Source organism: Streptococcus azizii, assembly GCF_001984715.1.
In the GTDB taxonomy this organism is placed as follows: Bacteria; Bacillota; Bacilli; order Lactobacillales; family Streptococcaceae; genus Streptococcus; species Streptococcus azizii.
Map to the genome: position 1 here is coordinate 57672 of NZ_MSPR01000006.1, position 53133 is coordinate 110804.

General features: G+C 38.7%; 44 protein-coding genes and 4 pseudogenes (1 of these 48 cut by a window edge). 42 read left to right on the forward strand and 6 right to left on the reverse strand.

Features of this window, described 5'->3' with window-relative positions; genetic code table 11:
* Positions 1–785 carry the 5' portion of a nucleotidyl transferase AbiEii/AbiGii toxin family protein gene (locus BVE84_RS04310; protein ID WP_076995849.1) on the reverse strand. It extends 61 nt beyond the left edge of the window, so the window shows 785 of its 846 coding nt (coding positions 1–785); it begins with the start codon at positions 783–785; its stop codon lies off the left edge, out of view.
* Positions 782–1372, reverse strand: coding sequence for a type IV toxin-antitoxin system AbiEi family antitoxin domain-containing protein (locus tag BVE84_RS04315; RefSeq protein WP_076995850.1), 591 nt, complete (start codon positions 1370–1372; stop codon positions 782–784). Before BVE84_RS04315 ends, BVE84_RS04310 begins: the two co-directional genes overlap by 4 nt.
* A gap of 171 nt (positions 1373–1543) precedes the next feature.
* Between BVE84_RS04315 and BVE84_RS04320 the strand changes: the two are divergent.
* The 39 genes and pseudogenes from BVE84_RS04320 to BVE84_RS04510 form a co-directional block, all read left to right on the forward strand.
* A pseudogene (locus BVE84_RS04320) lies at positions 1544–4678 on the forward strand (SspB-related isopeptide-forming adhesin); the annotation flags it as partial.
* A 704-nt stretch (positions 4679–5382) separates the two neighbouring features.
* Positions 5383–6078 carry a reverse transcriptase domain-containing protein gene (locus BVE84_RS11230; RefSeq protein ID WP_256765658.1) on the forward strand — a complete coding sequence of 232 codons (696 nt, stop codon included), beginning with the start codon at positions 5383–5385 and terminating at the stop codon, positions 6076–6078.
* A 7-nt stretch (positions 6079–6085) separates the two neighbouring features.
* Positions 6086–7180, forward strand: coding sequence for a group II intron reverse transcriptase (locus tag BVE84_RS04325; RefSeq protein ID WP_265588622.1), 1095 nt, complete (start codon positions 6086–6088; stop codon positions 7178–7180).
* 133 nt (positions 7181–7313) lie between these two features.
* Positions 7314–9074 (forward strand): annotated as a pseudogene (locus BVE84_RS04330) (SspB-related isopeptide-forming adhesin); the annotation flags it as partial.
* Complete coding sequence (locus BVE84_RS04335; RefSeq protein ID WP_013851924.1) at positions 9075–9266, forward strand: calcium-binding protein; 192 nt, start codon at positions 9075–9077, stop codon at positions 9264–9266. It abuts the pseudogene before it with no gap.
* Positions 9250–9801, forward strand: coding sequence for a hypothetical protein (locus tag BVE84_RS04340; protein WP_076995852.1), 552 nt, complete (start codon positions 9250–9252; stop codon positions 9799–9801). Before BVE84_RS04335 ends, BVE84_RS04340 begins: the two co-directional genes overlap by 17 nt.
* A gap of 48 nt (positions 9802–9849) precedes the next feature.
* Positions 9850–15783: an SNF2-related protein gene (locus BVE84_RS04345; RefSeq protein ID WP_076995853.1), complete on the forward strand. Its 5934-nt coding sequence runs from the start codon at positions 9850–9852 to the stop codon at positions 15781–15783.
* Entirely contained in the window at positions 15764–16138 is a 375-nt protein-coding gene (locus tag BVE84_RS04350; protein ID WP_001129922.1) for a TnpV protein, read from the forward strand. The genes BVE84_RS04345 and BVE84_RS04350 overlap by 20 nt, the downstream gene beginning before the upstream one ends.
* Before the next feature lie 366 nt (positions 16139–16504).
* Entirely contained in the window at positions 16505–18424 is a 1920-nt protein-coding gene (tet(O), locus tag BVE84_RS04355) for a tetracycline resistance ribosomal protection protein Tet(O) (RefSeq protein WP_076995854.1), read from the forward strand.
* A gap of 54 nt (positions 18425–18478) precedes the next feature.
* A complete protein-coding gene (locus tag BVE84_RS04360) occupies positions 18479–18649 on the forward strand; it encodes a cysteine-rich KTR domain-containing protein (protein WP_004614788.1) in 171 nt (56 codons plus the stop codon).
* Positions 18650–19136: 487 nt separating this feature from the next.
* Positions 19137–19649 carry a sigma-70 family RNA polymerase sigma factor gene (locus BVE84_RS04375; protein ID WP_000241709.1) on the forward strand — a complete coding sequence of 171 codons (513 nt, stop codon included), beginning with the start codon at positions 19137–19139 and terminating at the stop codon, positions 19647–19649.
* Positions 19650–19854: 205 nt separating this feature from the next.
* Positions 19855–20169 carry an RNA polymerase sigma factor gene (locus BVE84_RS04380; protein ID WP_425274934.1) on the forward strand — a complete coding sequence of 105 codons (315 nt, stop codon included), beginning with the start codon at positions 19855–19857 and terminating at the stop codon, positions 20167–20169.
* An 83-nt stretch (positions 20170–20252) separates the two neighbouring features.
* Positions 20253–20727, forward strand: a pseudogene (locus tag BVE84_RS11305) (RNA polymerase sigma factor).
* A 154-nt stretch (positions 20728–20881) separates the two neighbouring features.
* Positions 20882–21907: an AAA family ATPase gene (locus BVE84_RS04390; RefSeq protein WP_001170964.1), complete on the forward strand. Its 1026-nt coding sequence runs from the start codon at positions 20882–20884 to the stop codon at positions 21905–21907.
* Positions 21908–22431: 524 nt separating this feature from the next.
* A complete protein-coding gene (gene mobV, locus BVE84_RS04395; RefSeq protein ID WP_001820668.1) occupies positions 22432–23397 on the forward strand; it encodes a MobV family relaxase in 966 nt (321 codons plus the stop codon).
* Positions 23398–23405: 8 nt separating this feature from the next.
* The gene (locus tag BVE84_RS04400; RefSeq protein ID WP_000743700.1) at positions 23406–24260 is read left to right on the forward strand and encodes a ParB/RepB/Spo0J family partition protein; all 855 of its coding nucleotides are present in this window, start codon (positions 23406–23408) and stop codon (positions 24258–24260) included.
* Between the two features lie 45 nt (positions 24261–24305).
* Entirely contained in the window at positions 24306–24536 is a 231-nt protein-coding gene (locus BVE84_RS04405) for a YdbC family protein (RefSeq protein WP_001206986.1), read from the forward strand.
* Positions 24536–24799, forward strand: a complete 264-nt coding sequence (locus BVE84_RS04410; RefSeq protein WP_000253176.1) for a hypothetical protein — start codon at positions 24536–24538, stop codon at positions 24797–24799. Before BVE84_RS04405 ends, BVE84_RS04410 begins: the two co-directional genes overlap by 1 nt.
* 54 nt (positions 24800–24853) lie before the next feature.
* Complete coding sequence (locus BVE84_RS04415) at positions 24854–26710, forward strand: recombinase family protein (protein ID WP_001820670.1); 1857 nt, start codon at positions 24854–24856, stop codon at positions 26708–26710.
* Positions 26711–26773: 63 nt separating this feature from the next.
* Positions 26774–27850: a toprim domain-containing protein gene (locus BVE84_RS04420; protein ID WP_076995855.1), complete on the forward strand. Its 1077-nt coding sequence runs from the start codon at positions 26774–26776 to the stop codon at positions 27848–27850.
* A gap of 53 nt (positions 27851–27903) precedes the next feature.
* Positions 27904–28131, forward strand: a complete 228-nt coding sequence (locus BVE84_RS04425) for a DUF5965 family protein (RefSeq protein ID WP_076995856.1) — start codon at positions 27904–27906, stop codon at positions 28129–28131.
* A complete protein-coding gene (locus BVE84_RS04430) occupies positions 28128–28523 on the forward strand; it encodes a DUF5945 family protein (protein WP_076995857.1) in 396 nt (131 codons plus the stop codon). The genes BVE84_RS04425 and BVE84_RS04430 overlap by 4 nt, the downstream gene beginning before the upstream one ends.
* Positions 28524–28572: 49 nt before the next feature.
* A complete protein-coding gene (locus BVE84_RS04435; protein WP_076995858.1) occupies positions 28573–28869 on the forward strand; it encodes a hypothetical protein in 297 nt (98 codons plus the stop codon).
* 106 nt (positions 28870–28975) lie between these two features.
* Entirely contained in the window at positions 28976–29998 is a 1023-nt protein-coding gene (locus BVE84_RS04440) for a cyclic GMP-AMP synthase DncV-like nucleotidyltransferase (protein ID WP_076995859.1), read from the forward strand.
* Between the two features lie 8 nt (positions 29999–30006).
* On the forward strand, positions 30007–31773 hold the full coding sequence (locus tag BVE84_RS04445) for a ThiF family adenylyltransferase (protein WP_076995860.1): 1767 nt from the start codon (positions 30007–30009) through the stop codon (positions 31771–31773).
* Positions 31751–32215 carry a Mov34/MPN/PAD-1 family protein gene (locus BVE84_RS04450; RefSeq protein WP_052506922.1) on the forward strand — a complete coding sequence of 155 codons (465 nt, stop codon included), beginning with the start codon at positions 31751–31753 and terminating at the stop codon, positions 32213–32215. The genes BVE84_RS04445 and BVE84_RS04450 overlap by 23 nt, the downstream gene beginning before the upstream one ends.
* Before the next feature lie 6 nt (positions 32216–32221).
* The gene (locus tag BVE84_RS04455) at positions 32222–33076 is read left to right on the forward strand and encodes an acyltransferase (protein WP_076995861.1); all 855 of its coding nucleotides are present in this window, start codon (positions 32222–32224) and stop codon (positions 33074–33076) included.
* A 394-nt stretch (positions 33077–33470) separates the two neighbouring features.
* A complete protein-coding gene (locus BVE84_RS04460) occupies positions 33471–33836 on the forward strand; it encodes an SAG1252 family conjugative relaxosome accessory protein (protein ID WP_012775113.1) in 366 nt (121 codons plus the stop codon).
* Positions 33836–34201, forward strand: a complete 366-nt coding sequence (locus tag BVE84_RS04465) for a MobC family plasmid mobilization relaxosome protein (RefSeq protein ID WP_076995862.1) — start codon at positions 33836–33838, stop codon at positions 34199–34201. The genes BVE84_RS04460 and BVE84_RS04465 overlap by 1 nt, the downstream gene beginning before the upstream one ends.
* Positions 34188–36053 carry an SAG1250 family conjugative relaxase gene (locus BVE84_RS04470; RefSeq protein ID WP_076995863.1) on the forward strand — a complete coding sequence of 622 codons (1866 nt, stop codon included), beginning with the start codon at positions 34188–34190 and terminating at the stop codon, positions 36051–36053. Before BVE84_RS04465 ends, BVE84_RS04470 begins: the two co-directional genes overlap by 14 nt.
* Before the next feature lie 330 nt (positions 36054–36383).
* Positions 36384–36506 (forward strand): putative RiPP precursor, encoded by a 123-nt coding sequence (locus tag BVE84_RS10705; protein WP_135017433.1) that lies wholly within the window; start codon positions 36384–36386, stop codon positions 36504–36506.
* Between the two features lie 477 nt (positions 36507–36983).
* Positions 36984–38711, forward strand: a complete 1728-nt coding sequence (locus BVE84_RS04475; protein WP_076995864.1) for an asparagine synthase-related protein — start codon at positions 36984–36986, stop codon at positions 38709–38711.
* A gap of 11 nt (positions 38712–38722) precedes the next feature.
* Positions 38723–38974, forward strand: coding sequence for a PqqD family protein (locus BVE84_RS04480; RefSeq protein ID WP_076995865.1), 252 nt, complete (start codon positions 38723–38725; stop codon positions 38972–38974).
* 3 nt (positions 38975–38977) lie between these two features.
* Positions 38978–41200: a lasso peptide biosynthesis B2 protein gene (locus BVE84_RS04485; RefSeq protein WP_076995866.1), complete on the forward strand. Its 2223-nt coding sequence runs from the start codon at positions 38978–38980 to the stop codon at positions 41198–41200.
* 12 nt (positions 41201–41212) lie between these two features.
* Complete coding sequence (locus tag BVE84_RS04490) at positions 41213–41929, forward strand: ABC transporter ATP-binding protein (protein ID WP_076995867.1); 717 nt, start codon at positions 41213–41215, stop codon at positions 41927–41929.
* Positions 41919–42710, forward strand: a complete 792-nt coding sequence (locus BVE84_RS04495; protein ID WP_076995868.1) for a hypothetical protein — start codon at positions 41919–41921, stop codon at positions 42708–42710. Before BVE84_RS04490 ends, BVE84_RS04495 begins: the two co-directional genes overlap by 11 nt.
* A complete protein-coding gene (locus BVE84_RS04500) occupies positions 42707–43414 on the forward strand; it encodes a hypothetical protein (protein WP_076995869.1) in 708 nt (235 codons plus the stop codon). The genes BVE84_RS04495 and BVE84_RS04500 overlap by 4 nt, the downstream gene beginning before the upstream one ends.
* Before the next feature lie 30 nt (positions 43415–43444).
* The gene (locus BVE84_RS04505) at positions 43445–44128 is read left to right on the forward strand and encodes a response regulator transcription factor (RefSeq protein ID WP_076995870.1); all 684 of its coding nucleotides are present in this window, start codon (positions 43445–43447) and stop codon (positions 44126–44128) included.
* Entirely contained in the window at positions 44113–45225 is a 1113-nt protein-coding gene (locus BVE84_RS04510; protein ID WP_076995871.1) for a sensor histidine kinase, read from the forward strand. The genes BVE84_RS04505 and BVE84_RS04510 overlap by 16 nt, the downstream gene beginning before the upstream one ends.
* A gap of 151 nt (positions 45226–45376) precedes the next feature.
* Here the strand turns inward: BVE84_RS04510 and BVE84_RS10950 are convergent, their stop codons facing one another.
* The 3 genes and pseudogenes from BVE84_RS10950 to BVE84_RS04520 form a co-directional block, all read right to left on the reverse strand.
* The gene (locus BVE84_RS10950) at positions 45377–45547 is read right to left on the reverse strand and encodes a hypothetical protein (protein ID WP_167366958.1); all 171 of its coding nucleotides are present in this window, start codon (positions 45545–45547) and stop codon (positions 45377–45379) included.
* A gap of 262 nt (positions 45548–45809) precedes the next feature.
* A complete protein-coding gene (locus BVE84_RS04515; RefSeq protein WP_076995872.1) occupies positions 45810–46316 on the reverse strand; it encodes a MurR/RpiR family transcriptional regulator in 507 nt (168 codons plus the stop codon).
* 7 nt (positions 46317–46323) lie between these two features.
* Positions 46324–47119: pseudogene (locus BVE84_RS04520) on the reverse strand (IS630 family transposase); the annotation flags it as partial.
* A 113-nt stretch (positions 47120–47232) separates the two neighbouring features.
* Between BVE84_RS04520 and BVE84_RS04530 the strand changes: the two are divergent.
* The 3 genes from BVE84_RS04530 (at position 47233) to BVE84_RS04540 (ending at position 50954) form a co-directional block, all read left to right on the forward strand.
* Complete coding sequence (locus BVE84_RS04530; RefSeq protein ID WP_076995875.1) at positions 47233–48384, forward strand: iron-containing alcohol dehydrogenase; 1152 nt, start codon at positions 47233–47235, stop codon at positions 48382–48384.
* 474 nt (positions 48385–48858) lie between these two features.
* Positions 48859–50034 (forward strand): low temperature requirement protein A, encoded by a 1176-nt coding sequence (locus BVE84_RS04535; protein WP_076995876.1) that lies wholly within the window; start codon positions 48859–48861, stop codon positions 50032–50034.
* A gap of 158 nt (positions 50035–50192) precedes the next feature.
* Positions 50193–50954, forward strand: coding sequence for an HAD family hydrolase (locus tag BVE84_RS04540; protein ID WP_076995877.1), 762 nt, complete (start codon positions 50193–50195; stop codon positions 50952–50954).
* A 533-nt stretch (positions 50955–51487) separates the two neighbouring features.
* Here BVE84_RS04540 and BVE84_RS04545 read toward each other — a convergent pair.
* Positions 51488–52696, reverse strand: coding sequence for an ROK family protein (locus BVE84_RS04545; RefSeq protein WP_076995878.1), 1209 nt, complete (start codon positions 52694–52696; stop codon positions 51488–51490).
* Positions 52697–53133: the final 437 nt, after the last annotated feature.

The window sequence follows — 53133 nt, forward strand, 5'->3', positions numbered from 1 at the left end:
GCAAGGGAAATTCCCTTTGTATAGCTATATTTTTTCGAATAATTTTGCCATTGTTTATTCTGAATAGGGTCAGATTTGAACCTCTCGAGTAGTGCAATAATCTTTTCAAAATCGAGATCTGTTCCGCGATATGAAAATGTTCTCTGACAGGCATTATTCAACTGAATGAAGTCAATGTCTTCTTTCTTTAGTTTTGATAGAATATAAACATCATAAAAATCTTTGCTTCTGCTGTTCAAGAAGTTACGTGAATAGATGGTTTGAAGTTTCTCAGCTAGAATTGTTTCAATTGTATAAGCAATGATTGGAAAATTGTCTTCATCAAAAATAGCTTTATAGTCGTATGTAATCGGCTGAGGAGTTACAACATCACCTGTCGCAATATCCAAATGGATAACTTGTTTAATATTCTCAAGTTGACACAAAATTGTTGCTCGATAGCCACCATAGTCATCACTTTCTTTAATAGCTGTGATGGATTGAATCACAAAAGATATACCCTCTTCTGAATCTGCTAAAATTTCCTTGAGTTGCTGCTCCACAGTATCTTCTGAGAGTGTTATTTGATGGAACAAAAAATCAATATCAACCGTGCTACGAGATTCAACTCCAATAACATTTGACAGTAGGAATCCTCCTTTGAAGATATAGTGATTTGAATAGGTACTCTGACTTAATTTTTTCAAAATCACTTCTAGAAAGTAATAGGTCATCACGGAATTAAAGGTTAATCCAGTATTCTTAGATATTTTATGACAGAGTGCTGTTAGCTTAGCTTTATTCATACTAGGACCTCCAGAGTTTGTTTGACCTTGTCCAAGATGTTCATTTTTGTCGCATATTCATAGAGTTTTGTAAGATTTTTTTTAGGATAGTTTCCGTAAAGTTGAAGTGTTTTGACAAAAAGCTCAGTATCTATTTTTTCTCGATGAATCACAAAATCACAGATAATACGTTCGAAATCATAGACTCTTACCTCGTTTCCCATAGGGGTTTTTACAAGAGTAATTCCTAATTCACTATATTCCTTAGAAACGGAATGAATGTTCAGATTAGCTGGAGGAGTATTAAAACGGTAGCCTCTAGGAATGGTTACGTCAAAATATTGAGGAATTTCATCTGTAAAATGTTGCAGGTAAAGCGCTGAGATATAAGAGAAAACAGCCTTGGGATATCGGTACTGAAAGAAGAAGTATTCGTCGTAGTCTCCATTCTGGGTTAGGAAAATTCCTTTTTCGACGCGGTATATAATTCCTTCTTTTTCTAGTCTTGTCAAATATATTGTTGGAATATTTAGAGCTTTACAATCTTTATAGGTGATAATGCCATTGTGGTTTTCTATAAATTCAAGTAGAATCTCTTTTTTTGACATGCTTACTCCTTTCGATGTTGCTTTTACACTACAATTTTACAACATTCGTAGTGTAAAAGCAACATTTTCTATTCCCTGAACTTATTGTGATAACAAAATCAAGCCTTCTTTTTTATGATGAGGAAAGAGTGACAGTTTGTTGCTATAGAAAAAAGAAAAGAAGGACAATTTATGACCAAAACATGTAATCATCACTTTCTTGTCAATCAGGAAAAAGGCGAGAAACACGTCTTTCGCAAGAGTAAAAAATATCGAACGTTATGTTCGGTTGCCCTTGGAACAATGGTGACCGCTGTTGTTGCTTGGGGAGGAACGGTTGCACATGCTGATGAAGTTACAACATCAGTTGACACCACTATTCAACGAACGGAAAATCCAGCCACGAATTTACCAGAAGCACAGCCAAACCCTGTATCTGAACAAACTGAAAGTTTAGGATCAACTGGTCAATCCAATGGAGCGATTGCTATCACCGTACCACATGATACGGTAACACAAGCAGTTGAAGAAGCAAAGGCTGAAGGTGTTTCTACAGTTGAAGATAGTCCAATGGATTTGGGAAATACAAGCTCTGCGTCAGAGACCAACCAACAAATTTCAAAAGCAGAAGCAGAGGCCCAAAACCAAGTTGAGGTTATCAATGAAGTTACTGAAACCTACAAAGCTGACAAAGCAGCTTATGAGGATGAAAAAGTCCGAATTGAACAAGAAAATAAGGAGCTGACACAGGCCTATGAAGGGGCCAACCAAACTGGGAAAGAGACAAATGCTTGGGTTGATACCAAAGTTAATGACCTAAAATCTCAGTATGCCTATGCTGATGTGACAGTAAACGAACAAGTAGTTTCATCAGGAAACGGGACATCTGTTCTTGACTATACAAACTTTGGCAAGGCTGTTGAAACCATTCAATCTACTAACGAACAAGCTTTAGCGGATTATCTTACAAAGAAAACCAAGGCAGATGATATTGTTGCGAAAAATCAGGTCATTCAAAAAGAAAATGAAGCTGGACTTGCTAAGGCAAAGGCAGATAACGAAGCCATTGAAGAGCGTAATCGGGCAGGTCAAGCAGCTGTAGATGCTGAAAACCGTGCAGGTCAAGCTGCGGTGGATCAAGCTAATCAGGAGAAACAACAATTAGTTTCAAATCGAGCAGCTGAGATTGAAGCCATCACTAAACGTAATCAGGAAAAAGAAGCCGCAGCCAGAAAAGAAAATGAAGCGATTGATGTCTACAATGCCAAAGAAATGGAACGCTATCAACGTGACTTGGCCGAGATTTCAAAAGGTGAAGAAGGTTATATTTCTGAAGCCCTTGCTCAAGCTCTCAATCTCAATAACGGTGAACCCCAAGCACAACATGGGGCCATTACCCGAAATCCTGATCAGATTATTTCAACTGGCGATGCCATGCTTGGGGGCTACTCAAGAATTTTGGATTCAACAGGATTCTTTGTCTATGATAGCTTCAAAACAGGTGAGACCCTAAGCTTTAACTATCAAAATCTTCAACATGCACGATTTGATGGGAAAAAGATTAGTCGTGTGACTTACGATATTACCAACCTTGTATCACCAGCTGGAACCGATGCCGTGAAATTGGTTGTGCCAAATGATCCAACTGAAGGTTTTATCGCCTACCGAAATGACGGAAACGGTGACTGGCGAACGGATAAGATGGAGTTTCGTGTAGTTGCTAAGTATTTTTTGGAAGACGGCTCACAAGTTACCTTCTCCAAAGAAAAACCAGGTGTCTTCACACATTCTTCCCTCAATCATAATGACATTGGTCTAGAATATGTTAAAGATTCATCTGGGAAATTTGTGCCAATTAATGGCTCAACCGTTCAAGTGACTAATGAAGGCTTAGCACGTTCTTTGGGTTCCAACCGTGCAAGTGATTTGAATTTATCTGAGGAATGGGATACCACCTCAAGTCGTTATGCTTATAAAGGAGCTATTGTCTCAACGGTCACATCAGGCAATACCTATACAGTAACCTTTGGCCAAGGCGATATGCCACAGAATGTTGGCTTGTCTTACTGGTTTGCCTTAAACACCCTACCAGTGGCACGTACAGTAACACCTTATAGTCCCAAACCTCATGTAACGGTGGATCTTGAACCCGTTCCAGAACCGATTACGGTAACACCAGATGTCTTTATTCCTAAAACATTTACACCAGAAAAGCCTGTAAACTTCACGCCAAAGCCTTTGGAAGAAGTGGTGCAGCCTAGTCTACCTTTGACCAAGGTAACCTTACCTGTTAAACCTATTCCAAAAGAACTTCCAACGCCACCACAAGTTCCGACTGTCCATTATCATGCGTATCATTTGACGACAACTCCAGAGATTATGAAAGAAGTGGTCAATAGTGACCAAGCTAATCTTCATGAGAAAACTGTCGCGAAAGATTCAACGGTGATTTATCCCTTAACAGTTGATGCCTTATCGTCCAATCGTGCTCAAACGACTAGTCTCATTTTTGAGGACTACTTGCCTGCTGGTTACCTATTTGATAAGGAAACAACACAAAAAGAGAATGGAAACTATGTCCTTAGCTTTGATGAGACTAAGAATTTTGTGACCTTGACCGCAAAGGAAAACTTGTTGCAGGAGGTGAATAAAGATTTAACCAAGGTTTATCAATTGACCGCCCCAAAACTCTATGGTTCTGTTCAAAATGATGGGGCAACCTATTCTAATAGCTACAAACTCCTTTTGAACAAGGGCACAACCAATGCTTATACAGTTACTTCTAATATTGTGACGGTTCGTACACCAGGTGATGTAGAGACAACTACACTTATTACACCTGACAAGAACAATGAAAATGCGGATGGTGTTCTCATTAACGATACGGTCGTAGCTCTTGGTACAACCAACCAATACCGATTGACTTGGGATTTGGACCAGTATAAGGGAGATCGTTCTGCTAAAGAGACAATTGCACGAGGCTTCTTCTTTGTGGACGATTACCCAGAGGAAGTGCTTGATGTGGTGGAAAATGGCACGGCAGTTACTACCCTTGATGGTCAGAAGGTATCTGGCATAACGGTTAAAATTTATGCTTCGTTAAATAATGCCCCTAAAGACCTTCAAGATAAATTAGCTCGTGCTAAGATTGCACCGACTGGTGCCTTTCAAGTCTTTATGCCCGATGACAACCAAGTCTTTTATGACCAGTATGTCAAAACAGGTACATCCCTGGCTCTTTTGACCAAAATGACGGTTAAAGATAGTCTCTATGGTCAAAAAAAGACCTATACAAACAAGGCCTACCAAGTTGATTTCGGCAATGGTGCGACACGTTTCTCTATAAGTGCGTAGCACGAAAAGAGAGGATTCACGATACAGTGAATAACAACTAATAATTCGACAGTTGGAATGAAAGCCGTCATGTTGGCTGAAACAACTGGTTTGATACTCCTGCATGCGTTTGAGTGTAACAGCACTTAAGGGTGTGAAGCCAGGTAAAGTCGGCAGAACTGCTCCTAAGTGAAGTAGCTAATTCATATGGAAAAGGATATGCCGGAACGCCATAAACTATCTATGGTGAGAATGTCTCAAAGAAGAGACTGACGAACTTGCGAATGTACGGGTCTAAACGAAGACGTATCAGAAATGATATAAGGTTGCGACCGCAACGAATGTTACCGATAAGTAAGAGTCGTTACTATGAACGTCGGGATAGCGAACGAGGACGCTATAAATATTCAGGCTCACAGTAAGCACCTAAGGATAGAAATGTAAGGCTAGAATTATTGGAACGTGGAAAGCGAGAAACACTCATATCAAACGACTGTTATCGGGGTGTTGGATATAAGATAAGTTATCGAAATTCCTTAATTCTCGTGAGAGTAGGGGCACAGTACCGATGAAGCGTCTAATACACGTGGAGGGATAGCCCCAAGACTTGCTCTTTGACAATTAAATACTAGAATAAATGAAACTCACAAGGTCGAGTAAGATGATGGGACTAACAGCAGTTAGGAGATGAGCCATCAGTGAGTACACTATTACGATATTATGAATACTATCAGATGCAAGAAACGTTTGATTGGCTTTATCAACGTAGTTTGACCAATCAGACTTTCGGTATCAATCTTTATGATATTATAATTTCTGAGAATAATATCTTACTAGCTTATCGCACTATAAAATCAAATACAGGTTCGAAGACAGCTGGTATAGATAGACAAACTATCCAAGATTTCACCATAAAGAATCAAGATGAATTTATCAAAGAAATCAGACTAACAATGAAGGACTACAAGCCTCAGATGGTTAGACGAGTAGATATTCCCAAACCAAACGGAAAAACGAGACCATTGGGAATACCTACAATGAGAGATAGACTAATTCAACAGATGATAAAGCAGGTTTTGGAACCCATTTGCGAAGCCAAATTTTACAAACATTCCTATGGTTTCCGTCCAAATCGCTCTACTCATCATGCAATAGCTAGATGTCAGTTTCTGATGAATCAGTCAACCTTTCACCATGTAGTTGATATTGATATTCAGGGATTCTTCGATAATGTCAATCATACCAAGCTACTCAAGCAAATGTATACAATCGGTATAAAAGATAAGAGGGTGTTAGCTATTATTGGGAAAATGCTAAAAGCACCAATAGTCTATCAAGGTATTCCCCATAAAGGAACACCCCAAGGGGCAATACTCTCCCCCTCTATTATCTAATATTGTACTGAACGATTTAGACCAGTGGATAGCTAGTCAATGGGAGAATTTTCCGACACAGCGTCAATATACAAAATTAAACAAATATCCTGCTTTACAACAAACAAAGCTTAAAGAAATGTATATTGTACGGTATGCAGATGATTTTAAGATATTCACTAAGAACCATAAGACAGCTTGGAAAGTATTTCATGCAGTAGAGGGCTATGTTAAAGTTCACCTCAAGCTGAACATTTCCAAAGAAAAGTCCAAGGTAACGAACTTGAGAAGGAGAAGCTCTGAATTTCTTGGTTTTGAATTAAAGGCTATCAAGAAACATAAGAAATATATAGCCAGAACAACCGTCTCAAGTAAGAATAAAAAGATTATCAGAGAGAAGATAGTCAGACACCTGAAAACAATACAAAGTAGCCCTACATGGCAGAATGTTAGTCTCTATAACAATTATATCTTAGGCGTACATAGATACTATGGTATTGCGACACAGGTCAGTGCTGTTTTCTCTAAATTAGCCTATTCTCTTCTTTATACACAATACAATCATTTGAAGAATATAGGAAAGTATGAGATTCCAAGAAGTCCTCCTGAAGTTTATAGGAAATTTTATAAAAATAAAATGAGGACGTTCAAAATTGGCTCTACATACCTCTATCCATTAGCGGCTGTCAAATGGCGAATGGCTAGAAATTTTACTCAGAAGCTATGTCCCTACACTATTGAGGGACGAAACCTGATATATAAACAGCTAAAGCCAAATGTCGTTACAGAGTTACAAGAACTCCAAAAGTTAACACACGAGACGATGACCTTAGAATTTGGAGATAATCGTTTATCAAAATATTCCATGCAACATGGAAGGTGCCGAATTACAGGACAATTCTTGAAAGCAGGGGACATTCACTGTCATCACATTATCCCTAAATATTTGGGAGGGACAGATAGGTTTGATAATCTAGTTATTATCCATAAGTGGCTACATAAACTAATTCATGCGGTTGAGCCTCAAATGATTGAAAAGTATAAACGACCATTCAATTTGACTGGAAAACAAATTGAAAGAGTAAACTATTATCGTGAAAAATGTAATTTAACTAGTATTTAATGCAAAGAGGAAGTTGGAACGCCGTATGCGGTGAAAGTCGCACGTACGGTGTGGAGCAGGGGAAAAGCTAGAGAATGAACGGATTATTGTTTGCAAGAATAATCGACTTTCAAAAGCTTACCTATTGCTATGCTATGAGACCAAAGAAGTGACTAACACCCTTGTTTCTCCAGAACCTAAGAAACAAAACTTAAACAAAGACAAGGTGGACATCAATGGGAAGCCCATGCTAGTGGGAACTCAAAATTTCTATACTCTCTCATGGGACTTGGACCAATACCGAGGGATTAAAGCAGACAACTCTCAGATTGCACAAGGTTTTTACTTTGTGGATGATTATCCAGAAGAAGCTTTATTGCCAGATGAAACAGCTATTCAGGTTATCACATCTGATGGCAAAACAGTTTCAGGAATCACGGTGAAGTCCTATGCTCAATTATCAGAAGCTCCTAACTCCTTACAAGCAGCCCTTTCTAAACGAAAGATTCAGCCTAAAGGAGCTTTCCAAGTTTTCATTCCTGAAGACCCACAAGCCTTTTATAACTCTTATGTGACCAAGGGGGAGAATATTACTATTGTCACTCCGATGACGGTTTTGGAAACCATGATTAATTCAGGGAAGTCTTATGAAAACGTGGCCTATCAGGTGGATTTTGGACAAGCTTATGAAACCAATACGGTGATCAATTTCGTCCCTAAAGTAACTCCACATAAGTCTAATACCAATCAAGAAGGCATTTCAATTGATGGAAAGACTGTCCTTCCGAATACAGTTAATTATTACAAAATTGTCTTGGATTACAGTCAATACAAGGACATGGTCGTGACGGATGATGTTCTTGTCAAGGGATTTTACATGGTAGACGATTACCCAGAAGAAGCCCTTTCCCTAAATCCTGATGGCATTCAGATTTTAGATAAGGATGGCAATCGTGTATCTGGTATCTCTGTCAACACATACGCTAGTTTATCAGAAGTTCCAAAAATTGTTCAAGATGCCATGGCTCAACGACAGTTTACACCTAAAGGAGCTATTCAAGTCTTAAGCGCTGAGGATCCAAAAGCTTTTTATGAGACCTATGTCAAGACTGGTCAAACCTTAGTTGTCACGCTTCCGATGACGGTTAAAAATGATCTGACCAAAACAGGTGCTCAGTATGAAAATACAGCCTATCAGATTGATTTTGGCTTGGCCTATGTCACGGAAACAGTGGTCAATAATGTTCCCAAATTAGACCCACAAAAGGATGTGGTGGTTGACTTGTCTCATAAAAATAACAGCCTTGATGGGAAAGAAGTGGCCTTGAATCAAATCTTTAACTATCGCTTAGTTGGAGCGATGATTCCAAGCAATCGTGCGACAGAGTTATTTGAATATGGTTTTGAAGATAACTATGTTGAAAAGCATGATGAGTATAATGGTGTTTATCGCAGCTATCTGATGACGGATGTTACCCTCAAAGACGGTTCTGTCTTAAAAGAAGGAACGGAAGTCACGAAATATACTTTGCAACAGGTGGATACAGAAAATGGCCTCGTGTCAATTTCATTTGATAAATCCTTCTTAGAGACTATCTCTGATGATTCAGCCTTTCAGGCAGATGTTTACCTGCAGATGAAACGCATTGCGACTGGTCAGGTGGAGAATACCTATCTCCATACAGTGAATGGCTATGTTATCAGCTCAAATACAGTTGTAACACATACACCTAAACCTGAAGAACCAAGTCCAAATCAACCTACCCCACCTCAACCACCGATTGAGACTATTGAACCGCCTGTTCCAGCAAGCATTTTGCCAAATACAGGGGAACAGGAATCCATTTTGGGCTTGATTGGAGCCGGTATTCTACTTGGTACGGCTTATGGACTGAAGAAAAAGGAGGAGAAGTAGATGAATCCAAAAACCATTTATGAAAAGGATTCGGACCATGATGGTTTGACAGATGCTCAGGAACTGGCTTTAGGAACCAATCCGCAGTCTGTTGACACAGATGGTGATGGTCAAGCTGATTTAGAAGAGCTACAATCTGGACATTCACCACTAGTCCCACTAAAGGAGTTGTACGATGACTTGGAACTTTGACACCATGAAAGAGGCTTTGTCTGAAATGGAGAAGGACGATTACCAAGAGTTTATCAAAGCCTTTCTCTCTTTGGAATTAAGTATTTCTGATAGAACAATCCTCAATCAGGTTTATCAAGATTATATGGATGAAGATGACCTGTCCTTGATTAGTGATGAGCTACGAGTTAAAGTGGATGGTTATCAGGATGAAGCACAGGCGGATATGACTGATATTCTGGAAAAGCTGTACCGAACAGGTGAAGGCTCTAGTTTTATTATGGATCTAATGTCTTCAAACAGTCTTTCGGACACCTTGGAACAGTATGAAGTTTTAGATAGTGACGATTATTCACCACTTAGCCTTGAAACCTTACAGGCCATGATTCAACAGGACTTGGCCATTTCCAGTCAGGATTATTTTGGAGATCTGGTTCACCTTGCCTTGAAAAAAGATTTACTAGACCAGAAAAGTCAATTCTTACAACACTATGTGACAACTGTAATGGAAGCTATTCCGCAAGAAAGAGACCAACGAGCCTTGGTCCTAGATTAACACAAAGGGCTGAGAAACACTCTCAGTCTTTTTAAAATGGGAGGAAAAATGAATCAAGAAGTCTTACTACAAATGATGAGAGCCACCATTCCTCGTGACAGATCCTTGCTTGAGGCGTTTTTATACTACCAAGCAGAACATTTTGATGAGGAGTGGGATAGTCTTATTCGTCATTTTTTAACCAATAGGCAAGAAATAAATAAGTCTGTTCAGGTACTTCACTTTGAGACAGATGTTTCAGCTTTTGTTCGGGCAAGTCCTTATGATACTGCTCATGATCTATTGACCTATACACAAGTATTCGGCCAAACTGGCCTCCAAAAACTTGACAAATTATCGCCGTCTGAAAAAGACTTGGTGATAGAAGTGGCCTTGTTTAATCTGGCCACTCGTTTTCAATTATTAGACTCAAATGGTCACTACCAAACCATATCGCCGGATTCACTCTTACAAAAGAGTAGGGGAGCTAATTTGGTCAATGTTTACCGTGTGGCTAATAATTTAGCGGATCGGATCAGCCGAGATATTGAACAGTTTCTCTTGAATTACGTGCCTGATCTTGAAACAGTTCAAGAAATAGAAGAAACTGTTGATGAGCACAAAAAAAGTGTTCATCAAGCAATATCTTTTCGAGAAGAGGACTCTCTGGTTATTGCTAGTTTGGATGTAGATTTGTCTCAACTAGATGTTCAAACAGGAAAAACAAGTCATCTGCCAGCTTATGAAGAGTTATCTTTACGACGTAAATTTGAGATACTAACCTATTTTGACCAGATTCGAAATGAACGTTACAAAGCCCCAAGTTTTAGACGAGGTAATTTTGACACTGAAATGGAAATGATACCAGTCTATGAAGGAGAAGAGTTACTAACCTATCTAGAGGCTAATGGTAGTCCCTATGAGCTGAAGCGAACGTTGACTACAGTCGAAGAAAAGGAATTAGAAAAAATTGGACAAGCCATTAGGGCAGAAAATCAAGAAAAATTGACTCAAGTGGGGATTGAGCTATCTCAGTTTGACCCAGACCAAATCGGTATTTTATTGGATGCGGTAGGTCGTTTTCGTTTGAAAAATTCGGACCTTGCTTTATTAGGTGGTTATCCAAAAGCTACGGTAACTCAACTAGTCTTTGCGACAGAACTACTCCAAATGGGATTGAGTCATGAAAAAATTGAATTTTTCTTTGGTAGCCAGCTTTCCATTGAAGAGCTGCGACAAATTGCCTACGCCTTTTTACACCAAGAACTTAGCAGAGAAGATGCGGAACAATTTGAAAAAGATAAAGGCAATCAGCCAGATTTAACCCTTAGAGATTGGATAAGCAAGCTAGAGAAAGCTGAGGGAAAAGAAGTAGTTGATGAAGAATTTGCGGAAAACCCACTAGTCCAGAGAGTATTGGACACTTTTCCTCTGGGGTCATTGGTTTCCTATAAGGGACAGGACTTTGAGGTTATGTCGGTCAGCGATGCTCGATTGAACGGTTTGATTCGGATTGAGTTAGTCAATGACTTTTCGGATATCATTGAAGAAAATCCAGTTCTTTATGTGAGAACCTGGGAAGAAGTCAGTCAGGCACTTCATCAGCCAAAGGCAGAACCACAAACAGAGTTAGAAGACGCTGACCAAGAATTAAACCTTTTTTCATTTCTCGAAGAGGAGCCAGTTCAGAGTATTGGACTATTGGAACCAGATGGTTCAGAAAAAGGTCATAACGATACTGATTTTGAAGAATCAGATAATCAAATTCCTGAAGAGGAAGTAGTCGAAACAATTCCAGAGATTCCATTAACGGACTTCTATTTTCCAGAAGATATGACGGACTTTTATCCTAAGACTGCTAGAGATAAGGTTGAGACAAATATTGCGGCAATTCGTTTGGTTAAAACACTTGAAACGGAGCGTCGTCAGGCAAGTACAAGTGAACAAGAACTCCTTGCCAAGTATGTAGGCTGGGGTGGACTTGCCAATGATTTCTTTGATGACTATAATCCAAAATTTTCCAAGGAACGAGAGGAACTGAAAAGCCTAGTCACAGATAAAGAGTATTCGGATATGAAACAGTCCTCTCTGACAGCCTATTACACAGACCCTGCCCTGATCCGTCAGATGTGGGATAAGTTGGAAAGAGATGGCTTTACGGGTGGTAAAATCCTAGATCCTTCCATGGGAACAGGGAATTTCTTTGCGGCTATGCCCAAACAGTTAAGAGAAAAGAGTGAGCTATATGGCGTAGAGCTAGATACCATTACAGGAGCTATTGCCAAACACCTTCATCCCAATAGTCATATTGAAATTAAGGGCTTTGAGATGGTGGCTTTTAACGACAATAGTTTTGATTTGGTGATTTCAAATGTGCCATTTGCCAATATACGAATTGCGGATAACAGGTACGATAAGCCTTATATGATTCATGATTATTTTGTCAAAAAGTCGCTTGATTTAGTCCATGATGGTGGACAAGTAGCGATTATCTCTTCAACAGGAACCATGGATAAGCGAACAGAAAACATCTTACAAGATATTCGTGAGACAACCGAATTTCTTGGTGGGGTTCGACTGCCTGATTCTGCATTTAAGGCCATTGCAGGAACCACTGTAACAACGGATATGTTGTTCTTCCAGAAACACCTGAACAAGGTATATGTGACAGATGATTTAGCTTTTTCAGGTTCCATTCGTTATGAAAAGGATAGTCGCATTTGGCTCAATCCATACTTTGATGGAGAATACAATAGCCAAGTGCTAGGAACCTATGAAGTTAGAAACTATAACGGTGGAACACTTTCTGTTAAGGGGACTAGTGATAACCTCATCGCTAGTGTTCAAACTGCTCTAAATCAAGTAATAGCTCCAAGAGAGATAGATAGAAATGAGGTCATCATTAACCCAAATGTGTTGATCGAACAAGTCATTGATACCTCCATTCCAGCTGAAATGAGGGAGAATCTAGGTCAGTACAGTTTTGGTTATCAGGGTTCTACGGTTTACTATCGAGATAACAAAGGCATTCGAGTGGGGACCAAGACAGAAGAAATCAGTTATTATGTCGATGAAGAGGGCAACTTTAAGGCATGGGACACCAAGCATTCTCAAAAACAGATTGATCGCTTTAATGCCTTAGAAGTGACTGATAGCACAGCTCTGGATGTCTATGTGACCGATGATGCAGCAAAACGTGGTCAGTTTAAGGGATATTATAAAAAGACAGTTTTCTATGAAGCTCCTTTGTCTGAGAAAGAAGTAGCACGAATCAAAGGAATGGTCGATATTCGCAATGCCTACCAAGAAGTTATTGCCATTCAACGCTATTATGATTATGATAAGGAGATTTTTAACCACTTGTTAGGTAAACTCAATCGTACCTATGATAGCTTTGTCAAACGCTATGGGTATTTGAATAGTGCAGTGAACCGCAATCTTTTCGATAGTGATGATAAGTATTCGCTTCTTGCTAGTTTGGAAGATGAACGTCTGGATCCAAGTGGAAAGTCTGTTATCTATACTAAATCTCTTGCCTTTGAGAAGGCCTTAGTGCGTCCTGAAAAAGAGGTTAAAAAGGTACATACTGCCCTTGATGCCTTAAATTCCAGCTTGGCTGACGGACGTGGTGTCGATTTCGTTTATATGATGTCTATCTATCAGGTTGAATCGAAGATGACTTTGATTGAGGAATTAGGCGACCTCATTATGCCTGATCCTGAGAAGTATTTGAATGGGGAATTGACCTATGTTTCTCGCCAAGACTTTCTGTCAGGTGATGTGGTTACCAAGTTAGAAGTGGTGGATCTATTCGTCAAACAAGACAATCAGGACTTTAACTGGTCACATTATGCAGGACTTCTAGAAGCTATCAAACCAGCACGTATTACTTTAGCAGACATTGATTATCGAATCGGTTCACGCTGGATTCCTTTGTCTGTTTACGGAAAATTTGCCCAAGAAACCTTTATGGGGAAAGCCTATGAACTGTCAGACCAAGAAGTAGCAACAGTCTTTGAAGTCAGTCCCATTGACGGGGTTATCACTTACCAATCTAAGTTTGCCTACACCTATTCCAACGCAACGGATAGGAGTCTAGGTGTCCCTGCTTCACGCTATGATAGTGGTCGAAAAATCTTTGAAAATCTTCTGAATTCCAATCAACCAACGATTACAAAACAAGTTGTCGAAGGGGATAAGAAAAAGAATGTAACGGATGTAGAGAAAACAACGGTCCTACGTGCCAAGGAAACACACCTACAAGAACTCTTTCAAGATTTTGTAGCAAAATATCCAGAAGTCCAACAGTTGATTGAAGACACCTATAACAGTCTCTATAATCGTACAGTATCTAAGGTTTATGACGGTAGCCATTTAACCATTGATGGACTTGCTCAGAATATCTCCTTACGCCCTCACCAAAAGAATGCCATTCAACGGATTGTGGAGGAAAAACGAGCCCTCCTAGCTCATGAAGTCGGGTCTGGAAAAACCTTGACTATGCTTGGAGCTGGTTTCAAATTGAAAGAACTCGGAATGGTACATAAGCCTCTCTATGTGGTGCCGTCTAGTCTGACTGCTCAGTTTGGTCAAGAAATTATGAAGTTCTTCCCAACCAAGAAAGTCTATGTGACTACTAAGAAAGACTTTGCCAAAGCCAAACGCAAGCAGTTTGTGTCTCGGATTATTACAGGGGACTATGATGCCATTGTCATTGGGGATTCCCAGTTTGAGAAGATACCGATGAGTCGAGAGAAGCAAGTCACCTATATTAATGACAAACTCGAGCAACTCAGAGAAATCAAGCTAGGAAGTGACAGTGATTATACAGTGAAAGAAGCGGAGCGTTCGATTAAGGGACTAGAACACCAGCTGGAAGAACTCCAAAAGCTGGAGCGAGATACCTTTATCGAATTTGAAAACCTTGGCATTGATTTTCTCTTTGTGGATGAGGCTCATCACTTCAAGAATATCCGTCCAATCACTGGACTTGGGAATGTCGCGGGAATTACCAATACCACTTCAAAAAAGAACGTGGATATGGAGATGAAGGTGAGACAAGTTCAGGCAGAGCATGGAGATAGAAATGTCGTTTTTGCGACAGGAACACCAGTTTCTAACTCTATTAGTGAACTTTTCACCATGATGAATTACATTCAACCTGATGTCTTGGAACGATACCAGGTATCGAATTTTGACTCCTGGGTTGGTGCTTTTGGAAATATCGAAAACTCTATGGAACTAGCCCCGACAGGTGATAAATACCAACCTAAGAAACGGTTCAAGAAATTTGTCAATCTGCCTGAACTTATGCGTATTTACAAGGAAACAGCAGATATTCAGACTTCAGATATGCTTGATTTACCTGTACCTGAAGCTAAGATTATTGCGGTGGAAAGCGAGTTAACGCAAGCTCAGAAATACTATTTAGAAGAACTGGTAGAGCGTTCAGACGCTATCAAGTCAGGTAGTGTTGATCCAAGTAGAGATAATATGTTAAAGATAACCGGGGAAGCTAGAAAACTAGCCATTGATATGCGGTTGATTGACCCTGCTTATACCTTATCAGACAATCAGAAAATCCTTCAAGTCGTTGATAATGTCGAGCGGATTTACCGTGAAGGAGCTGAAGACAAAGCCACTCAGATGATTTTCTCTGATATTGGAACTCCTAAAAGTAAGGAAGAAGGGTTTGATGTCTACAATGAACTCAAAGACCTACTGGTAGATCGAGGGATTCCCAAAGAACAGATTGCTTTTGTGCATGATGCCAATACCGATGAGAAGAAAAATTCCCTATCACGAAAAGTCAATAGTGGAGAAGTACGGATTCTCATGGCTTCTACGGAAAAAGGAGGGACGGGTCTAAACGTGCAATCACGCATGAAAGCTGTCCACCACTTAGATGTTCCATGGCGTCCCTCTGATGTAGGACGGATTTTGCGGACATTCAAAATAAAAAAGAATGTGGAGGTAACAGACAATGGCAAAATCATTATTTGAGGAACTGGGCGGCAAATACGAAAGGCAAGGGGATTATTTGATACCGTGCTTAACTGTACCCGCCGAAGAAGAACAGGCAATAGGCATCTGGGGGCAACGGCATTTAGATTATCTAAAACAGTACCGTAAAGTTACATACACCAATCTTCTTACAAGCGGCAGGCTAAACGCCTACCTTGCCGACATCAACAGACAGGCACAGGAACGCTTTGAAAGGCTCATAGAGGGTATGAAACAGGCACAGGGCATAACGGAACAGCTAAAGGCAGAAAACGCCTTAGAATGGACAGGATGCCTCAATAACATAAGGGCTTGTGCGAGGGAGATTGTGGAAAAGGAAATTATTTTTGCATAAACAGATGATTAGTGGCAGGGGGAAATCCTGCCGCTTTTTCTGCTTTAGTTTGTCAGCTTGACAAATAAAGGGTTAAGGAATATAATTAGATTCAGTATTATACAAGGAGTTAATAAATATGCGGCAAGGTATTCTTAAATAAACTGTCAATTTGATAGTGGGAACAAAAAGTAGCAGTCCCGTTTCACTTTTAATATGGGGCTTAGTTTTTTGTACCCAGTTTAAGAATACTTTTATCATGTAATTTTATATGCCCGAAAACATATAAGTGTTTTGGGGCTATTGGAGTTATTTACCCAGTGATAGGAGTATTTATCACTGGGTATTTTTATGCCCTTTTTTGGGTGTTGATAGGAGGAAAATCACATGAAAATAATTAACTTAGGCATTCTGGCTCACGTTGACGCAGGAAAGACAACATTAACGGAAAGTTTATTGTATACCAGTGGTGCAATTGCAGAACTAGGGAGCGTAGATGAAGGCACAACAAGGACAGATACAATGAATTTGGAGCGTCAAAGGGGAATCACTATCCAGACAGCAGTGACATCTTTTCAGTGGGAGGATGTAAAAGTCAACATTATAGATACGCCAGGCCATATGGATTTTTTGGCGGAAGTATACCGTTCTTTATCCGTATTAGACGGAGCAGTATTATTAGTTTCTGCAAAGGATGGCATACAGGCACAGACCCGTATACTGTTTCATGCACTACAGATAATGAAGATTCCGACAATTTTTTTCATCAATAAAATTGACCAAGAGGGGATTGATTTGCCAATGGTATATCGGGAAATGAAAGCAAAGCTTTCTTCGGAAATTATAGTGAAGCAAAAGGTTGGGCAGCATCCCCATATAAATGTAACGGACAATGACGATATGGAACAGTGGGATGCGGTAATTATGGGAAACGATGAACTATTAGAGAAATATATGTCAGGGAAACCGTTTAAAATGTCAGAACTGGAACAGGAAGAAAACAGGAGATTCCAAAACGGAACGTTATTTCCCGTTTATCACGGAAGCGCTAAAAACAATCTGGGGATTCGGCAGCTTATAGAAGTAATTGCCAGTAAATTTTATTCATCAACGCCTGAAGGTCAATCTGAACTATGCGGGCAGGTTTTTAAGATTGAATATTCAGAGAAAAGGCGGCGTTTTGTTTATGTGCGTATATATAGCGGAACATTGCATTTGAGGGATGTTATTAGAATATCTGAAAAAGAGAAAATAAAAATCACAGAGATGTGTGTTCCGACAAACGGTGAATTATATTCATCCGATACAGCCTGCTCTGGTGATATTGTAATTTTACCAAATGATGTTTTGCAGCTAAACAGTATTTTGGGGAACGAAATACTGTTGCCGCAGAGAAAATTTATTGAAAATCCTCTCCCTATGCTCCAAACAACGATTGCAGTAAAGAAATCTGAACAGCGGGAAATATTGCTTGGGGCACTTACAGAAATTTCAGATGGCGACCCTCTTTTAAAATATTATGTGGATACTACAACGCATGAGATTATACTTTCTTTTTTGAGGAATGTGCAGATGGAAGTCATTTGTGCCATCCTTGAGGAAAAATATCATGTGGAGGCAGAAATAAAAGAGCCTACTGTTATATATATGGAAAGACCGCTTAGAAAAGCAGAATATACCATCCACATAGAAGTCCCGCCAAATCCTTTCTGGGCTTCTGTCGGGTTGTCCATAGAGCCGCTCCCTATTGGAAGCGGAGTGCAGTATGAAAGCAGAGTTTCACTTGGATATTTAAATCAATCGTTCCAAAATGCGGTTATGGAGGGGGTTCTTTATGGCTGCGAGCAGGGGCTGTATGGATGGAAAGTGACAGACTGTAAAATCTGTTTTGAATATGGATTGTATTATAGTCCTGTAAGTACCCCCGCAGACTTTCGGCTGCTTTCCCCTATCGTATTGGAGCAGGCTTTAAAAAAAGCAGGGACAGAACTATTAGAGCCATATCTCCACTTTGAAATTTATGCACCGCAGGAATATCTCTCACGGGCGTATCATGATGCTCCAAGGTATTGTGCAGATATTGTAAGTACTCAGATAAAGAATGACGAGGTCATTCTGAAAGGAGAAATCCCTGCTAGATGTATTCAAGAATACAGGAACGATTTAACTTATTTCACAAATGGGCAGGGAGTCTGCTTGACAGAGTTAAAAGGATACCAGCCAGCTATTGGTAAATTTATTTGCCAACCCCGCCGCCCGAATAGCCGTATAGATAAGGTTCGGCATATGTTCCACAAGTTAGCTTAACAGCTTGCAAAAGTCATATAAAATGAGATTTGAAAGGATTAGAGACTAATTATGATGAAATGCGAATGGATATTGTGTCCTGTTTGTGGGAGCAAAACCCGTAATAAAATTAGGAAGGACACTGTTTTGGAGAATTATCCCCTTTATTGTCCAAAATGCAGACAAGAAAGATTGATTAAAGTTGACAACTTGAAGATAACTGTCATCAAAGAGCCAGACGCTTAAGACGCAGAGCCGATGAAATTGTGGAACAATTCACGAATCATCGGCTCTTTTTGTTTCGTATTTGAAAGAACAAACTCACCAAATAAAAAAAACGATATTCGGGTGGGTTATTTTGTTATACCCTAAATTACCCTCTGAATTTGTTTTTAAATTTGGAGGGATTTTTTTATGTCCTTTTTTCGGGCAGTTATCTATCTGCTCATACGAAGCAAAATTTATCAATACATAGCATATCAGAGAACGGCAGGAAACCAGTTAAAAAAATTTCTGCCAGTGCAACGGTACTTCTCACCTTGAAAGTAGAAGTACAATCTCCATACAATAGAATTACTATTTCCTATAACCGTAAAGGTCACAGAGCCTTTGCGGTTTTTCTTTTGTCGATTTTTGTTGGAAAGTGCCGTAGGGCTGTTTCTGATATGCGGTGTCGTTCTCCGCCTCTCCATCTGGATTTTTTACATTTCAAAAATTCAGATGGGAGGTATTTATGGTGAAATATGCACCAAGAAAGGTATATATCAGAGAAAGTGGCGGCTATGTGGAATTATCCTACACGGAGTTCTGCCGTTGCAGGGAATCCGACCAGACCTATATGGACAAGCTGTTTATCCCCATTCAAGGCTGTCTGCTTGAAGTCGTGAGGGAGCAATACACAGACTTCTACCGTGACAAGGAACGGTGGCGTTATCTGCAAAAATTAGATACAAAGAATAGACTGCTATCTCTCGACGGATTTACGGACAGCGAGGGGAATCCTCTGGACTTTATCACTGATGAAGCGGTGGACATTGCAGAAACCGTTGTCAATGCGGTCATGGTGGACAGGCTGAAAGCCGCCCTGCCTTTGCTGTCGGATAGTGAACAGGAGCTGATACAGGCAATCTTTTTTGACGGACTTTCCGAGCGTGAAGTCGGGGCGAGGTTGGGCATAACCCAGAGCGTTGTAAACAAACGCAAAGCCAGAATCCTAATAAAACTAAGAAAGATAATAGAAAATTAAAATTTAAGGCGTTCAGCCCCCTTGTTTTTTCCTTTGGGAAGATGAGGGGGCTTTTCTCTGCCCTCTCAATCAATTCTGATTGGAGGAAGTAAGAATGGCATACAACCACGGACGGGAGGACAGGAAATGGCGTATCTGGAAAGAAGCGGAGGAAAAGCTGCTGCGTGAGTGCGGCGTTGATGAAGCGACCATTGAGCAGATACGCATGGCGGACAGGGCAGACTTCAATTCCAACAGGCGGTTTTACCGATGGACGAATGACGTTGCGGAATATCTTGAGGACATGGCAGGCAGGGAGCGGCAGGCGGAAGTGGGTACGGTTGCGGAGTTACTGGAAGAGATTGAGAGCGAAAATCTCTATCAAGTATTAGTCACGGTGGACGGGCGTACCTTGAAAATCGTCCTGCTGAAAATGCAGGGGTATTCCACAAAGGAGATTGCCCCGCTTGTGCATTTGACGACTGGTGCCATCTATGCGAGGTTAGACCATCTGCGGAAGAAGCTGCGGAAAATTTTATAGCTTCTAAAACAGCCTGCCATCCTGCGGGCTACTGGGTGAGGGATGGAAATCCCCTCACTCATTTTTTGCAGGAGGACAACAGGATGGCATACAGGGTTAAGGCATACACGCTTCGGGAGGAATCCACGGAAAGCGGCACAAGGTATTTTATCAGCTTTAAGGACGGGCAGGGCAAATCCCACGAGTTGGAAGTGTCGGAACAGTTCTTTATGGAGTTTCGGCAGATGGAGCGCAGGAACAGGAATCTTTTCTAATGGGACGAGCGGCACAGGGAGTTTAACGAGGTATGGGACGAAACCCTTTACAGACGGGCGTTGCGTGTGCCTAAGAGCCTTGATGAACGCATGGTTGAGGAAGAACGGAATGAAACGCTCTATAAGGCGGTTGGGAGCCTTCCAGAGATACAAAGGCGGCGTTTCCTGCTCTACTACGAGTATGAGTTCAATTTTTACCAAATCGCCGCTATGGAGCATTGCACCGCTTCGGCAATACAGAAATCTGTTGCGATTGCAAAGGAGAAAGTAAAGGCGGAAATTGAAGAAATATCTCCAACCGTGACCGACACCGCCCGAAAAAGAAATCTGTTTTTTATTTGTGTGGGATTGGCGGCATTACATACTCTCACTTTTTTCCGTGGGAGTAAATCTATTTTTAAGGAGGTCAACGCCTATGTGCAACGAAAACAAAGACACCGCCCGAAAGGAGGAAAGCCATGCAGAAGTTACAGACAGTCAACGCCGAAACGCTCCTTTATGAACCGCTTGAGAAACCATCCTTTGTGGTGGACAGCCTTATCCCGACAGGCTTATCGCTGTTCTGCGGCTCACAGAAGATAGGCAAAAGCTGGCTCATGCTGAAGCTATGCTTATGCGTGTCGCAGGGAATCCCTTTATGGGATATGCCGACAATGGAGGGCGATGTGCTTTACCTCTGCCTTGAGGACACGTTCTGCCGCATACAGGACAGGTTATTTCGTTTGACGGACGAAGCAAGCGGGCGGCTCCACTTTGCCGTGGCAAGCTGCAAGCTGTCAGACGGTCTTATCGTGCAGCTTGAAGATTATCTGAAAGATTACCCAGACAGCAGGCTCATTGTCATTGATACCTTGCAGAAAGTCCGTACAGCTTCAAAAGACAATGCCTATGCAAGCGACTATGGGGACATCTCCCTCATCAAAGACTTTGCCGACAGGCACTCTCTGGCGGTCATTGTCGTACACCACATCCGAAAGCAGAATGACAGCGACGTGTTCAACAAGGTGTCTGGGACGACAGGATTAACGGGGAGTGCGGACGCTACCTTTGTTCTGGAAAAGGAGAAACGTGCGTCTGACACCGCCAAGCTGTATGTGACGGGCAGGGACACGCCTTATCAGGAATACACGCTGCGTTTCCGTGATTGCCGTTGGGAGCTTGTGGAGCGGAAAACGCAGGAGCAGCTTGCGAAAGAAACGATACCAGATGTCCTTTTTCGGTTGGTGGATTTTATGAGGGATAAGGAAGAATGGATAGGCACGGCAACGGAACTGTTAGCCGCTATGGGGGAAACGGAAACCATACCCACGGTGATTACGAAATGGCTGAATGAATACCGCACCACATTTTTAAGCGAGAACCGTATCTGCTACCAGTACAGCCGCAGGAAAGACGGCAGGCGGATTGCCCTTGCAAGGAGGGCGGGTGACAGCGGTGATGGTGGTGACAGCGATATTAGGATACCCCCCTGTTACTGTCATTGACGCTTAAAGCCATGTAAAGCTGGCGGCTCTGCCCTGCGGGTGACAGCAGTGACGGTGGTGACAGTGATTTTAGGATACCCTGCCGCTGTCATCCCTACGGGAGAACACCCCGTAAACGCAAAATGCAGGCGTGAGATTTACTCGCCCTTTTCGGTCGTGTAAAACCACCCCTGCGGTCAGAAAAATCATTCCGATTTTTCCGACTGCGTTTACAGGGTGTAACACACTACACTTTGCCCTGCAAAGTCGTGTGCCAGACGTTCCCTCTGGACTCCCTTAAGGCAGGGCTGTGCCCTGCTATCCTACGCCTTACGGCTTCGGATAAAAGAATGGCGGCATGACGGTGACGGCTCTTGCGAGGGGGGTATCCCAAAAACACCGTCATCATCGACATGACCGTCATGCAGGGGGTGAGGGTGACAGTTGCGGCAGTCGGCAGGGGGTATCCCAAAACTGCTGTCACCACCGTCACCGCTGTCACCCCAAAGGACGGTCACCCGCCGAAAGAAAGGAGGAATCCGCCTATGCCTTATGCAATCCTGCGTTTCCAGAAACGAAAAGCGGGCGGCGTTGCGGCTTGTGAACGCCACAACGAGCGGAAGAAAGAAGCCTACAAAAGCAACCCAGATATAGATATGGAACGCTCTAAAAACAATTACCATCTCATAGCACCACCAAAGTACACCTACAAGAAAGAGATTAACCGCATGGTAGCCGAAGCGGGGTGCAGGACAAGGAAAGACAGCGTGATGATGGTGGAAACGCTCATCACAGCTTCACCAGAATTTATGAACCAGTTACCGCCCGAAGAACAAAAAGCGTATTTCCAGACGGCTCTTGACTTCATTTCGGAGCGTGTTGGAAAGCAGAATATCCTCTCCGCTGTCGTCCATATGGACGAGAGAACGCCCCATATGCACCTCTGCTTTGTGCCGATTACGCCAGACAATAAGCTGTCAGCGAAAGCTATCTTAGGCAACCAGAAATCATTATCCGAGTGGCAGACCGCCTACCATGAGCGGATGTCCTCACGGTGGAATCAGCTTGAACGGGGGCAGTCCTCAATGGAAACCAAGCGGAAACACGTCCCCACATGGCTCTATAAATTAGGCGGCAGGCTTGATAAACAGTATGAAGAAATCGTGTCTGCCCTATCCGACATCAACGCCTTTAACGCAGGGAAGAAAAGGGATAAAGCGTTAGATTTACTCTCTGCATGGCTGCCAGACGTGGAGAAATTCTCTAAGGAAATCGGGAAACAGCAGGCGTATATCGACAGTTTGAAAGAGAGAATTGGGCAGGAATCAGACTATGCGGGGCGTATGCGTGATGAAAAGTACGAGCAGGAACTAAAGGTGCAGAAAGCGAATCAGAAGATATTTGAATTGCAGAGAACCAACGAGCAGATGGGGCGGCTGCTGTCAAAAATACCGCCCGAAGTGTTGGAAGAATTGCAGAAAAATCATAGAAGCAGAGCGAAAGAAAGGTAGATATGTGAATGAAGAAACAGGATTTTAAGGTGTTAAAGACCAAAGACTTGTACCCGTTCCCCGACAATCCGTTTCATGTGGCAGAAGATGAAACACTGTCAGAGTTAGCGGAAAGCATCAAGGAATTTGGCATTGTCACGCCGATAATCACACGCCCGAAAGAGGACGGGGACGGTTATGAAGTGATTGCAGGACAGCGGCGTGTCCGTGCTTCTGAACTTGCAGGGATAAATACCGTGCCTGCGTTTGTCCTGCCCTTAGACCGTGACCGAGCCATCATCACCCTTGTAGACAGCAATTTGCAGCGTGAGAATATCCTGCCATCGGAGCGGGCGTTTGCTTACAAGATGAAATCCGAAGCCATGAAGCGGCAGGGTTTCCGCACAGACTTAACCTCGTCACAAGTTGTGACGAAGTTGCGGACGGACGACAAGGTGGCACAGGGCTTCGGCGTGGGCAGGATGACCGTGCAGCGTTTTATCCGCCTGACGGAACTGATACCGCCGATTTTGCAGATGGTGGACGAGGGGAAAATCGCCCTCACGCCTGCGGTGGAACTGTCCTTCTTGAAGAAAGACGAGCAGGAAAACCTCTTTGCCACGATGGAGAGCGAAGAAGCAACGCCCTCACTCTCACAGGCACAGCGGATGAAACAGTTAAGCCAGAGCGGGCGGCTTGACATGGATACGATATTTGCGATTATGACGGAGGAAAAGGGCAACCAGAAAGAAACCTTGAAAATCAACACAAGCAAGCTGAAAAAATACTTTCCGAAGAACACAACGCCGAAGCAGATGGAGGAAACCATCATCAAACTTTTGGAGCGTGAGTTGCAGAGGAAACGCAACCGTGACAGCCGCTAATCTTCTTTTTTCGGGAAGTAAATACAGAGAGTTGAGGTATGGAGAATGAGAGAAATCCAGTATGAAATCGTAAAGGAAATCGCAGTATTGTCTACGGGCGACAGTGGCTACACAAAGGAAATCAATCTCATTTCATGGAATGGGAAAGAGCCGAAGTATGACATCCGCAGCTTTTCCCCGAACCGTGAAAAGTGCGGCAAGGGAATCACGCTGAACGCTGATGAAGCGGCGGCACTCCTTAAAGCATTACAGAAAGAATTAAACAGCGAGGATTAATGGTATCTGATTGGCAGGGCGGGGACATTTCCAAACTCTTCCCTGCCCTGTCTGGAAAGGAAGATTTAAGTATGGGCGAGGATAAGAAAGCAGATAAAAAGAGAAAGCGTATCGTGCCAAAAGCACCAGTGCAGATGATAATCAGCCGTGAATATGTCGGCACACAGACCGTTACAGAAGCGTTTGTCCCGATTATCTCCGAGGATATTCGGAAGAAGATTGCCGAGGGCGACACCTTCGACAATGAGGGGCTGTCCGCTTAGAATGTACGCAATGGGACATGAAAACAGATAGGACAGATACGGAGGTTTTACAGTATGGCAGGAATCAAAGAAGAAAAGAAAATCTATTTAGTCGGCATTTATTGCCGCTTATCTAAAGACGATGGTACGGATAACGAGAGTGCGAGCATTGCGACACAGAAATCCATCCTCACGGATTATGTGAAAAAGCAGGGATGGCACATAGCAAAAACGTATGTGGACGATGGTTATTCTGGTACAAATTTCCAAAGACCAAGTTTCCAGAATATGATAAAAGACATTGAAAGCGGTCTGATAAACTGCGTGATTACGAAAGATTTATCCCGTCTGGGGAGAAACTATCTTGATTGTGGGTTATATCTGGAAGTTTTCTTCCCAGAGCATAACGTGAGGTATATAGCGGTCAATGACGGCGTAGATACCTTGAATAAATCTGCTATGGACATCACGCCTTTCCGCAACATTTTAAACGAAATGTATGCCGCTGACATATCTGTTAAGATAAAATCGGCATATCGGGCGAGGTTTCAACAGGGGAAATTCATGGGAACTACCGCCCCTTATGGCTATATCAAAGACCCTGCCGACCACAACCATCTGCTGATAGATGATAAAGTGGCACATGTTGTAAAAGAGATATTCGACCTTGCATTAAAAGGGAATGGAGTTGCCAAAATTTGCAGACATCTTAATAAACAGCATATCCTACGCCCTGCCGCTTATGCGGCGGAGCGTGGCGAAACAGGCTTTGAACGTCATTTTGAGGGGAACGAGGACAAACGCTATATTTGGAGTGGGAACAGCGTGAGGAGCATTTTAAGAAGCCCGATATATGCGGGAAATCTTGTAGGCTACAAACGGATTGCCGCCAATATGAAAAGCAAGAAACGCCCCTCTAAGCTGCCCGAAGAATGGGAAGTGATACCCAATACCCATGAGGGAATAGTCACGCAGGAGGAATTTGATATTGTCCAACAGCTTATTACAAGTCGTAGGCTTCCACAGAACAAGGGAGGATTTGTAAATATTTTTGCAGGCGTTATCAAGTGTGTGGACTGCGGATGTGCTCTGCGGGCAATGAACGTACACAGGAGGAAACGCCCAGAGATTATCGACTGTGTACAGTATTCATGTAATAATTATGCAAGAAACGGAAGAAGCGAGTGTAGTGCCCACAATATAGAAGCAAGGGATTTATTCAATGCCGTTCTTGCCGACATCAACTGTTTTGCGGATATGGCAGTGAATGATGAAAAGGCGGTCAGGGCCATAGAAAAGCGGCTCACGGAAACAGACCAGAGCAGGGCGAAAGCATTAGAGAAAGAACGTAAGAAGCTGAACAAACGCCTTGCGGAACTGGACAGGCTGTTTTCCTCTCTCTACGAGGATAAGGTCATGGAGCGTATTACCGAGCGGAATTTTGAGATGATGTCGGGGAAATACCAGAAAGAGCAGCTTGAAATTGAAGCAAGGCTGAAAGAGGTGACGGAAACTCTTAATGAAAGCTACGAGAAATCACGGGGAATCCGTGACTTCCTCGCCCTTATCCGAAATTATCAAGGCTTAAAAGAACTGGATGCAACAGTTATAAACGCACTCATAGACAAGATACTTGTTTCGGAGCGTGAGAAGATGGCAGACGGAACAGTGAAGCAGGAAATCAAGATTTACTATAAATTCATCGGCTTTGTCGATGAATTACATATCATACCTACAAAACGGTGGGCAGCAATGCCCGCTAAAAATTGTACGGTGTGCGGCGTTGAATATGTCCCGGGCTCTGGTGCATCAAGGTATTGTCCTGCTTGTGCCAAGAAGATACGGAGGGAGAAATCAAACGAGAGCAAACGCAGGAGCAGAGAACAGAAAAGGATAGCATGTATGAACTGTCCGCAAAAAATGACCGACTGAACTACAACAAGTGAGAACAACTAGCAGGAGACAGTCTTCTGCTTTTTTTGATAGGGAGACAAGATGACACGAATTAAAGCAGTAAAACAAAAGGCCATTTTAGATGTAGCTGAAAGTCTGGGTTATTCCTTCAGACGATTATCAGGACACATTTATGAACACCCAGACCATGATTCCTTTCGGATTTTTGCGGATACTAATACTTTCAAATGGTTTTCAAGAGATATACAAGGGGATGTGATTGACTTTGTTCAATTAGTGGCAGGTGTTTCTTTCAAAGAGGCTGTATCCTATCTTGAAACTGGGGATTTTGAACAAGCTAAGGTGATGGAAGAAACTTATCAACCGTTTCAATATTATTTGCATGAAGAACCCTTTCAGCAAGCATGTACTTACTTAAAAGGTGTCCGTGGCCTAAGTAATCAGACTATTAATACCTTTAGCAGACAAGGATTGCTTGCTCAAGCTACTTATCAATCGGAGCCAGTATTAGTGTTAAAAAGCTATGACCATAATGGGATCTTACAGGCCACTAGCCTTCAAGGTCTTGTCAAAAATGAAGAAAGACACAAACGTGGTTATTTGAAGAAAATCATGAAAGGTTCTCATGGCCATGTTGGTATTAGTTTCGATATTGGGAATCCCAAGCGACTCATTTTTTGTGAATCCGTAATCGATATGATGAGTTATTATCAGCTTCACCACAAGCAGCTATCAGATGTTCGTCTGGTGTCAATGGAAGGCTTAAAACTTGCAGTGATTGCTTATCAGACCTTGCGTCTAGCGGCAGAGGAACAAGGGAAATTGGCAATTCTAGATACAGTAAAACCAAGCAGACTTAGCCATTATCTTCAGGCAATACAAGAGACGACAACCTTTTTTCAAACTAATTCAAACGTCATAACATTGGCTGTTGATAACGATGAAGCAGGAAGAGAATTTTGTCAGAAACTGTCAGATAAAGGACTTCCGATTTCTCAGGATTTACCATCATTACAAGGACTTGCAACAAAGGCAGATTGGAATGATATTGTGAAACAACAGAAGGAAATATCCTTAAGTGATTTTATCCAAACAGCCCAAGCACAAGTTAATAAGAATCATCCTCCACCTAAACGAGAGCACGCTTTGGAATTGTGATAACAAAATCAAGCCCACTATCATAATCTAGAGAGTGACAAGGAGGACCCCCTATGAGTGTGATTGAACGTCTGGCTGAAAAAGTAGCTAGGCAAGAAGAAAAGGTCTCACGTGAGACTAAGAAATTGGAAAACTATCGTGACCAACTACAAACTGCAATGTACAGTACCTTTATCAAACGGCAACAATCTAGTCAGTTGTCATTTCATGAAGCACTAGAGCAAGCATTTGGTAAAGAAACTACACTACACCCAGATTACAGAAATGAGGATACAGAATGAGTAAAACATGGAATTTTGATCAGCCACTAGATGACGTGAAACCGACATCGGCCCATGAAGAACGAGCTAAAATCGCAGCACTTTTCCATAAACAGGATGAAAAACCAATTGAAGAAGTAGATTATGTGGCTGCTTTTGAACAGCAACAAAAGGAGTCAGAATCTAAAGATGTACAGACGCCTGAATTAAAAGTTAAACAAAATCAGCCGAAGAAGGTAAATGTAAATATTACAAGTGACTACAAACAGCACTTGGCAGACACTATTGCACAAAACAACAAGGATATTTCCGCCTGTCAGAAGCAAATTGAAGAACTTCATCAATTGATTGATGAAAAGAAAATCCAAAATAAAAAGTTACAGGCTATTTCAGTAGCTATTGATGATTTATAAGTCAGGTAGTCCTATGCGGGCTACCTTTTTACAATGTAAGGAGAAGATAATGAAATTCATTCAAAAGAAAACACAGAATCAGGATCGATTTAAACGACTGATTCATCGACTATCAGAGATGTCAGATACTGAACTAACCAAAGTAGAGAAACTCCTAGATGTGGTTTTTGATCCAGATATCAAGCCTGATAGGAGAGTTGAAATATCTCAAAGCGTTATAACCGCTGAGGAACAAAGTCTTGATAGGTCAATCCAGGAAGCGAAAAATAAACTTAACACGGAACAATTGGAAAAAAACATTGAGAGATTTAGACAAGGTAGGCGAGAGAGCAATAATAACAAATAACAGACCAATTATAGAGAAGTTTTTATCATTCAATTAATAATTCAACAATTGTCGTTTTACATGATATAATGAAGATAAATAACGACGTTAATTTAAGGAGGAACTCATGCCAACTTTACAATCACAGTTTATTAAATTTCACAACACAATTAAGCTAGATGCTGATGATAAAAAGGTTTTAATCGACAAACGTAAAGAGGTTGAAGAAGTAATTAACAATGGTGTTTCAGAATTTGGAAAAAGCTTTTTCAACCAAGGAAGCTACTCAACTTACACAGGTATTTTGCCAACCGATGAAGGAGATTATGACTTAGATAGAGGTTTAAAAATCGATGTTGATAGACATTCGAATTCTCCTAAAGAGGTAAAGAAATTTATTTTTGATGCACTAGTCTCTGAATTTGGTGAAAATAGAGTCAAAGTAAAAAATCCATGTGTGACAGTATCATTTCCTGAAGATAATGTTCACATTGATATAGCGGTGTATTGTACTGAAAATGATAACTATTTTTTAGCCAGAGGAAAACTTAATAGTATTGATGAAAATATTAAATGGGAGGAAGCAGACCCTGTAGAATTAACGAAAAAAATTAATAATGCTATGGAGAACTCAGAAGACAGAAACCAATTTCGGAGAGTAATTCGTTACTTAAAAAGATGGAAAGATCTCAAATTTAAAAATCAAGATAATAGACCGACAGGAATTGGAATTTCAGTTTTTGCTGTCAGTAATTTTTCTGTAAGCAAAAAAGTAGACTATTTATCAGGAAACACTACTTATGATGATATTTCAGCTTTAAGAAATTTAGTAAATACTATGATTAATTCATTTTCGGATACATATGATGTTGATAGAAACTTATTTTATCCGAGATTAGAGGTTTACTTACCGGTTAAGCCATATACTGATGTATATGAAAGGGTATCAAATATACAAATGGAAGCCTTTAAGAATAAATTAGAAAAATTAAGAGACTCACTAGATGAGGCAATAAATTCTACTGATTTAAGTGAGTCTACAAAAGTATTGAGTAAACAGTTTGGTGATGATTTTCCTATTATTGAACAAAAAGAGACAGCAGAAAACTTTGGAACTCGAGCTATAATTAGTGATTATCCAAGTGCTTAGAGGCGTGTATGTTAGAAAAAAAAGAAATATTCCAGATGTACTTTGACGAAATACCTTCAGAGAGCCTGGAATTAGAAGATAAGGAATGCTATTTTTATCAATATAAAAAATTTACCTTAAAAATTATCATTTCTAATGATTTTCCCCATTCACTTCCTGAAATCTATCTTTCAAATTATATGGATTTTAATAAATGGTACAGCCATGTCGGTTCCGAAGGGAAATTGTGTTACATTTCAGAAGATAATTTAATTTGGGACTTTAATAATCCAAGTGGATTATTAAAAGATTGCTGTGAAAAAGTAAAGGAATTACTGGATAGTTGGGATACACCAAAAATGACCGAAGAGCTCAGGAAAGAGTTTCTGTCATATTGGCATATCAGTTGTTTGAAGTCAAAAACAAAATATATAGAGATTCGAAGTTACTTATCCAGGGTCAGTACATTTGAGAAATATGAATTAGTCCTGTCGAATCAGAAATTCCATCTTTTTAATTATGGTTCACAACTCAAAGGGAGTGTTGCGCCACATTCTAAAAAAAGTAGAGATGTTTACATACTTCCACTTAAAGATTCGAATTCTGTGATTCCTCCTAATCCCCTGAATGAACTAACAGAAGCAACGTTTAAGAAAATGATCACAGGAAATCTATCTTCGGGTGTTAGACGGCGCTTCCAAAAGTGGTGTAAAACGAAACGAAAGTCATTCATATTAATTTTATCACTTCCTATATCTGATAATGATTATGTTTTGTTTGGTGCGCTTTTTGAGTCTAGAACTTCCAAATATCCATTTAAAATTGATAATAAGGTACCACAAAAAAATAAAGATAGAAAAAAAATTGGTTCTAAGGCTAAAAAATCAAAAAATGGGAGTTTCAATATTACTCCAGTATATATTACAAGATTCGACAAGGAGTATAGAGTGAGTAGGACATCCCAAGAATATGATTTTCTGAATAAAAGAGTTGTAATTGTTGGACTTGGATCTGTAGGATCATTTGTTGCAAACAATTTATCTAAAATGGGTATAGAGAAACTTCTTTTAATAGATCCTGATTTTTTAACGGTCGATAACATTTCAAGACACTACTTAGGTATGGATAGTATAATAGATAATATTCAAAAAGTAGACGCTTTAGAAGATAGATTGAAAAAAGAAAATCCTGATTTAGAAATTGAATGTGAGGGTATCCGATTTCAAGAAATAGTTCGGAAGAATACAAATTTATTTTATGAATATGATTTTGTTTTTTCTTGTGTCGGAGATACTAAAACTAATTTTGAAATTAATCATTTTTTCAGAAAAATTGGAAAAACGGTATTGTATTGCTGGTTAGATCCATATGGAGTTGGGTATCATAACCTACTAGTTTCTCCGCAAAATAATGGATGCTATATGTGTATGAACTATGAAGATGGGCATCTTGTTAATAATAGAGCCTCTTTTGCAGAGAAAAATCAAATATTTGAAAAGCGTTTAGCTAGCTGTTATTCTTCATTTATTCCTTATAATGTTATTGCGCCTAGTTCTTTGGCAAATAAAGCTATAGAAGTATATTTACAGTACTTGGATGGGGAATTTTCTTCTGAAAACAGACTAGTATCAGAAATTGGTTCAGATAAACAGTTTGGTAAAGAAGGATTTACATATAGTGTTCGATACTACAATTGTTTAAAAAATAGTGATTTATTAAATGTTTCTTTAAGAACAAATATATCTTGTCCAGAGTGTAACGGAGATTATAAAGTTGATATATGTAAATCTGAATAATAAATATCAAATTGTAATACCATCTGATATTTTTAATTCATTACTAGAGTTTAGGCAATTGGGTTTGGAACCAGAAGCGGGTGGTATTTTTGTTGGTAAGAGACTTTTAAATAATTCGATACTTATTATAAATTTTTCAGAACCACAGGATAATGATGTAAGAAGTAGATTTAAATTCTCAAAAACTTCTCCATATCATCAGAAGTTTGCAGATGATTATTTTGGTAAAAGTTCAGGTTTTATAAGTTTAATTGGAGAATGGCATACCCATCCTGAAGATATACCTACTGCGTCTTGTGTTGACATTAACTCATGGGAAAAAATTATCTCAGATAATGATGACAGGTTATTCTTTTTAATAGTTGGACTTCGGGCTGGTAGATTTTACTTTAGGGAATCAAATAAGTGGCAATCCACTCTAATCTATTTTAAGGATGTATAGATACGTATGAATCGAAAAAATAAATTATTTAAGAAATTCTTTTTTTGGTCTCAAAAATTTTATTTACCATTAGTATTAATTTTTATATTTCCAATTCTGATTTGTTATTTGATTGGGAAGAGTTTGACCCTGGTTGAAGTTGAAAAAATATCAAATACCAATTTTTTTACAAGAGCTATTTTTGAAATAATTCCTGATAATTCTACCGCTACTTATATAGTTCTTTATTTATTAATCTCTACTTCATTATTGATGATTTTTAGAAAAAACAATGCTGAACGAACATTTAATGATGGTCATTCTGTATATCTTCATAACTGTTATAAAAGACTGTGGATTGCAGCAAATTTATTAGGTTATCGAAAGTTACAACTTATAGGTGTCTCAATACCAATGCAGTTTGAACTTATTAATAATGGAGTTTTTTCAGAGTTTATCTCTGAATCATCAGTTGTTCAATATGATGAATTTCAAGGAGAAATTATTGTTGAGTATCTAATTGAAAACAAAAAGAATAAAGTTGTAAATTTATTAGTATGTGATACATATGATATTCCTATAGAAAAATTAGCAACTGACTATTTGGAAAATACAACAGTAAAAATTTCATCACAAAGAAATTATAGTGGTAACAGATATAACAATCCTCTATTAGTTAGTACAGTTCGAGAAGAGGTACAGAAAATGGTTAACACCTATAATGAGGTTAATCTATTCATGACAACAAATCCATTAAATACACAAGGAATTGTAGGAAAAGCATTTTTAACATTAGATAGATCAGGTTTTGATAAAGTCTCAGTTATACAGATGGATGAAACAAAAATTTACAAAGCTCCATTTGTAATATACGAAAATTAAATGGATACCAATGGATGAGGATTATAACATTCTTCTTAGCATTCGACTGCATATTATTTCTCTGAGAGCTTCGGCTCTCTTTTTTCTTCCCCTCATTTTTCAAGCTGTGATACCTTTTCCAAATCACCTCTATTATCCTAATACCATTCCTAAGAAAATCAATCCTTGATTTTTCACTGGGGGTTTGGGGGCGAAGCCACCAAGTTATCTTATCGTTAGCTGTCAAAACTGGAAGGTTTTAGTCAGCTGGCGATATGATTTTTAGGATATTGTGGACACAATATCTGAGCTCGCAAAAGCCGAAAAGGGACACCTTGAGGCTTTTCTAGGGCGTACTGACAGTGTGAGGCAGCCTGACATTGTTAGACAAGCAGAATGGAAGGGAAGTGTTAAGATGAGTCAAGACTTAAAGCTAATTCGTAAGCAGTTTCGAGTGACTAAGCAGGAAGAAATATTGCTAAAAGAGATGATGAAAGAGCAAGGTTCGGAGACTTTTTCAGATTTTCTCCGCCAAAACTTGTTACAAAAAGACCGCCAAAAAGACATTTTGGAGACCTGGTCTTCTCTATGGCAGTCTCAAAAATTGGAAGAAATCAGCCGAGACATTCATCAAGTGACTGTCCTTGCGGAGGAATACCAACAAGTCACCTCTGAACATCTACGCATTATTTTGACCTGTGTGCTGGAACTGATGGCAGAAGTTGAGAAGTCTATCCCGCTCAGTCCAGACTTTCGTGAGAAGTATATAGGAGGTCGCTAATGGATTATCGCTACCGCACTAACCTCAAAAAAGTGTTTTTGACAGATAGGGAACTGGCTCAGCTTAATGACTGTATTTCGCAAAGCAGATGTAAAACTTTTTCAGAGTATGCCAGAAAAGTCTTACTTGATCCGAACAGAAATTTTATCATAATTGACACGACCACTTATCAGGATTTGGTCTTTGAGCTGCGGCGGATAGGCAACAACGTCAACCAGATTGCCCGTGTCATTAACCAGACTCATCTGATTTCTATGGAGCAGCTTCAAGGCTTAGGTCAAGGGATGGCAGAGCTGGTATCGGAAGTGGAGAAAGATTTTCAAATCAAGGCTGAACAGCTAAGGGATTTCTATGGTCATCACTAAGCATTATGCCACACATAGTCGAAAGTATCGAAAGAACCTAATTCGCTACATTCTCAACCCAGAAAAGACAGCCCAGCTCAAATTGGTTTCAGATTTTGGCATGAGTAATTACCTGGATTTTCCCAGTTATGAGGAAATGGTCAAGATGTATCAGGCCAATTTTTTGAACAATGACGGCTTGTACGATTCCAGAAATGACAGACAAGAAAAACGCCAACAGAAAATTCATGCCCACCACCTCATTCAATCCTTTTCGCCTGACGATAAGTTAACACCTGAAGAGATCAATCGGATTGGTTATGAGACTGTCAAAGAACTTACTGGCGGAAATTTTCGTTTTATCGTTGCAACCCATATTGACCAGTCACACATTCATAATCACATCTTAATCAATTCTGTTGACCTTCAATCTGATAAAAAGCTCAAGTGGAACTATGCCTTGGAACGAAATCTTCGTATGATTTCAGACCGCATTTCCAAAGAGGCTGGTGCAAAAATTATCACGAATCGCTATTCACATCAGCAGTACGACGTTTATCGCAAGACCAATCATAAGTTTGAACTCAAGCAACGCCTGTATTTTTTGATGGAACAGTCCAAGGATTTTGAGGACTTTTTGAAAAAAGCAGAGCAGCTGCATTTGACTATTGACTTCTCAAGCAAGCATACTACCTTTTTGATGACGGATAGAGATCAGGTCAAACCCATTCGCGGGCGACAGCTTAATCGCAGGGAACCTTATGATGAGAGCTATTTCCGAAAAGCATTTGCCAAGGGTGCCATTGAGCAACGATTACATTTTTTATTGCCTAGAGTGAAAACTTTACAAGAATTATTGGAAATGGCAGAGGAACTTGGACTATTTATTCAACTCAAACAGAAAAATGTGACCTTTACCCTTACGGAAAATGACCAGAAAATTTCTCTAGGACATCAACAAGTGAGCAAGAAAACGCTTTATGATGTCTCTTTCTTCCAAGATTATTTTTCAGAACGGTCAGATACTGACATTGAGCTGAGTGATAATATCAAGGAAGATTTTGAAGTATTTCTCGCAGAGCAAGCGGAGAAGTTATCAACAGTAGAAAGTATCGTCTCAGACTATGAAACGTTCTCCGAAAATCGTAAGGCTGTTCATGAGTTTGAGGTGGAGCTTGCCCCGCATCAGGTTGACAAAGAAGTTGAGGGTGGCATTTTCATCAAGGTAGCCTTTGGTGTGAAAAAAGAGGGCTTGATATTTATTCCCAATTATCAGCTGGATGAGATTGAGAAAGAGGAGGAAAAGAGGTTTAAGATTTTCCTTCGAGAAATCACGTCTTATTTTATCTACAATAAGGAAAGTTCGGATAAGAACCGCTATATGAAAGGGCGTGACTTGATTCGTCAGCTGACACAAGACAACAAAAGCTTGCCTTATCGTAGGCGACCAAATCTAAAAGAGTTACAGGAGAAAATCGCTGAAGTCAATCTCTTGATTGAACTCAATGTTACAAATCGAGCTTATACGGACATTAAAGATGAGTTGGTGGCGGAAATTGCGACGTACGATGTTAGCATGTCAGAACTCAACGAAAAAACCGCCATCTTAAATAAGATAGCAGAAGTCTTAGTCAATCTCAAAAGTCACGATATAGAACGTAGGCGATTGGCACGTTATGAATTTTCCAAACTCAATCTGACAGAGGGTATAACTTTGGAGCAAATTGAACGAGAGATTTTAGAAAATCAAGACCAACTCATTCGGTTATTTGATAACTATGAAGAAGCTGTCAGAAAATTGGAAAATTTTGTGGAGGTCTTGAATAGAACAGGTGTCAGACCAAGGGAAACCCATGATAAAGAATTGGACTAAAAAACACTCGGCTTTTCTGCTGAGTATTAATCATTTATCAGGTTTGGTATGAGAGTATTTAGATTGTCAGGACTATGAACCTCAAAACTTGGGAGTTTCTCTCTATCAGTTGGAGCTTGTCGGTGACGATAGTTAAATAAAACAAGAATAGTGTCTCGAACTTTATCATTTGTTGGGAATTATCCTTGTTTTAAACATAAAATAAGTTTGCTTAAATCAGTAATTGTTTATAAATTTATTTTTTTCTGAAAAAAATCTGAATAATCTTTGTTACTATTTTATTAGTCAAACAGTCTGGACTATTAAAAATTGACTTAGAAAGGAAAATAAATGAATTATACAAAGCCAGTTATAGAAAAAATTTCTACTTTTAAAAATGGTACTGCAGGATTAGTTGTAGGTAGCTTCAGAGATATATTTGGAGGCAGGGCTTTATTTTTAATTAAAATATAATTCTATTACCCAGATATATTTTTAAGTAATGTATTAATTATTGTGGAAACCAAGTGATCCACGGAGTGGAAGTGAAAAATATCCGAAATAAGTTCAATCTTAATCTATTTTCTGATATTTTTCTGAAATTTATATTATAGAATTTAATTAAATCAAGAGATATCTCTTGAAAAATATTTTTCATTTATACCAATGGGTTCTGGCATTAGTATAAATGATAGAAGGAGTTTAAAATGAAATATTGCAAACCAACATTTGAATCAATTGCAACTTTCAAAAAAGACACTAAAGGTCTATGGACTGGTAAGTTTCGTGATGTCTTTGGTGGACGTGCAATTGTAAGAGTTACAATTGAGTTCTAAGCTTAGAACTATGTATTACAACGGTAAATAATTTTGAATAAAGTATTTCGATATTCATCCCAGAACTACGAATATCGAGATGCTTTGTTTTTTATTTTTGAGGTTGTTAATATATATGGTAAATAAGTATTTTTTTGAAACATATTCTGATAAAAAAATAATATTCCTTACTAAAAATTTATATAGAACCGTTTCTGTAAATAAAACAAAAATCTATTGTTTGGAAGGCTATGTCGAAGAAGTATGCTCAATTATAGAACAGAATGATATCAGTAATTTTGAAGAAACAATATCAGTACTTCAGGATCATGTTATAAATGGTTTAATTATTGTTGAAATGGCTGAAAGAACATATATTATTTCTCCTTATTTAGATTCAAGACTATCTTGGTTTGAGAATAATAAGAATATAATTTTTAGCGATTCCTCCGTAGAAATTGCAAAATATTTGAATTTAAAACTCTCTACGAAGCGTTTAGCGAGTCAATTTATTTTTGGACTTCCATATTATCCATTTCAAACAATTAGCCTCTGGGAAGAGCTAGTAAATATAAAACCTTTAAACTATTTAGAAATATCTGAAAAGGGTTGTTTAGAAAAAAGAGTTCCAAGTTATGAAGTAGACACAAAAGATTTTAATAAACTAATAATAAAAATAAAAGAAGAGTTTTTAAATGGCATTCATCATGATTTGAATATGGGAAATGAAGTGTCAAGTGATGTATCAGGAGGTGTTGATTCTGCAACTATTGCTTTTACCTTGAATAAAATGATACCTGACTTCTCTATTTTGCACGCCGAATCAAGTACCGCTGCTAATAGTGATACTAAATGGGCGACATTTATTGCAAAAAATCTTGGTAGGGAGTTGAAAAAGTTTGACTCGATAGAAATAACAGAGAAAAGATTTGCGATCGATGAAAAATATATCAATAATATTATTCCAAGTTCTCCGTTATTGTGGGCGGATTCAGAAGGATATTTGAAATCAGTGATTGGTTACCAGAAAGGTAGAAAATATCCGACTCACTTTCTAGGTATTGGCGGTGATGAATTATTTACACCGATGCCTTCTAATCCCTGGAATATTGTCCGTCAGGAAAAATTAGGTGGACTACTTTATGCTCTGAAATATAGTTTGATAATGAGAAGACCATTTTTTAGTTGCTTATTGGATTTGTTAGATAAGAGAGGATATTTGAAAACCATAACCCAAAATTTAGAAATTGTCTTCAACGAATCTTCTGAACCTATCAAGAGAGAACTGGGATGGGTGGATGGTCTACAAGTACCAAGTTGGCTCAGTGAAAAATCCAAAAAAGAATCGCAAAGTTTTTTAAACTCGTTATTATTTTCCAATTCTGAGCCAATAATCACTGATAGAACAACATTTCAGATAATTCAATCTTTAATATTTCAAAAATCAGTATTGCGACAAATTCAATTAACCACTAATTCCATTTATTGGGCAACACCATTTTTACATAAAAAATTAGTAGAAATTTGTCTTCAAATTCCAGCAAAATATAAAGTTAGTTCAAAACTAACAAAACCGGTATTGCAAAAAGCATTGAAGGGAATCGTACCAATTGAAGTTTTTGACAGGGGGTTTAAAGGCGATTATTCAGATGCCTTATATAGTGGATACAGAGAAGCAGTTCGTAAAAACTTCCACAAGTTAGAACAATTTGAATTGGTAAAAATGGGAATTGTTGATGTTGAAAAGTTAAAATTAGAGCTGTCATTACCAGCGGGAAATCCGAGTAAAATTGATTATTTTGAAAAGTTATGTTCGGTAGAACGTTGGATAAGGCAGATCAAATTGTATATGAAGAATGAATGAGGTTTGTAACTATGTTTAATAAAGGATCTAAAACAAGACTAAAAATAATAAAGCAAGATAATGGTGCAATTGTATTTGACAAAGATCAAGGGATATACTTTCAAACAAATGATGTAGGTGTTAAAATTTTAGAATTACTATCTAAAAATAAAAATGAAGAAGAAATAGTTAGCGCTATATCTGTTGCGTATTCCATTGAAACCGATGTTGCAAAACAAGATGTTAAAGATTTTATACAGTCTCTAAAAAGGGGAGGGATATAGATTATGGATATGCAGCTCAATCAAGAGTCATACTCCTATGTTCAGCTAAAGTACAGATTACTAGCACAAATAGCTCTACTAATCTCTTATCCGCTTACAAAGCTCTCGCCTACAAGAATTGAGTTTTTGATTAATAAGTTAAGTGACTCGAAATTATCTGCCACAGAAAATGAAGCTGTATTAGCGCGTGATGCAATATGTACTGTAAGCCGTAAGTGTAGGAATCAAGATGGATGCGTAAAAAGATCATTAGGAGTAATAATGTTCTTACTTCTTTTCAATAAACGTGCAAGTTGGTGTACTGGATTTGCTATGAACCCCTTTAGATCTCATGCATGGGTGGAAGTAAATGGAAATCCGATTAAAGAGCTAGAAGAAGTATCATCGTATGAAAGAGTAGTGAAAACTCTAGATGATAAAAATGAAGAGCGTAAACATATGATAACTGAAGATATAGAAGAAGTAAACGATACTATGATTAATGTAAAATTCCGTGATTTACTTGCTTTGATAGAAAATAAAAGAAACTATTTTTTAATCGTTTTATGTTTGGGAATACTTACGTCCATTTTAACGTTATTACAACCAGAACTTTTATCTAAAGTAATCTCTCAAAAGGGAGTAAATTTATTCAATAATTCCACTATATATACGCTTATTGCTATTATCGTGGGTTCAACAATTATTTCCAGTTTGCAATATTATTTCTTACAATTAATGGGAGAAAGTGCAGTATTTCAATCAAGAAAAAATTTAATTATTCAATTTCTGAAACTTCCTATTTATAAATATAATGATCTATCCGCAGGAGACCTAATTAGTCGCTTTAGCAGTGATACAAGTAAACTAAGAGCAGGAATCATTCAATCAACCGTTGCTCTAACGAGTGGATTGTTCTTGAGTTTAGGTGCGATATTTACATTATTTCTAAAGGATACTTATCTTGCAATAATTACAATTATTTCCATATCTTTATCATTCCTATTTATTTTATTGATGAGTAGTTTGATTCAAACAGCAAGTTATAAAGCTCATCAGGGCTTGGGGAAAATGACAGCATACTTAAATAGGCTAATCGTAGGAATTCGAACAATTCGATCGACAAATGAAACGAATTCAGAATTATCTAAAATGTTATCTGAGGCACAAGAAGTAAAAAACTTGGGAATTGGAGTTGCAAGAGTGCAATCAATAATGACACCGATATCAAATTTTAGCTTGCAGTTGTGTGGGATAATTATTTTGGGAGTCGGAGGATACCGTGTTTCTACTGGGCAAATGTCTATTGCAAGTCTAACTTCTTTTATGCTATTAATGTATATCGCTATTTCACCAGTAGGACAAATATTTTCATCGGTCACAACTATTTCAGAAGCTTTGGGAGCCTTAGGTAGAATTACTGAAATTATCAATCTTCCAAAAGAAGAAGATAATGATATCATTTTAAATCTAGAAACTAAGTCGGATGGAAGCAAAGCGATTGAATTTGCGAATGTAACTTTTTCATATGATTCTTACAAATTTCAGGATATTCAATCGGATGATAATTATATATTAAAGGATATTACTTTCGAAATAAATAGTGGAGATTACGTCAGTATTGTCGGTCCGTCTGGTGCGGGGAAAAGCACACTTCTTTACCTCATTGAAAGATTCTATGATATTACCAGTGGTAGTATAAAGATATTTGGACAAGATTTCCGAACAATGAGTCGCGAGGCCTTACGTTCTAATATTTCTTATGTTGAGCAAAACTCACCATTAGTAGCTGGTACAATTTTAGAAAATCTAAAAATGGGTAATGCTAATGTAACCTATGATGAATGTTGTGACGCTTTAAAAAAAGTTGGTTTGGAGCATTTGATTCAAAGGGGGGTATCTGGGATTGAAAGTCAAATTGGTGAAGGAGGTTTCAATTTATCAGGAGGAGAAAGACAGAGATTGGCAATGGCAAGAGCAATACTTTCCGATGCAAAGATACTCTTGCTGGATGAGTTAACTTCGAATCTGGATAGTCTTAGTGAGAAGAAAATGAAGGAAGCAATCAAAAGTATGAGAGGTGAGAGAACCATAATAATGGTTGCTCATAGATTATCTACAATTTTAGATTCAGATGAAATCTTTGTTTTGGAACACGGAAGACTTGTAGGAAGTGGGACTCATGTGGAGCTATTGGAATCTGTTCCATTATATAAAGAGTTGGCCAAAGAACAATTTTTAGTATAGGAGTATCGTATTATGACAAATAAGATTGAAATAAGAGATGTTACAAAAACTTATAAAGATGGAGATATATTAAAGAAGGTATCCTTTACAGCTGAAGAGGGGGAAGTTACTGCCTTTTTGGGACCGAATGGTGCCGGAAAAAGTTCGACACTACGAATACTTTTGGGTCTGGATAGGCCATCTTCAGGCACTGCTTTAATAGGAGGTAAGAAATATTGTGATGTTGAACGTCCTCTTTTAACTGTAGGAGCTTCTTTTGATGGTGTAGGGGCTCCCAGTGATCGAACAGTTTTTCAACATTTGAAAATTGCTGCTGCTAGTAATGGAATAGATTTTTCCAGAATATCAGAGGTATTATCCATTACTGATATTGAACATAAAAGATATTCAAAAATAGGAAACCTTTCATTAGGAGAGGGGCAGAGGTTAGGTATTGCAACAGCGCTGTTGGGAAATCCTCAGTACCTGATTTTAGATGAACCTACAAATGGTCTAGATCCTAGTGGAATTAGATGGTTTAGAAATTTTATTAGGGAACAAGCAAGTACTGGTAAGACAGTATTGTTATCTTCACATATACTTTCAGAAGTAGAGGCGGTAACTGATAAGGTTGTTTTTATTAATAAAGGAAGTATCATAGCTTCGGGTACACTTCATAATATAATGAATGGATTTGATAATCTAGAAGATGTTTTCTTTCATTTAACGGGAGGTGACTATGATGAGTAGTATAAAAAGCCATAATACTTTATCAGAGTTATATAAAATTTTTTATAGCAGATCAACCCAAATAGTTTTACCAATTGTTTTTATTCTTCAGCCGTTATTGTCTTATATCAGTTCTAAACAAATTTTAACAGTTGGATTGAATGCAACACCTGAAACAAATAGTAGTTTAGCAGAACCAATACCTCCAGTTGAGTATATTGGTTTTGATGCAATACTATTGGGCTTGTTTGCTATGATAATTTTAGGAGCAATTCTTGGAAGTATGGAATATAAAAATAATTCTTTACGTACCAGCTTGCTATTATGTTCAAATAAGGCTGTATTCTTTGTAATAAAATTTATTGTTACAAGTGTATTTATTTTTGTTGTGTCATTTGTCTCAATCTATTTATCTATTGCAAGTGCACAGTTTGGTTTAGGAAGAGAGGGGTTGAACCCCCTGATACTAAGTAATAATGTGTGGTACTTTATATTATTGGGATCATTGTCGTGGTCGCTACTAACGGTATTATCCTATTCAATTGCTTTTTATTTTAAATCCTCACTTGGATCATTATTATTCTTACTACCACAAGTCTATAATTTAGGTAGTTTTCTTGCTGACAGAATTCAGTTTGCCAAGTATTTACCAGTATCTTTAGGGCAAGATTTAATTGCAACGTCTCCTTTGAAAATCACAACACCAGGACGCAGTGTTTTATTTCTGAGTATTTGGGTACTAGTAATTAGTAGCTTTGCATATTACAAATTTTTGAAGGAAGATGTAGGTAATGTTAGATGAATTCTTTTAGAAGTGAGTATTTAAAGTTCATTTATAATAAATGGCTATTGTTGACTGTACTAGCAACTATAATTTTAGTACCTTTATTTGTTATTTTTTTACATGAAACTCCAAGTTATATAACCGAGGATTATGTTTTAACGCAAATCTTAGAAAGCTTCTATCTTGGACAAGCTGGGATTATTATTATTACAATACTATTTATAGGGCAAGAATTTAACGATTCAACTTTAAGAAGCAGTTTATTAGCTAACCCAATACGATGGAAATTCTTTTTTACAAAATTAATAGTTATATTATCAATATCTGTATTAGTTTGGAGTCTAGTTACCTTCTGTACTATTTTTGTGGTATATATGTTTTATAGTCTATTAATTCCCGTATTTATTTATACCTTTGCAATAAGAATAATGTTGGTATCAATTGGTTTAATAGTAATATGTTTTAGTTTAGTTCTTATAACAAGGAGTATAGTTGTTCCAATGGGGATATCCTTGTCTTTCTTGTTGGGGTTAGGCCAAATGCTTCTGCAATTCAGCGATGCCTTTCTCTACTTCCCGATTATCTCTACCATGAATTCATTTTTTATGACTGAAAATCAACCTTATATACCTTCTACAATAGGTATTGCAATTCAATTTTTATGGGGGACTCTGCTGTTATTTTTCTCTATTTTGCTGTTTAGGAAGAGAATAGTACGATAAAAATTTTGTATTTTGTGATATTATTTAATTATGAAAGAAAAAAAAATATATCAAATATTAGCAATTGATGACGATGAAAGTATTCTTCGTTTGATAAAGAATTCTTTAGAACGCTCAGAGTTTGAAGTGACGACAAGGAAAGAAGTAGGCAACATAGATATTTGTTCGTTTATTGGCTTTGATTTAATTTTATTAGATATTATGATGTCTATTGATGGGTTAGAAATTTGTAAATCCATTCGAGAACAAATCGATGTACCGATAATTTTTGTAACAGCCAAGCAATTGGATAGTGATTTGGCTAGCGGGGTAAAGGCTGGTGCGGACGATTATATAAAAAAACCATTTAGTATTACAGAATTAGTTGCTCGCGTTAGAATGCATATCCAAAGGGAGGAGAGAAATCGTAAAAATAATAAAGAGATATGCACAAAGAAAATGATAATTAATGCTAGTAAGCAAGAAATCTTGATTGAAGAAGAGATCATATCATTGACAAAGCGAGAATTTACAATTTTGTATACTTTAGCAAGCAACCCGAAGAGAGTATATTCCGTAGAGGAACTCTATGAGAGAATATACCCGTCGGAATCAGATGCACAATTTCGTTCTATTGCTGAGTATATTTATCAAATTCGGTTAAAATTAAAACCCTTTTCAATTAATCCAATCAAGACACAGTGGGGAGGTGGATATAGTTGGAACGAAAACTAGATTTTAAGACTTTAGTAAAAAAAACGCAGTGGACGATTGTTAAACAATTTTGTTTGAGTGTGATTGTAGCATATATTTTCCCCATATCGACTATTTCTCTTGACATTCATTCAGAAACTCAGTCAATCGCTAGTGATCTGTTAGGAATATTCTTTAATGTTTTTTCATGGGTTTATATTTGTATATCTTTGATTATTATAGTTTCTGTTAATATTAAGGCCTTGTTGAAACGAGTAAAGCAAGAAATGGAGATTGTCTATCATGGTAGTATGTGGCTGACCTCTGTAGACACATCATCTAAATTAACCATTCTCGAATTCATAGAAACTAACAAACATATTGAACTAATGCAGCAAAGAATAAAAAATATGATTCAGGTAGAGAAAGACCAAAAGGAGGATATTCTCTTTAAAGTTTCAGCGATGGCACATGACTTAAAAACACCTTTGACTGTTATCAAAGGAAACTCGGAATTGTTACAATTTGCACCTTTATCGGGTATTGATGTCCAGTGTCTTAGGGACATTGAGAGAGCAAGCAACCAATTAGATAACTATTTTAATCAGTTGATTAATTACTCTAAAACTTTTTACTCTAATCAGATCTCCTTTCATCAGTATAGTATCAGTAATTTATCAAAAATACTGGAACAAGAGTGTGCATACCTTATTGGAGATAACATAGATTACAAATATGATACTAAGATAGGGCGAGACTGTAATATTGAATTAGATTTAGATTTAATTATCCGTTCAGTATCAAATATTGTCAATAATGCAATAGCTTATGCAGATGATGTTAAAAAGAAAATCAGAGTTATCTTGGAGTTAGAAGATAGTAGTATTTCCTTAAGTATTTGGAATAATGGTTCCAAGTTTTCGGACGATGTTTTAGAAAATTTTGGAAAATTATTTTATCGAGAAGATAGTAGTAGAAATTCACAGTTTGAACATTTTGGAATAGGTTTGGCATTTGTAAAACAAGTAATGAGCCTTCATTCTGGTGATATACAACTGCAAAATAAGGAAAATGGGGCTATGGTTAAATTAATCATTCCGATAAAAAATAGTGACTATACCTGGGCTTGGATATCATAATTTTGAATACTATGAAGTTCAGAAAGTAAGTATATTGATAAAAATTATTTCAAAATCTCAACAATTAGCACTCATACCTGATTTATTCACATTTAAATATATTAGATAGGGTGCTATTAAAATTAAATAAGAGTATTAGATTGCGGAATCCCTATTTACCAGTCTCTGAGAGCGATAAGCGATTGATAGAAACTGATAAATTGATTTGGTTTCCTGCCAAATATCCCACCCCAAATTTGGGGTGGGATTTTTTAAGTACGACGGGCATGCCGTACATCTGAGGTGTAAGTCCTCTGTGGACACCTGCTACCGGTGAACCCAATAGCGACTTCCAAGCCTGTGATGACCGTGAGGTAGCGGATTAAAACAGTCTGGGAATAGATTGTTTTAAGTCTGACGCAAGACACTAAGGACGTCAGAGGAAGGGATAGCGAAATCGTAGTACTACGAACAGAAACGTGATAATATAAGGTATATGTAGCGGATGAGGGGCGGGAAACTAGAACGTCGTAACCTCATATGCTATATGCGTAAATCACGAGAGTAATCAAGTTCGGACTAAGGTCTGTGGTAGGAATAAAACATTAGCGTCCTTCTTCCAATTTGCTAGCTAAACTAACTTTTTTTACATAATTTGAGAAAAAATCTTTCTTAAAATAGGCTGCGTAAATGGTGTTAAGGATAAACAATATGGATTCCTCTGTTGAAAAATTTCCGATTTTCTTAAACTTATCTTCTCTAGTACATAGTATAAAACTTATATCAGCGTATTTTTGTAACAATTCCCCATTTTCACTAGTCAAGGCAATAATATTTACTTTGTTATCTTTTAGGACGGGAAGGTAGCGGAGACTTTCGATACTTAGTGAGTTTCCAGAATAAGAAATGATGATGGCAATATCGTTTTCTTGGAGCGAAGAGCTTGTCAAACCAAATTCTCCAGGGTGACTGACCTCGATTACTTTTCCAATTGTTAGCATTTTTCGCTTAAAAAGGTAAGCCAGATATTCATTAGGACTTAAGCCAAAGAGGACGATTCTCTTGGCTTTTTTTATGATTTCAGTAGCCAAATTAAGAGCATCAGAATCCATTTTATACTCATTTTAAATCAAAAATAGCGGTTGCCCATTCTCTGTGTACAATTGATTTTAGTTGAGAAGTAGACAAGTTTTGAATAACTTCCTGAAGTTTATCAATGACCTCATTTAATGTTCTAAATATCTTATTCTTAAACCCGCGTTTACGGATCTCAGCCCAGACTTGTTCAATTGGATTCATTTCAGGTGTATAAGGTGGGATGAAGGTAAACTCTATATTCTCAGGAATAGTCAATGTCTGAGATTTATGCCAGACGGCATTATCCATGACTAAAATGATGTAGTCATCTGGGTAAGCGGATGATAGCTGGCCTAGAAACTCATTCATCCAGTCGCTATTACACCAGCTTGCTATGATGAAAAATGAGTCGCCTGTATGAGCATCTACAGCCCTATAACAATAGCGATATTCTCGAATATGATGGCTCGGTACGCTGGGCCTATGACCTTTCGGGGACCAGCAGGTACCTAGTTTACTGATAAGACCAAAACCCGCCTCATCTTGATACATAAGGCGGATATTTTGGTAGGATTTTCCATTGATGAAGCGCTTACTCGCTTTCTCCTTGAATAAAGATTTTATTTTTAGACGCTAAAATGGTTTTTGCGTCTGCTTTTTTAGGATGTTGAGGACGAGGACTAACCTTTCGCCAACCATGGCGTTTTAGTAGGGCATAAAATCCTTCTCGAGTCGTTTTACGACCAACTTTTTCTTGATAAGCCTCAAAGAGAGTAGAGACAGTCACAAATTCTCCATTCAAGGCGAAGGGGAGGAAGCTATTTTCCATCCTTCTTTGTTAAGAGATACACAAAATATCGTTTTGTCTATTGTTATTCAACTTGGAAAATGGTAAAATGAATATAATAATATAATAATATTATGAATAATCGTTTTACAAGGAGGTTGTTTATGGCAACATTTTATGTCCCAGCGGTCAACTTGATTGGTCGTGGTTGTGTTAAGGAAATCGGCGCTTATGTGAAGGACTTGGGCTATAAGAAGGCGCTGCTTGTAACGGATGACTTCATTCGTACCAGTGATATTTTGCCAAGAGTAACTAAGCCGCTTGATGAAGCGGGAATCGAATTTGTGGTTTTCAGTCAAGTTGATCCAAACCCTACTTGTAAAAATGTTTATGACGGGTTAGCTATTTTGCAGGAAAATAACTGTGATTTTATTATCTCAGTTGGTGGTGGTTCTCCTCAGGATGCGGCGAGCTGTATTTCCATTATGGCAATAAACGGAGGTAAACCACAGGACTACGAAGGTCTTCATAAGTCAGAGAAAAAAGGTCTGCCTGTAGTAGCCATCAATACAACGGCTGGCACATCAGCAGAAATCACTATTAACTATGTCATTACCGATGAAGAACGGAAAGTCAAAATGGTCATGGTGGATAAAAACAGTTTGGCCCTTATGTCAGTCAATGATCCGGAACTCATGTTATCCAAACCAGCAGCCTTGACTGCAGCAACGGGTATGGATGCCTTGACTCATGCCATTGAGGCCTTGGTGACACCAGGCGCTTATGGAGTGACTAAGAAACTGTCTATGGGTGCCATTGAACTGATTAAGGAATACCTACCTCGTGCTGTTGAGAATGGTCAGGATATCGAAGCGCGTGAAGCCATGGTGCATGCTATCTTCCTTGGCGGTATGAGTTTTAACAATGCAGGTTTGGGATATGTGCATTCCATGGCCCACCAGCTAGGTGCCGTTTATAACCTGCCACATGGTGTTTGCTGCGCTATGATTTTACCAATTATTGAACGGGAAAATGCCAAACGTGTACCAGCAGCCTTCCGTGATGTTGCAAAAGCCTTGGGCTTGGACATTGCAGGCAAGTCAGATGAAGAGTGCGCTGACTATGCCATCGCCCAAATCGAAGAATTATCAGCCAAGGTTGGCATTCCGAAAAAATTGACAGAGCTGGACATCAAAGAAGAAGACTTTGACTTTGAATACCTATCTAAGAACGCCTTGATAGATGCCTGTGCACCAGGCAATCCATTCATGCCAACATTAGAAGAAACGATCAGCTTCTATAAAGAGTTGTTTTAATCCTTATACTCAATAAAAACCAACAGTAGACTAGGAAACGAAGAGAGAACCCTGTTGATTTTTAAAGAGTATTGGACGATATTTAAATGAATCAGACTACCTACACCAGGTTACTTAAACTAGGATGGCAGGTAGTTTTTTTACTGGTAAAATGGGGTTTTCACAATCGTCGAAGTAATAAAAGATAGACTAAACGATTATAGAAGGTCATTTCCTTACTTGGTTACCAGATAAAGCTCAGTCGTTTACTTAGTGGAACTCCTTTTTTTCTACCTTACTTATATTGTACTATTCTGAGTACGAAAAACGATAAAGGAGAAGCTAGATGAGCGCGAATTATTCAAGGCAGGAATATCGTGAGAAATGATACGATGATTAGCGGAGAAAGATACGACTAGAGAAGAGGAATAGGTGTTCAAAAGAAGGCTTATTTTTGTTATAATAGCAAGGAAAAAATTTTTTGAAAGGAATCTTATGTCTGATAAACTTGTTCGTGCCAAGCGCGTGTCTAATTATGAACTCTTTTTTGATTTAGCCTTAGTGCTAGCCATTGGACAGTTGACGTCTGCTATTCATGTCGATCAGATTGGTTGGGAAGAGGTGATTACTTTTGTCCTATCCAATCTTATTCTATCCGTAGTCTGGGTCAATGAAGTCTTTTACTATGAAAAATACGGTGATTCTAGGCGGATAGATATTTTTACAGTGATTGCTCTCATGTTTTTCCTAGGAAATCTGGCCTTGAATTTTAATTATAGTTCAGTAGCTACTAGCCTTGTAGCAGGTAGTCCCAATGTAATGGTCTTTAACAGCCTGCTAATCGCCTCTTACCTAGTCATCATAGTGCAGTATATACTAAAAGGACGCTACATAGGTTTTAATCATGATATAAAAATAAATGTAATCCTTTTGGGAGTCTACAGTCTGTCCCTCCTCCCCTATGCTCTAGGTATTTGGGGAATCAATCACTGGGCCTTGGTCATTTACTCATTGCCAATCCTGTTACCTCGAATTGTTACTCCGATTTTCTATAAGGATCAAGAAATCCGAACGAACTTTCCCCATGCTGTTGAACGGTCTCAACTGATGACGATTTTAACGTTTGGGGAATCAGTGATTGCGATTATCAGTACCTATCCAATTACGGATAATTGGTATCAAGGAGCCCTCATTTTCCTTGGTATGGCACTGATGTTTATGTTTTATATGGGGCAGACCTTTCTCTCTATTGACCATCACCAACAAGCTGATGTCGCCCTGCTATTTTATGCCCACACCTTGATTTTTTTGGGCATCAATTCCTTTACGGTTGGTGTAGAATTTTTAGCTGATTCTCACCACTCTCATACAGGTCTGTATTTCTTCTTGGCAGGAGTAGTTCTCTTTTATATCGGTACTATTATGACCACCGTTTATAACCAAAAACTTTATAGGATAGGAAAAAGACAATATGCTGTTTTAACACTAGGTATGATTAGTTTTATCTTGCTCGCCCTTCTTATTGGTAGTCGGATTCTGGCCTTATCCCTATTACTAATCCTCTTTTTCTGGTTGATTAGTCGTTACAATATGATTGTTAGACGGCGGATACGAGAGCGCAATAACATCCCTCATCCGGATCCAGCTGTAAATAAACGTGATTTTTCCTAGGGGATGTTTATACCCTAGAACAGTCAAAAGAGCAAGGCTAAATACTCCTAGAAGTAGGGAGGGGCTAGAAAGGCACTCAACTTCATCAAACCTGCCTTAACCTATCCAAATAGGTGTTAGGGCAACAGAAAATGTACCATTGGAATGGATGGAATTTTATGAAAAACTACAAAAACTATATTTTTGATTTCTACGGGACTCTGGTTGATATTCGGACGGATGAGCATAAGTGGGAGGTCTGGAATCAGCTAACCCAGCTCTACAATGCTTTTGGTTGCTCTTATCGACCACGTCAGCTGAAGAAAGTCTTTCATCGCTTTGTTAAGGAAGCAGAAGAGACGCTTGCACAGACGGTGGATACTCATCATGTTGAGGTTGACTTGGAAGCTATTTTTATCCGCCTTCTGACGGCTGCTCCTCATAAGATTCAAAGTGAAAATACTCCCAATGATTTAGTAACCTTTGGACAGTTAGTAGCTACCATGTTCCGCCTGCTTTCCCGTGAAAAACTGGAGGCTTACGCCAATACCTTGACGACGTTACAGACCTTGAAAGAAGAGAAGGCTCGTTTATTTATCCTCTCCAATGCCCAACGCGCATTTACTCAGCCAGAAATTGAGGCGACAGGCTGTGCTAGCCTCATGGAAAAAATCTATATTTCTTCGGATGTTCAGATGAAAAAACCAGAACCTGCCTTTTTAGATCTCGTCATGGAAGAAAATGGTCTGTTGCCTGAGGAAACGGTCATGGTTGGTAATGACTTGACAACTGACATCGCCATTGCCCATGAAAGGGGGATTGATGCGGTCTTATTGAATACATTTTTCTATCCTCAAGAGGAGATAGATACTTATCGAAATAAGGGCTGGCATTTTACGGTCATTAAAGACATCTCCGAGCTTCTCTATAGAAACCAATGAAAAACCACGAGCGGAACAGGTTCATTCATACCTGTTCCGTTCGTGGTTTTCAACAGATAACGTACCTACAATGCTTCATAAGTAAACTAGGAAGCTATTGAAGTAGCGTTCTAGTTGAGTATAATACTCTTTAAAAATCAAAAGGATACGTTGTCAACTTGTCTCGGTGAACGCTAGTTCTACCTTCGCCTTCGTTTCCTAGTCTACTTCTGATTTTTATTGAGTATAAGTAGCGAACGAGGGAGCTCTCTTTACCGAAATTTCCCGCTCTAGTGGTATTCTAGACAAGCAGTCTAGAACGGGATTTGTGAGACTGAATCTCAAAAATGGGTGACCAAATCCTAAAGATATTTGCTTTCGTCTGCACAACTTAAAGGAAATTGCAAAAGATATTAAGTATGGACGGAATGTCTACATCTAATCATTCGTATGTTTACAAGGAGTCTATACTTATTCATACTGAACCTCTCCATGTCTTGATTGACCCTAGAGAGGTTTTATTTTTCAAAGATTATCAGTGTAGAAAGTTGAAACTATCTTTCGTCAGCTGTATGGACGATTGTATGGTAGGCAGCAAGAGCACAGGCGCCTCTGGCACCGCGATAAGGGGTAAAGTCTAGAACTTCAACATCAAGATTGTTTTTAGTGGGAATAAAATGAAGTTGCCTGTTGATGCGCTCAATCAATTTATCTTTCAAATCTAGCTGGTTGAGTAATTCACTGTTGATGAATATCTTATGGGCATCGTACAGGATGAGGGTATTCGAGATAGACATGGCTAAAAATTGCAGGCCCGCTTCGATTTTATCCATGATGAAAGAATCACCAAGTTGGTAAGCATGGATAACAATGCTCAAATCTATTTCCTCTGGGGAATTTACTAAACTCTTTAAAACTGTATTGCTAGAGTATGTAAAAAGGAGTTTTGCATTTTCGATGAGCCAGGTGTCAGAAATATAGGTTTGTAGGCAACCGCGTTTGCCACATTCACAAGGTTGCCCTTGAATATCGACGATTGTATGTCCTAGTTCACCAATGTAGTGGTTCTTTTTTACCGCAATGCGTTGGTGATGAAAAAAGGAGGCAAAGATACCTGGTCCAATATGGAGAAATAAAAATTGATCGGGTGATTCTTCAGAATCAAAGAGGTATTCTGCTAACGCCATACATTCGACATTATTTTCTATAACAATAGGGAGCTGGATTTTTTTCTTTATTTCATTTAAATTAAAATGGTTCCAATTTTGATTGTTAGAAACAATAGATTGCTGAAGAGTATCGAAATGACCAGGGATGGAAATTCCCACCCCTGAGCAATGGAGCTCCTCATACTGTAATAGCATTTCTTCGATCAGGGAGATAATCACATGGTTGATATTTTCCAGAGAGTAGTCTCCCATTTTGATATAGTTTGTGGCTAATATCTTACCTACTGTATTGGTAGTTACGACGGCGATACCTTTTACTGTGAATTCAATACCGATTAAATAGGAGCGGTTCTCATTGATACTAAGGACTTTACGGCTACGCCCCGACCCCTTGCGCTCTCTAATCTCATGCCCTGTTTCAAAAATCTTTTGTTGACGGATAAGGTCTGTGACAATATGGGTCACTGTCGCGGGGGCTAGTTTCAACTCTGTTGCGATTTTGGCACGAGATACAATTCTATTGCGATAGATAAATTCCATGACTCGGGCAATATGTTGAAGAATATTTTCAGAGTTTTTTGTAGAAACCTGCATGATTTCCTCCTTTGTATGCACTAACTAGGCAGGGATAGAAAAAGACTATAAAGACATAAGAGAGATACTTATAGCGCTTCCGAAAAGTGGGGATAAATTCTTTCTCTTGACTGTTTCTATTATTGTATCATAGATGGGGTAAAAATGCCCAAGTAGGAAAGGATTTCTTGTAAAAAGTTGGCAACATCTAGTGTCAACCTGCAGAAAGCATTTCGATAGAGAGTTCCTCCAAGATATTTTTTTAATTTTAGTTTATTTTTTTAAATAAAAACTAGACAATAAACCGTTTTCATGGTATTATGTTTTTATAAGTCATAACCACCCGTGAAAACGGGTGGCTTGTACACCGGCTGTAAGCCGTTTCTCTCCAGCGACGTCTAAAGACGTTCGCTGAACTTCGTTCAGGTTAGTGCTATAATTACTTGACTAATGCCCGT

Excerpts from the sequence above, each read along its gene's own strand:
- BVE84_RS04530 (WP_076995875.1), top strand. The coding sequence starts at position 47,233 with ATGGCAACATTTTATGTCCCAGCGGTCAACTTGATTGGTCGTGGTTGT.
- BVE84_RS04425 (WP_076995856.1), top strand. The coding sequence starts at position 27,904 with ATGAGTGTGATTGAACGTCTGGCTGAAAAAGTAGCTAGGCAAGAAGAA.
- BVE84_RS04390 (WP_001170964.1), top strand. The coding sequence starts at position 20,882 with ATGCAGAAGTTACAGACAGTCAACGCCGAAACGCTCCTTTATGAACCG.
- BVE84_RS04350 (WP_001129922.1), top strand. The coding sequence starts at position 15,764 with ATGGCAAAATCATTATTTGAGGAACTGGGCGGCAAATACGAAAGGCAA.
- BVE84_RS10705 (WP_135017433.1), top strand. The coding sequence starts at position 36,384 with ATGAATTATACAAAGCCAGTTATAGAAAAAATTTCTACTTTTAAAAAT.
- BVE84_RS04430 (WP_076995857.1), top strand. The coding sequence starts at position 28,128 with ATGAGTAAAACATGGAATTTTGATCAGCCACTAGATGACGTGAAACCG.
- BVE84_RS04505 (WP_076995870.1), top strand. The coding sequence starts at position 43,445 with ATGAAAGAAAAAAAAATATATCAAATATTAGCAATTGATGACGATGAA.
- BVE84_RS04540 (WP_076995877.1), top strand. The coding sequence starts at position 50,193 with ATGAAAAACTACAAAAACTATATTTTTGATTTCTACGGGACTCTGGTT.
- BVE84_RS04455 (WP_076995861.1), top strand. The coding sequence starts at position 32,222 with ATGAATCGAAAAAATAAATTATTTAAGAAATTCTTTTTTTGGTCTCAA.
- BVE84_RS04440 (WP_076995859.1), top strand. The coding sequence starts at position 28,976 with ATGCCAACTTTACAATCACAGTTTATTAAATTTCACAACACAATTAAG.
- BVE84_RS04410 (WP_000253176.1), top strand. The coding sequence starts at position 24,536 with ATGGTATCTGATTGGCAGGGCGGGGACATTTCCAAACTCTTCCCTGCC.
- BVE84_RS04400 (WP_000743700.1), top strand. The coding sequence starts at position 23,406 with ATGAAGAAACAGGATTTTAAGGTGTTAAAGACCAAAGACTTGTACCCG.
- BVE84_RS04475 (WP_076995864.1), top strand. The coding sequence starts at position 36,984 with ATGGTAAATAAGTATTTTTTTGAAACATATTCTGATAAAAAAATAATA.
- BVE84_RS04460 (WP_012775113.1), top strand. The coding sequence starts at position 33,471 with ATGAGTCAAGACTTAAAGCTAATTCGTAAGCAGTTTCGAGTGACTAAG.
- BVE84_RS04500 (WP_076995869.1), top strand. The coding sequence starts at position 42,707 with ATGAATTCTTTTAGAAGTGAGTATTTAAAGTTCATTTATAATAAATGG.
- BVE84_RS04490 (WP_076995867.1), top strand. The coding sequence starts at position 41,213 with ATGACAAATAAGATTGAAATAAGAGATGTTACAAAAACTTATAAAGAT.
- BVE84_RS04480 (WP_076995865.1), top strand. The coding sequence starts at position 38,723 with ATGTTTAATAAAGGATCTAAAACAAGACTAAAAATAATAAAGCAAGAT.
- BVE84_RS04345 (WP_076995853.1), top strand. The coding sequence starts at position 9,850 with ATGAATCAAGAAGTCTTACTACAAATGATGAGAGCCACCATTCCTCGT.
- BVE84_RS04375 (WP_000241709.1), top strand. The coding sequence starts at position 19,137 with ATGGTGAAATATGCACCAAGAAAGGTATATATCAGAGAAAGTGGCGGC.
- BVE84_RS04420 (WP_076995855.1), top strand. The coding sequence starts at position 26,774 with ATGACACGAATTAAAGCAGTAAAACAAAAGGCCATTTTAGATGTAGCT.
- BVE84_RS04495 (WP_076995868.1), top strand. The coding sequence starts at position 41,919 with ATGATGAGTAGTATAAAAAGCCATAATACTTTATCAGAGTTATATAAA.
- BVE84_RS04405 (WP_001206986.1), top strand. The coding sequence starts at position 24,306 with ATGAGAGAAATCCAGTATGAAATCGTAAAGGAAATCGCAGTATTGTCT.
- BVE84_RS04485 (WP_076995866.1), top strand. The coding sequence starts at position 38,978 with ATGGATATGCAGCTCAATCAAGAGTCATACTCCTATGTTCAGCTAAAG.
- BVE84_RS04470 (WP_076995863.1), top strand. The coding sequence starts at position 34,188 with ATGGTCATCACTAAGCATTATGCCACACATAGTCGAAAGTATCGAAAG.
- BVE84_RS04340 (WP_076995852.1), top strand. The coding sequence starts at position 9,250 with ATGACTTGGAACTTTGACACCATGAAAGAGGCTTTGTCTGAAATGGAG.
- BVE84_RS04465 (WP_076995862.1), top strand. The coding sequence starts at position 33,836 with ATGGATTATCGCTACCGCACTAACCTCAAAAAAGTGTTTTTGACAGAT.
- BVE84_RS04515 (WP_076995872.1), bottom strand. The coding sequence starts at position 46,316 with ATGGATTCTGATGCTCTTAATTTGGCTACTGAAATCATAAAAAAAGCC.
- BVE84_RS04315 (WP_076995850.1), bottom strand. The coding sequence starts at position 1,372 with ATGTCAAAAAAAGAGATTCTACTTGAATTTATAGAAAACCACAATGGC.
- BVE84_RS04360 (WP_004614788.1), top strand. The coding sequence starts at position 18,479 with ATGAAATGCGAATGGATATTGTGTCCTGTTTGTGGGAGCAAAACCCGT.
- BVE84_RS04535 (WP_076995876.1), top strand. The coding sequence starts at position 48,859 with ATGTCTGATAAACTTGTTCGTGCCAAGCGCGTGTCTAATTATGAACTC.
- mobV (WP_001820668.1), top strand. The coding sequence starts at position 22,432 with ATGCCTTATGCAATCCTGCGTTTCCAGAAACGAAAAGCGGGCGGCGTT.
- BVE84_RS04335 (WP_013851924.1), top strand. The coding sequence starts at position 9,075 with ATGAATCCAAAAACCATTTATGAAAAGGATTCGGACCATGATGGTTTG.
- BVE84_RS04435 (WP_076995858.1), top strand. The coding sequence starts at position 28,573 with ATGAAATTCATTCAAAAGAAAACACAGAATCAGGATCGATTTAAACGA.
- BVE84_RS04415 (WP_001820670.1), top strand. The coding sequence starts at position 24,854 with ATGGCAGGAATCAAAGAAGAAAAGAAAATCTATTTAGTCGGCATTTAT.
- BVE84_RS04545 (WP_076995878.1), bottom strand. The coding sequence starts at position 52,696 with ATGCAGGTTTCTACAAAAAACTCTGAAAATATTCTTCAACATATTGCC.
- BVE84_RS04445 (WP_076995860.1), top strand. The coding sequence starts at position 30,007 with ATGTTAGAAAAAAAAGAAATATTCCAGATGTACTTTGACGAAATACCT.
- BVE84_RS04380 (WP_425274934.1), top strand. The coding sequence starts at position 19,855 with ATGGCGGACAGGGCAGACTTCAATTCCAACAGGCGGTTTTACCGATGG.